The 57671-nt window shown below is 70.2% G+C and carries 51 protein-coding genes (1 of these 51 running past the window's edge); 18 read left to right on the forward strand and 33 right to left on the reverse strand.

Annotation, left to right across the window (positions count from 1 at the left end; genetic code table 11):
- Positions 1–145: 145 nt before the first annotated feature.
- The 17 genes from ABZX37_RS19220 to ABZX37_RS19300 all read right to left on the reverse strand — a co-directional run bounded on the left by ABZX37_RS19220 (position 146) and on the right by ABZX37_RS19300 (position 15290).
- Positions 146–1312, reverse strand: a complete 1167-nt coding sequence (locus tag ABZX37_RS19220; protein WP_354741190.1) for a nucleotide disphospho-sugar-binding domain-containing protein — start codon at positions 1310–1312, stop codon at positions 146–148.
- A 43-nt stretch (positions 1313–1355) separates the two neighbouring features.
- Positions 1356–3281: an AfsR/SARP family transcriptional regulator gene (locus ABZX37_RS19225; protein WP_354741192.1), complete on the reverse strand. Its 1926-nt coding sequence runs from the start codon at positions 3279–3281 to the stop codon at positions 1356–1358.
- 586 nt (positions 3282–3867) lie between these two features.
- Complete coding sequence (locus ABZX37_RS19230) at positions 3868–5139, reverse strand: FAD-dependent monooxygenase (RefSeq protein WP_354741194.1); 1272 nt, start codon at positions 5137–5139, stop codon at positions 3868–3870.
- A gap of 118 nt (positions 5140–5257) precedes the next feature.
- Positions 5258–5584, reverse strand: a complete 327-nt coding sequence (locus ABZX37_RS19235; RefSeq protein ID WP_354741196.1) for an antibiotic biosynthesis monooxygenase — start codon at positions 5582–5584, stop codon at positions 5258–5260.
- Positions 5584–5913 (reverse strand): antibiotic biosynthesis monooxygenase family protein, encoded by a 330-nt coding sequence (locus ABZX37_RS19240; RefSeq protein WP_354741198.1) that lies wholly within the window; start codon positions 5911–5913, stop codon positions 5584–5586. The genes ABZX37_RS19235 and ABZX37_RS19240 overlap by 1 nt, the downstream gene beginning before the upstream one ends.
- Positions 5913–6665, reverse strand: a complete 753-nt coding sequence (locus tag ABZX37_RS19245) for an SDR family oxidoreductase (protein ID WP_354741200.1) — start codon at positions 6663–6665, stop codon at positions 5913–5915. The genes ABZX37_RS19240 and ABZX37_RS19245 overlap by 1 nt, the downstream gene beginning before the upstream one ends.
- 27 nt (positions 6666–6692) lie before the next feature.
- Positions 6693–7163, reverse strand: a complete 471-nt coding sequence (locus tag ABZX37_RS19250) for a DUF1772 domain-containing protein (RefSeq protein WP_354741202.1) — start codon at positions 7161–7163, stop codon at positions 6693–6695.
- A gap of 4 nt (positions 7164–7167) precedes the next feature.
- Positions 7168–7623 carry an SRPBCC family protein gene (locus ABZX37_RS19255; protein WP_354741204.1) on the reverse strand — a complete coding sequence of 152 codons (456 nt, stop codon included), beginning with the start codon at positions 7621–7623 and terminating at the stop codon, positions 7168–7170.
- A 1-nt stretch (position 7624) separates the two neighbouring features.
- Complete coding sequence (locus ABZX37_RS19260) at positions 7625–7885, reverse strand: acyl carrier protein (protein WP_354741206.1); 261 nt, start codon at positions 7883–7885, stop codon at positions 7625–7627.
- On the reverse strand, positions 7882–9144 hold the full coding sequence (locus tag ABZX37_RS19265; protein WP_354741208.1) for a ketosynthase chain-length factor: 1263 nt from the start codon (positions 9142–9144) through the stop codon (positions 7882–7884). The genes ABZX37_RS19260 and ABZX37_RS19265 overlap by 4 nt, the downstream gene beginning before the upstream one ends.
- Positions 9145–9238: 94 nt before the next feature.
- On the reverse strand, positions 9239–9688 hold the full coding sequence (locus tag ABZX37_RS19270; protein WP_354741209.1) for a DUF1772 domain-containing protein: 450 nt from the start codon (positions 9686–9688) through the stop codon (positions 9239–9241).
- A gap of 16 nt (positions 9689–9704) precedes the next feature.
- Positions 9705–10586: an NAD(P)-dependent oxidoreductase gene (locus tag ABZX37_RS19275; RefSeq protein WP_354741211.1), complete on the reverse strand. Its 882-nt coding sequence runs from the start codon at positions 10584–10586 to the stop codon at positions 9705–9707.
- Positions 10583–10972, reverse strand: coding sequence for a SchA/CurD-like domain-containing protein (locus ABZX37_RS19280; RefSeq protein WP_354741213.1), 390 nt, complete (start codon positions 10970–10972; stop codon positions 10583–10585). The genes ABZX37_RS19275 and ABZX37_RS19280 overlap by 4 nt, the downstream gene beginning before the upstream one ends.
- Positions 10972–11709 carry an SDR family oxidoreductase gene (locus ABZX37_RS19285; RefSeq protein WP_354741215.1) on the reverse strand — a complete coding sequence of 246 codons (738 nt, stop codon included), beginning with the start codon at positions 11707–11709 and terminating at the stop codon, positions 10972–10974. Before ABZX37_RS19285 ends, ABZX37_RS19280 begins: the two co-directional genes overlap by 1 nt.
- 16 nt (positions 11710–11725) lie before the next feature.
- Positions 11726–13240 (reverse strand): oligopeptide:H+ symporter, encoded by a 1515-nt coding sequence (locus ABZX37_RS19290; protein ID WP_354741217.1) that lies wholly within the window; start codon positions 13238–13240, stop codon positions 11726–11728.
- Positions 13240–14844 carry an FAD-dependent monooxygenase gene (locus ABZX37_RS19295; RefSeq protein WP_354741219.1) on the reverse strand — a complete coding sequence of 535 codons (1605 nt, stop codon included), beginning with the start codon at positions 14842–14844 and terminating at the stop codon, positions 13240–13242. Before ABZX37_RS19295 ends, ABZX37_RS19290 begins: the two co-directional genes overlap by 1 nt.
- Before the next feature lie 62 nt (positions 14845–14906).
- Positions 14907–15290 (reverse strand): SchA/CurD-like domain-containing protein, encoded by a 384-nt coding sequence (locus tag ABZX37_RS19300; RefSeq protein WP_354741221.1) that lies wholly within the window; start codon positions 15288–15290, stop codon positions 14907–14909.
- Positions 15291–15432: 142 nt separating this feature from the next.
- Between ABZX37_RS19300 and ABZX37_RS19305 the strand changes: the two genes are divergently transcribed.
- The 14 genes from ABZX37_RS19305 to ABZX37_RS19370 all read left to right on the forward strand — a co-directional run bounded on the left by ABZX37_RS19305 (position 15433) and on the right by ABZX37_RS19370 (position 29967).
- The gene (locus tag ABZX37_RS19305) at positions 15433–16050 is read left to right on the forward strand and encodes a PadR family transcriptional regulator (protein WP_354741223.1); all 618 of its coding nucleotides are present in this window, start codon (positions 15433–15435) and stop codon (positions 16048–16050) included.
- Positions 16051–16146: 96 nt separating this feature from the next.
- The gene (locus tag ABZX37_RS19310) at positions 16147–16863 is read left to right on the forward strand and encodes an SDR family NAD(P)-dependent oxidoreductase (RefSeq protein WP_354741225.1); all 717 of its coding nucleotides are present in this window, start codon (positions 16147–16149) and stop codon (positions 16861–16863) included.
- 79 nt (positions 16864–16942) lie between these two features.
- A complete protein-coding gene (locus ABZX37_RS19315) occupies positions 16943–17278 on the forward strand; it encodes a TcmI family type II polyketide cyclase (RefSeq protein WP_354741227.1) in 336 nt (111 codons plus the stop codon).
- A gap of 62 nt (positions 17279–17340) precedes the next feature.
- Positions 17341–17700, forward strand: coding sequence for a cupin domain-containing protein (locus tag ABZX37_RS19320; RefSeq protein ID WP_354741466.1), 360 nt, complete (start codon positions 17341–17343; stop codon positions 17698–17700).
- A complete protein-coding gene (locus ABZX37_RS19325) occupies positions 17697–18959 on the forward strand; it encodes a beta-ketoacyl-[acyl-carrier-protein] synthase family protein (RefSeq protein WP_354741229.1) in 1263 nt (420 codons plus the stop codon). The genes ABZX37_RS19320 and ABZX37_RS19325 overlap by 4 nt, the downstream gene beginning before the upstream one ends.
- Positions 18960–20816: 1857 nt before the next feature.
- Positions 20817–21569: an AfsR/SARP family transcriptional regulator gene (locus ABZX37_RS19330; protein WP_354741231.1), complete on the forward strand. Its 753-nt coding sequence runs from the start codon at positions 20817–20819 to the stop codon at positions 21567–21569.
- Positions 21570–21740: 171 nt separating this feature from the next.
- Entirely contained in the window at positions 21741–21992 is a 252-nt protein-coding gene (locus ABZX37_RS19335; protein WP_037812007.1) for an acyl carrier protein, read from the forward strand.
- Between the two features lie 5 nt (positions 21993–21997).
- The gene (locus ABZX37_RS19340; protein ID WP_354741233.1) at positions 21998–23245 is read left to right on the forward strand and encodes a beta-ketoacyl-[acyl-carrier-protein] synthase family protein; all 1248 of its coding nucleotides are present in this window, start codon (positions 21998–22000) and stop codon (positions 23243–23245) included.
- A complete protein-coding gene (locus ABZX37_RS19345; protein WP_354741235.1) occupies positions 23242–24318 on the forward strand; it encodes a beta-ketoacyl synthase N-terminal-like domain-containing protein in 1077 nt (358 codons plus the stop codon). Before ABZX37_RS19340 ends, ABZX37_RS19345 begins: the two co-directional genes overlap by 4 nt.
- Entirely contained in the window at positions 24315–25049 is a 735-nt protein-coding gene (locus tag ABZX37_RS19350) for an SDR family NAD(P)-dependent oxidoreductase (RefSeq protein WP_354741237.1), read from the forward strand. Before ABZX37_RS19345 ends, ABZX37_RS19350 begins: the two co-directional genes overlap by 4 nt.
- Positions 25050–25118: 69 nt before the next feature.
- A complete protein-coding gene (locus ABZX37_RS19355; RefSeq protein ID WP_354741239.1) occupies positions 25119–26489 on the forward strand; it encodes an ATP-grasp domain-containing protein in 1371 nt (456 codons plus the stop codon).
- A gap of 39 nt (positions 26490–26528) precedes the next feature.
- Entirely contained in the window at positions 26529–27566 is a 1038-nt protein-coding gene (gene sbnB, locus ABZX37_RS19360; RefSeq protein WP_354741241.1) for a 2,3-diaminopropionate biosynthesis protein SbnB, read from the forward strand.
- Positions 27567–27570: 4 nt separating this feature from the next.
- On the forward strand, positions 27571–28548 hold the full coding sequence (sbnA, locus tag ABZX37_RS19365; RefSeq protein ID WP_354741243.1) for a 2,3-diaminopropionate biosynthesis protein SbnA: 978 nt from the start codon (positions 27571–27573) through the stop codon (positions 28546–28548).
- A gap of 120 nt (positions 28549–28668) precedes the next feature.
- On the forward strand, positions 28669–29967 hold the full coding sequence (locus ABZX37_RS19370) for an MMPL family transporter (RefSeq protein ID WP_354741244.1): 1299 nt from the start codon (positions 28669–28671) through the stop codon (positions 29965–29967).
- Between the two features lie 146 nt (positions 29968–30113).
- On the opposite strand, the gene ABZX37_RS19375 is transcribed toward ABZX37_RS19370, so the two are convergent.
- From ABZX37_RS19375 to ABZX37_RS19425, 11 genes are all read right to left on the reverse strand, one after another.
- Positions 30114–31067: an ATP-binding cassette domain-containing protein gene (locus ABZX37_RS19375; protein ID WP_354741246.1), complete on the reverse strand. Its 954-nt coding sequence runs from the start codon at positions 31065–31067 to the stop codon at positions 30114–30116.
- Between the two features lies 1 nt (position 31068).
- Entirely contained in the window at positions 31069–31272 is a 204-nt protein-coding gene (locus ABZX37_RS19380; RefSeq protein ID WP_354741248.1) for an MbtH family protein, read from the reverse strand.
- A 17-nt stretch (positions 31273–31289) separates the two neighbouring features.
- Positions 31290–32093 (reverse strand): ABC transporter permease, encoded by an 804-nt coding sequence (locus ABZX37_RS19385; protein WP_354741468.1) that lies wholly within the window; start codon positions 32091–32093, stop codon positions 31290–31292.
- 5 nt (positions 32094–32098) lie between these two features.
- The gene (locus tag ABZX37_RS19390; protein ID WP_354741250.1) at positions 32099–41779 is read right to left on the reverse strand and encodes an amino acid adenylation domain-containing protein; all 9681 of its coding nucleotides are present in this window, start codon (positions 41777–41779) and stop codon (positions 32099–32101) included.
- The gene (gene sbnA, locus ABZX37_RS19395) at positions 41776–42756 is read right to left on the reverse strand and encodes a 2,3-diaminopropionate biosynthesis protein SbnA (protein WP_354741252.1); all 981 of its coding nucleotides are present in this window, start codon (positions 42754–42756) and stop codon (positions 41776–41778) included. Before sbnA (ABZX37_RS19395) ends, ABZX37_RS19390 begins: the two co-directional genes overlap by 4 nt.
- Positions 42747–43967 carry an acyl-CoA dehydrogenase family protein gene (locus tag ABZX37_RS19400; RefSeq protein WP_354741254.1) on the reverse strand — a complete coding sequence of 407 codons (1221 nt, stop codon included), beginning with the start codon at positions 43965–43967 and terminating at the stop codon, positions 42747–42749. Before ABZX37_RS19400 ends, sbnA (ABZX37_RS19395) begins: the two co-directional genes overlap by 10 nt.
- Entirely contained in the window at positions 43964–44524 is a 561-nt protein-coding gene (locus tag ABZX37_RS19405) for a DUF2786 domain-containing protein (protein ID WP_354741256.1), read from the reverse strand. Before ABZX37_RS19405 ends, ABZX37_RS19400 begins: the two co-directional genes overlap by 4 nt.
- On the reverse strand, positions 44517–44795 hold the full coding sequence (locus ABZX37_RS19410) for a phosphopantetheine-binding protein (protein ID WP_354741258.1): 279 nt from the start codon (positions 44793–44795) through the stop codon (positions 44517–44519). Before ABZX37_RS19410 ends, ABZX37_RS19405 begins: the two co-directional genes overlap by 8 nt.
- Before the next feature lie 23 nt (positions 44796–44818).
- Positions 44819–46495: an NAD(P)/FAD-dependent oxidoreductase gene (locus ABZX37_RS19415; protein WP_354741260.1), complete on the reverse strand. Its 1677-nt coding sequence runs from the start codon at positions 46493–46495 to the stop codon at positions 44819–44821.
- A 91-nt stretch (positions 46496–46586) separates the two neighbouring features.
- Positions 46587–49160, reverse strand: a complete 2574-nt coding sequence (locus ABZX37_RS19420; protein ID WP_354741262.1) for an FtsX-like permease family protein — start codon at positions 49158–49160, stop codon at positions 46587–46589.
- The gene (locus ABZX37_RS19425; RefSeq protein WP_354741264.1) at positions 49160–49957 is read right to left on the reverse strand and encodes an ABC transporter ATP-binding protein; all 798 of its coding nucleotides are present in this window, start codon (positions 49955–49957) and stop codon (positions 49160–49162) included. The genes ABZX37_RS19420 and ABZX37_RS19425 overlap by 1 nt, the downstream gene beginning before the upstream one ends.
- Before the next feature lie 138 nt (positions 49958–50095).
- On the opposite strand from ABZX37_RS19425, the gene ABZX37_RS19430 reads away from it, so the two are divergent.
- The gene (locus ABZX37_RS19430) at positions 50096–51367 is read left to right on the forward strand and encodes a sensor domain-containing protein (RefSeq protein ID WP_354741266.1); all 1272 of its coding nucleotides are present in this window, start codon (positions 50096–50098) and stop codon (positions 51365–51367) included.
- A gap of 235 nt (positions 51368–51602) precedes the next feature.
- Here the strand turns inward: ABZX37_RS19430 and ABZX37_RS19435 are convergent, their stop codons facing one another.
- The 5 genes from ABZX37_RS19435 to ABZX37_RS19455 form a co-directional block, all read right to left on the reverse strand.
- Positions 51603–52247: a response regulator transcription factor gene (locus ABZX37_RS19435; protein ID WP_354741268.1), complete on the reverse strand. Its 645-nt coding sequence runs from the start codon at positions 52245–52247 to the stop codon at positions 51603–51605.
- A 210-nt stretch (positions 52248–52457) separates the two neighbouring features.
- A complete protein-coding gene (locus ABZX37_RS19440) occupies positions 52458–53180 on the reverse strand; it encodes a hypothetical protein (protein WP_354741270.1) in 723 nt (240 codons plus the stop codon).
- Between the two features lie 59 nt (positions 53181–53239).
- Positions 53240–54526, reverse strand: a complete 1287-nt coding sequence (locus ABZX37_RS19445; RefSeq protein WP_354741272.1) for a type III PLP-dependent enzyme — start codon at positions 54524–54526, stop codon at positions 53240–53242.
- Between the two features lie 101 nt (positions 54527–54627).
- Positions 54628–55542 carry a 3-oxoacyl-[acyl-carrier-protein] synthase III C-terminal domain-containing protein gene (locus ABZX37_RS19450; protein ID WP_354741274.1) on the reverse strand — a complete coding sequence of 305 codons (915 nt, stop codon included), beginning with the start codon at positions 55540–55542 and terminating at the stop codon, positions 54628–54630.
- Between the two features lie 73 nt (positions 55543–55615).
- The gene (locus ABZX37_RS19455) at positions 55616–55960 is read right to left on the reverse strand and encodes a hypothetical protein (RefSeq protein WP_354741276.1); all 345 of its coding nucleotides are present in this window, start codon (positions 55958–55960) and stop codon (positions 55616–55618) included.
- 60 nt (positions 55961–56020) lie between these two features.
- Here ABZX37_RS19455 and ABZX37_RS19460 point away from each other — a divergent pair, with 60 nt between their 5' ends.
- The 3 genes from ABZX37_RS19460 to ABZX37_RS19470 form a co-directional block, all read left to right on the forward strand.
- Entirely contained in the window at positions 56021–56497 is a 477-nt protein-coding gene (locus ABZX37_RS19460) for a MarR family transcriptional regulator (protein WP_354741278.1), read from the forward strand.
- A 66-nt stretch (positions 56498–56563) separates the two neighbouring features.
- The gene (locus tag ABZX37_RS19465; RefSeq protein WP_354741280.1) at positions 56564–57460 is read left to right on the forward strand and encodes an NAD(P)H-binding protein; all 897 of its coding nucleotides are present in this window, start codon (positions 56564–56566) and stop codon (positions 57458–57460) included.
- On the forward strand, positions 57457–57671 hold the start of the coding sequence (locus ABZX37_RS19470) for a CPBP family intramembrane glutamic endopeptidase (protein WP_354741282.1). The gene runs 391 nt beyond the window's last position; 215 of the gene's 606 nt are visible here — the first part of the coding sequence; it begins with the start codon at positions 57457–57459; its stop codon lies off the right edge, out of view. The genes ABZX37_RS19465 and ABZX37_RS19470 overlap by 4 nt, the downstream gene beginning before the upstream one ends.

Raw genomic sequence — 57671 nt, forward strand, 5'->3', positions numbered from 1 at the left:
GACGGCGCCGCGGGTGTGGTTTGCGGGCGGGCCAGGCGTCCGTGAGGGGAACCCTGAGGGACTCTGATTCCCTCAGGGTTCCCCTCACGGAGTTCAGGCGTTCCGGCGGCGCTGAAGTCCTTTGTGGATGGTCCATGGCATGGGGTCAGGGGGCGGAGACCAGCGCCGTCCGCTCCAGTTCGGCGACCACGTTCGCCGGAGTCGGCTGAGCGCGCATTTCCTCCCGCAGGGCGAGCGCGGCGGTGCGGAACGCCGGGTCGGACAGCAGCCGGGTCACCTGGGCCGCGACCGCTTCCTCGGTGGCCTCGTCCCTCGCCAGCACCTCGCCGGCCCCGGTCGCGAGCACCCGGCCCGCGTGCGCGGCGTGGTCCGGCAGTTGCGGCAGGAGGAGCATCGGGACTCCTTTCGACAGCGCGGTCAGGATGCTTCCCGCCCCGCCGTGCGAGACGAGCAGGTCGCAGTCGTCGAGCAAGCCCTCCAGCGGCGCGTCGACGTACAGCGAGACGTCGTCCGGGAGCGGCCCGAGCAGTTCGAGCTGCGCCGAGGAGCACGCCAGCACCACCCGCACGTCCAGCTCGCGCAGCACGCCGGCGATCCAGCCGGCGAGGAAAAGCCGCGGGTGGAGCTTGGCCATGGTGTGCCCCCAGCTGACGCACACGGTCGGCCGGCTCCCGCGCGGCGGCGGGGCCGGGCGCGGGCCGGGGCTGTTGAACGGCACGTACCGCACGGGGAACCGCCGGTAGTCCGCCGGAAGCTGGAGAGACGCCGGCACCGGATCGATCGTGTACTCGCCGAACGGATCGAACTCGGCGACCCCGTGGCGGCGGGCCAGCGGGGCCAGCGCCGAGGGCAGGATTCCGCGGGCGCGCAGCATCAGGTCCGTGCCGTAGAGGTGGCGCACCGCGGGCACGCCGGCCGCGGCCGCGCAGATCGGCCCGGCCAGCGCGGTCGGTTCGTACACCACGAGGTCCGGCCGCCACCGGTCGGCGAGCTCGATCAGCCCGCCGGTCATGGATTCCGCGTGGGCCAGGAACATTTCCATCGCCCGCGGCCCGGCCCCGGTCCGTTTCGCGCCGCCCAGCGACCCGTCGGGGTCCGCCGCGGAGGGGAGGACGTACTGGCGGACGAGGTCGGCGGCGGCGACGTCGGTTCCCACGCTCGCGCCGGGCAGCCCGGTCGCGGTCACCCAGTCCGCCGCCGCCGGCTGGCTGGCCAGCAGCACTTCGTGGCCCGCCGCGCGCATCGCCCACGCCATCGGCACCAGCGCGTACAGATGCGAAGGCCAGGCCCACGCAGTCAAAAGCACCCGCATCGAGGACTCGCTCCTTTGCTCGAGGTCAGTCCGGCCGGGAGGGTCAGGTGGACTGCTGGGCGGGCTGGAGGACCAGCCGGCCCTGCTCCGGGATGCCGAACGCGTCGTCCCCGCCGAGCACCTCGGTCAGCCGGTCGTGCTCCTCGGCGAGCTGCCGTCCCACCGCGCTGATGCCGGGCAGGCAGCGGCACACGCTCGAATCGTCCTCGCGGATCGTCACCAGGCACAGCTCGGCCAGCTCGTCGAGTGTCGTTTCCGCGACGTGCTCCGGGACGAACAGGCGGGCCGCGAGCCCGGCGGCGGACACCGAGCCGGTCAGCTCGCCGGTCACCACCCGGAACGCCGCCCGGCCCAGCGGGGTCAGGCATTGGTAGCTCTGCCACACGCCGGCGCGCAGGCCGAGCGGATCGCTGGTGGCCCCGCCGTCCCTGGCGAGCTCCGCCTTGATCCAGCGGACCGCGCGGGCGGTCGTCCAGTGCGAGTGGACTTTCAGCCTGCTCGCCACGGTTTCCAGCGCGCCGGGCAGCCCGTCGCACAGCCGCAGCAAGTCGGCGTCGGCGGCGGACCGCGCGCTGTCGTCGCCCGGTCCGAAAAGCTGGGCGAGCATCGTCGCGCTCTGGTCGAGGTCCAGCGGCGACAGCTCGATGACGGTGGCCGACGGCGACGGGACGATCCGGCGCCTGCTGATCACGATCACCGCGCAGTCGTCCCCGGACGGCATGAGCCCGGCCAGCTGGTCCAGGCTCGTCACGTCCTCGAAGACGGTCAGCAGCCGCCGGTCCGAGGTGCGCGAACGGAAACCGAGCACCCGGTCGTCGAAACCGGCGGGCACGTCCGCGCGCTGGTCGCCGAGCGCGCGCAGGAAGTGGCCGAGCGTCTCGCTCCGGTCGGCCGGGTTGCCGTCGTCGTCGGTGAGCCGGGCGTAGAGCTGGCCGTCCGGGTACTGGCGGCGCACCAGGTGCGCGATCTCCGTGGCGAAGGCGGATTTGCCCGACGCGGGCGGACCGGTCACGACGATCGTCGCCGGGCCGCCCGCCCCGTCGGCGCGCAGCGCCGCCAATGCCGCCGCCCGCGGCTGGTCGCGGCTGACGAGGTTGCTGCGCCGGGGCGGCAGCTGGCACTGCGGCTCCGGCGAGGTCACGCGGTGCGCGTCGGTGTCCGGTTCCAGGTCGAGCGACCGGTCCGCGTCGAGCACCGCGCGATGCAGCCGCTGCAGTTCATCCGACGGGTCCAGCCCCAGTTCGTGGTTCAGCGCGGTGCGCAGCTGCTGGTAGACGCGCAGCGCCTCGGCCCGGCGCCCGGCCCGGTACAACGCGATGATCAGCTTCGCATGGAGGCCTTCGTTGGTCGGCTCCTGGCCGACCAGCCGGGCGAGCTCGCCGATCAGCTCGTGGTGCCTGCCGAGCCGGAGGTCGGCCTCCAGCCGCAGTTCCAGCGCGTTGCGGCGGAACTCGTCCAGCCGCAGGATTTCGGCGCGCAGCACCGGGCCCACGTTGACGTCCGCCAGCGCCGGCCCGCGCCACAGCAGGCCGGCGTGGGCGAGGGTGGCCGAGGCGTCCGTCCACCGGCCCGCCGCGCTTTCCGCCCGGCCCTGGTTCACCAGCTGCTCGAAACGGTAGGAGTCGAGACCCTCCGGCTGGTAGGTGAGGCTGTACCCGCCCGGCGAGGTCTGCAGGCTGGGCAGCGGTCTCGTGTCGACCTCGCCCGCGGGGGCCAGGCCGGGCCGCTGCAGCCGGAGCAGCTTGCGCAGCTGGTAGATGTAGGTCTGCATGGTGGTGGTGACGCTGATCGGCGGGTTGTCCTCCCAGAGCTCCTCCAGGATCTGCTCGTTGCGGACCACCCGGCCGGAATGCAGCGCGAGCAGAGCGAGCACCTGGCGAAGTTTTGCGGCGGTAGGGGTGATAACTGCGTTGAGGTGGACGACCTCCAGCGGACCAAGAAGATTAATCCTCACGGTATGTTCCCCCATAGATCGGCAAAGTCGATTGCTCGCGTTAATAGTTTCAAAATGATCAGTCGCGGTCTACGGCCAGACGGGGGACAAACAAATCTCTTGACAGTAACTGTCAAGCGTTCACAGATCACGTCGAGGGCACGAGACCGTCTCGACGGCGCCGCGCCGGACGGACCGGAACCGCGATAGCCAGGCATTGCACACCACTGACCGAACATTGCCGGAGCTGGTGATTTTTTTCCTGACAAGCCGCCCCGGGGGATTGAAAACCGCACGCGAGATGCGCCTCACCTGCGAATACAACACAATGGCGGCACACTAATTATTTGATGATTAGCCCTATCATCACTATCGCTGTACTGGGCGTTCGCGGTGTGCCGGAAGCCGGGACGCAGGGCTCCGACCTGGACCGGAGCCCCCTCGGCGAGGCCGGCCGCCCGGCCTGCCGAGGGGTCGCCGACCGCCCCCGCGGCACCGCCGGAAGCAGTCCGAACAATTTTCTCGAATTGCTTCCGAGCGATCCGGGTGGGCGGATAAAGCGAGCCCGCCGCATTCTTTTCAAGGTTAACTCGATTTGTTCCGCACCATTTTTCCGCTGACTTTAATGCAGCGGCGCGGGCGCGCTGTTCGCCGAATTTTTCCCGGGCTCGGCGGCGGGCATCGCGATGTCGATCTTGCGAATGGACCACTGGGCGATTTTGAGCGACAGGCCGACCGCGGCGGTCGCGTGCTCGGTGACACCCGTTCGATATCGGTCAAATGCATCAGCAAGGCTGATATCCCCGTCGGCCACCTGGCGGAGCAGCCCGGTCAGCAGGGCCGCGTCCCATGCCGCGCTGTTCGCTCCGACCCCGCCGGAGGGCGGCATCGTGTGCGCAGCGTCGCCGAGCGCCACCACCCGTTCGGTCCCCCACGGCACGACCGGCACGCTCGCGCGCAGTGACACCGCGAACGTGTCCGCGGCGTCGCCGAGCGCGAACAACCCGCGCAGCGCCGGGTGCCAGGCACTCATCCGGGAGGTGGCGAAGCGCGCCAGCGCCCGGCCGTCCATCGCGAAGAACTCGTCGTCCGACAACCCCAGTTCGTCGCGGTGCACGTTGAGCACCGCCATGTAGTAGTCCTCGCCCGGCGGCAGGTCCAGCCCCGGCCACAGGCGGGCCGCCGCGGCGGGCGGCGCCTCGCGGAACACCATCGGCATCAAGCCGAGATGGTGCCCGTCGGAGCCGATCACGTAGCTGAACTCGCCGCGCAGCTGTGCGGGCAGCCCGGCCTGGTGCACCGCGGTCATCGGCAGCCGCGCGAAAACCGTCCGCACGCCGAGGTCGGCCGGCTGCTCGTGCGGGCAGAGCTGGGTGCGCACCGCCGAGTTCGCCCCGTCCGCGGCGACCAGCACGTCGCCGGTCGCGGACGAGCCGTCGGAGAACCGGGCGGTGACGCCGCCGGTGGTCTCGACCACCTCGGTGAGCTTGCGGCCGAAGCGCACCACGTCGTCGAGACCGGCGAGCAGGACCCGGCGCAAGGTCACGCGGTCGACCGCGTCGATCTTGTCCGGGCCGCTGCCCCTCGGGTCGTCGAACGCGGGCGCCCACTGCGGGGCCAGCTGCTCGTCGAAGGCCAGCAGTCCTTCGCCGTGGCGTTGGTTCGAAGTGGCCAGCAGCAGCTCGATCACGCGCGGCGGCAAGCATTCCCGCATCGCCCGCTCGCCGTCCGGGCTCACTCGCAGCCGGTAGCCCTGGGTCCGCGTGCGCGGGGAGGCGTCCCGCTCGTGCACCTCGACCGGCAGCCCCGCCGCGTGCAGGCCCTGTGCCAGGATCAGCCCGCCGACGCCTCCGCCGATGACGATCGTCTTGGGGCCGCGTGCTCCGGTGGCCATGGTGGCTCCTCGCCTTCTTCGCTGTACGTGGTTTCCCCGGGAAGCACGATGCAGCCGGCGCCCGCGCCGAGCGCGATCAGCCCCTCAGCCAACCAGGACGTGCAGCGCCGCAGCGAGGTCAGCACGGGTCGGCCGCCTCGCCGGCGAAGCCGTCCAGTACCTGGTAGACGCCGAACGGGCGGGGCAGGCCGAGGTCCCGGTAGGGCCGCAACGGGGCGGTGCTCGCCCGGTGCGACGCACCGGTTTCCCAGTCGTCGAAGGCTTTCCGGTCGGCCCACTCGCTGATCACGATGAACTCCGCCCCGTCGTGGACGTTGCCGAGCAGTTCGTTGCCGAGCAGGCCGGGGGTCCCGCTCAGCGCCTCGCTGGTGCGGCGGTAGGCGGCGCGCAGGCCCTCGCCGTCCTCCGTCCGGTTGAACAACAGGACCCGCAGCGCGCCGGGCATCAGAGGCCCCGGTCGAGGTAGGCGATCACCCGCATGGTGACCATCGAGCCGCCGGAGCGGTAGGGGTGCAGCTTCTGCCGGTGGGTCAGGTGCCGGTCGCTCGTCTCGAACTCGCGGAACGCCGGTTCGCTCACCCAGTCGCTGACGATGTAGTAGACCGACGCGCCGTCCTCGGTCTCCTCGTCCGAGCGGGACAGCCACTGCCCGAGGTTCGCCGGGTGGGTGACCACCGAGTCGCCGACGTCGAGCCAGACCCGTTCGAAGTCCGCGCCCATGCCCGGTTTGATCACCATCCGCAGCATGACCCGGAACGCGGTGCTCGCCGGCATCAGGAGATCCCCCCGTCCACGCTGACGACCGAACCGGTGACGTACCGGGCGAGGTCGCTGGCCAGCCACAGCGCGGCGCCCGCGACCTCGGCCGGGGTGCCGAGCCGGTGCAGGGCCGTCTTGTCGGAGTACCGCTTGACCATGGTTTCGCGGGTCTCGGCGGGCAGCGCGTCCATCGCCTCGGTCGCGATCACGCCGAGGGAGAGCACGTTGAACCGGATGCCGCGGCTGCCGAATTCCTTCGCGAGCGAACGGTTCAAGCCCTGCAGCGCGGCCTTGGTCGCGGTGTAGTGGGCGCGCAGCGGGATGCCGGCGTCGATGGACTTGGAGCCGATGCTGATCACCGAGCCGCCCGCGTCGAGCAGCTCGATCGCGTTCTGGGTCACCAGGTGCACCGCGGTCAGGTTGGTGGCGAGGACCCGGTTCCATTCCTCCAGCGGGAGTTCGGCGTACGGGATGTGGCTGATCGCGCCCGCGTTGTTGACCACCACGTCCAGCACGCCGTACTCGGAGCGGACGACGTCGAACAGCCGCTCGATCTCGTCCGGATCGGTCAGGTCGGCCCGGACCACGTGGTGCCTGCCGCCGATCTCCTTGAGCTCGCGCTGCAGGGAGGCGGCGGCCTCGGAATCGGTGCGGTGGCAGGTGATGACGTCGATGCCGTGCCGGGCGTACTCCAGCACGATGCCGCGGCCGATGCCCCGGGCCCCTCCGGTCACCAGCGCTGTCTTGCCGTGCAAACCAAGATCCATCGGAACGCTCCTCGTTGTCTCGTCGGGTCAGGCCGCCGCGCCCAGCAGGAAGCCGAGCGCGACGCAGTTCAGCGCGAACGCGAGCACGGAGAGCGTGCTGCGGACGCGATTCCAGGCGCCCCAGTGCTTTCGGGGGTCGAGCCGGGCGAAGTCGGCGGGCAGGCGGTCCGGGTCGAGAGTCCGGAGCCACCTGTTCACCGGGACGTTCTTCGCCAGCGAGACGGCCATCGCGACGCCGGTCAGCAGCGCGGCGGCGGCGAACAGGGCGCGGCGCGGGCCGGTGTCGGAGAAGGCCAGCGCCGCGTCGCCGGCGAACGTGAAAACGAAGCACAGCGGCATGAACGGGTCGTAACGGGTGGCGAAGAAGGCGTGCGCCTGGACGTAGCGGTCCGGCGGGAGGCCGCGCAGCAGCGGCCAGCCGCCGAGCTGGGTGCCGACCAGCACTCCGGCCGCCAGCCCGTTCGCCAGCAGCACCACCGGGAACAGCAGGCCGACCACGGTGCTAGCGGGCCGCGGCCAGCTGCTCGAGCCGGTCCCGGATCAGTTTCTGCTGGATGCCGGTGTTGTGGTCGAGCCGCGCGCGCATCGCCTCGTCGTCGATCGGGGCGGCCGCCTTCATCTCGAAGTCCTGTACCCAGCGCATCCGCGTGCCGTCCGGGGTTTCGGTGTACTCCCAGTAGATCCACATGTACTTGAACGGCCCGGTCTGCACCCGCTGCGACCGCACGGTGCGGGTCTCGGGATCCGGCGTGCGGGCCGAGACCCAGTCCCACACCTTGCCGTTCTCGTCGGGGTGCAGCGCCAGCCGGAAGACGATGGTGCCGTCCCGTTCGGACAGGATCTCCGCGGCCGAGTACTCGCTGAAGAGCTCGGTCCAGGACTCGACGTCGTTGGTGCGCTCCCACACCAGTTCCAGCGGCGCCTTGATGAGGATCTCGTTGTCGACGTGACCGGACATCTCAGTGGGCCGTCCTCTCCAGGTGTCGGTTGATGGTGCGCAGCGCCTCGGCCGGGGTGCGCATGTCGAGCGCGGCGTCGTCGGTGATGGTGACCCCGTACCGGCGCTGGAGCTGGCCCGCCAGTTCCAGGACGGCCAGCGAGTCGTAGCCGAGCTCGGCGAATTCGATGTCGCCGATGTCGGCGTCCAGATCGACTCCTTCGTCGACCCCGACGCTGGTGCGCAGGATGTCGCGCAGGTCGTCGATGGTGAGCTCGGTCATCGGAGATCTCCCTGTCTGGTTCCGTCGGGTTCGGTTTTCCGGAGGACGAGGGCGGAGGTGAAGCCGCCGTGTCCGCGCGCGAGGACCAGCGCGGTGGTCAGTGCCGTTTCCCGGGGCGCGGTGCGCACCAGGTCGAGATCGCAGCCGGGGGCCAGCCGCTCGGTGCCCGCGGTGTGCGGGATGACGCCGTCGCGCAGGGCGAGCAGCGCGGTCGCCACGTCCAGCGCCGCCCCGCCGCCGTAGAGCCGGCCGGCCAGTGTCTTCGGCGCGGTCACCGGGACCGCGCCGGCCCCGAACACCTCGCCGATCGCTTGCGCCTCAAGCAGGTCCAGGTCCGGGGACCCCGCCGCGTCCGCGAAGACGACGTCGATGTCGCCCGGTCCGAGACCGGCGTCGGCGAGCGCGCCGCGGATCACCCTGGCGAGCGCGGGCGGCCGGCCCGAGCCCGGCCGGGGGTCCATCCCCGCCGCGTGTCCGGCGACTTCGCCGTAGGAGTGCGCGGCCCCGCGTTCGCGATGCGCGCGAGCGCTTTCGGCGACCAGGATCGCGCCGCCCTCGCCCGGCAGATATCCCGAGGCCGCCTCGTCGAACGGCAGGTACGCCCGCCGCGGATCGGGTTCGGCGGACAGCCTGCCGTTGGTCAGCTGGGCGACCAGCGAGTAGGGGCACAACGGCGCGTCGGTGCCGCCCGCGACCACCACCCGGGTGTCGCCCGCGGTGAATCTCCTTGCCTGGCCGAAGGTGTCGAGCCCGCCCGCCTGCTCGGCGCAGACCACGCCGCAGGAGCCGCGCATGCCGTGCCGGATCGCGAGCTGGCCGGTCGTCGCCGCGTAGAACCACGCGATGGACTGGTAGGCGCTGATCCGGGGGCCGTGCTGCCACAGGCTCGCCATCTCGCGCTGGCCGAACTCGACTCCGCCGGACGAACTGGACGTCAGCACGGCCATCTCGAACTCGGGGACCGAGGCCGGGTCGAGCGCCGCGTCGGCCAGTGCCTCGTGGCTGGCCACCAGCCCGGTTTGCGTCCAGAGGTCGGTCTCCACCAGCAGCCTGCCCGGCAGGTGCTCGTTCGGGGCGAAGCCGCGAAGCTCGCCCGCGTGCCGGACCGGGTAGCCCGCCGGGTCGAACCGGCTGATGCGCCCGATCCCGGAGCGGCCGGCGAGCGTCGCGCTCCAGTGCTCCCCCGTCCCGATGCCGGTCGGGGCCACGACGCCGATCCCGGTGACCAGCGTCCGCCCGGCACCGCCCGAATCGGTCATGATCCTCACCTTCCCCAGCGGACAGCTTTCCTGCCCGGTTCCGATCTTCAGCGCGCTCGCTGAAGCGCTTCTCGAACGGTGCTCGATCGTTCGCTCAGGAAATCGCGGCCGCGTTGAGCCCGGCCGCGAGCACCGCGATCCCCGTGCGCAGCAGGTGCCACCGGCGCCACAGCGGACGCGGATCGGCCCAGTGCGCCGGGATCGCCTCCGGGTCGAGCCGTTTGACCGCCCGGTTGAGCGGGACGTTGCAGAAATGCGAGACCACCGACACCGCGGCCAGCGCTCCCGCGCCCGCGCCGAAAAGCCAGGCCCGGCCCGGCACCAGGAACGCGAGGACGACGTCGAGCGCCGTCGAGCCCAGTACGAGCACCGGCATCGTCGGGTCCCACCGTTTGCCGATCAGCTGGTGGCTGTAGACGTACTGCGCGGGCGGCATGGCGAACAGCGCGGGCAGGACGGCGAGCGCGACGGCGAACAGCACCCCGGCGATCGCGCCGCTGGAGACCGTCGCGGCGCCCGCCAGCCAACGTTCCACTGTGGACACATCGATCCCTTCCGCGTCACCGCGCGGACGACGGGTCGCGGTGGAAGCCTTCGGCGATCACCGCCGCGTCGTCGTCGCCGTGCCCGGCGTCGACCACCGCGCCGAACCGGTCCGCCGCGGCTCCGGTCACCGGCATCGGCACGCCGCGACCGGCGGCGTCCTCGCAGCCGAGCCGGAGATCCTTGTGCATCAACGCGCTGCGGAAGGCGGCCGGCCGGTAGTCGCGTTCCCGCATGAACCGCGCGCGGAAGCCGAGGATCGGCGAATACCATCCGCTGTTCGCGAAGACGTCCAGCAGCAGGGTGCGGTCGATCCCGGCGGATCCGGCGAATTCCAGCGCTTCGGCCAGTCCCGCGGTCTGCACGCCGAGCAGGAGGTTGAACGCGAGCTTGAGCGTGCTCGCGCGACCGGTCTCGCCGAGCCAGCTCACCTGCTGGCCGATCGCGGCGAACACCGCGGACACGTCCTCGCCGGGCGTGCCCTCCCCCGCGGCGAAGACCCGCAACCGCCCGGCCCGCGCCATTTCCGGGTTGCCCATGACGCAGCTTTCGATCCGGCGGACCCCCTTCCCAGCCAGCTTCTCGGTGGTCTGGATCGAGAACGGCGGCGACACCGTGGAGGTATCCAGCACCGTGTGCCGGGAGGTGAGCACGCCGGCGAGATCGCCGAGCAGCACCTGCGTCACCGCGTCTTCGTCGGCGAGGCTCACCAGGACCAGATCCGCGTCCTGAACGGCTTCGGCGGGGGTGGCGGCGACCCGCGCGCCAGCCGGGCGGAGCGCTTCGGCACGGGAAGCGGTGCGGTTGAAGACCACGACCTCGTACCGCGCGGCGAGCAGCGCGCGGACCATCCCCGAACCCATTTCCCCGAGTCCGATCGCGGCTACCTTGGCGGTCACCGCGGCGTCCCGGCGTTCGGGTGGTCGGCGGCCGAGAGCTGGGAGACGCAGCGCATGGTCGCGGCGGCGAAGTAGCGGGCGAATCCTTTTTCGCTCTTGGTGTCGCGGGGCTCGGCGAGGTACGGCGCCAGCGCCTCCTCGATCAGGTGCACGCCGCGTTGCGCACCGACGTGCCTGCCGACCGCAGAAAAGTCTCCTTCGTAGTGCACGAACCGGACCACGACGTCGTCCTGCACGAACACCGCGGTGCCGAGCAGGCGGGCGCCCTCGTCGCCGTTCCCGGCCGGCGCCTGCGGCGTCGACATCCGCTGGAACCCGGCGAAAATCTCGGCGATCCGGTCCTCGTTGCCCGGCTTGACCCGATAGCAGATGGCCGCGTAGGGCATCAGACTCCTCCGTCCACGTTGAGAGTGATTCCGCTGATGTAGGCCGAGGTGTCGCCGGCGAGGAACAGCACCGCACCGGCGACGTCGGCGGGCTGGCAGATCCGGCCGAGCGCGGTCATGCCCACGATCCGGCTGACCGCCTCCGGCGGCAGCCCGGCGCCCGGTTCGGTTTCGGTGAGCCCGGGGGCGACCGCGTTGACCCGGATGCCTCGCGGCCCGAATTCCTTGCAGAGCGCCCGCGTGAACCCGATCAGCGCGGCTTTCGACGTCGTGTAGTGCACCCCGTTCGCGCGTCCGCGCAGCGCCACCGACGAGCCGACGGTGATCACCGAACCGCCGTCGGCCACCTTGTCCGCGAACGCGTGCGTCACCTGGTACACGCTGGTGACGTTGTGGTCCATCACCCGCTGCCATTCCGCCGGGGTCAGCCGGCCGAACGGCACGACGCCGTCCACACCGACGTTGTTCACCAGAACGTCCACCGCGCCCAGCGTTTCCGCGGCTTCGGCGGCGAGCGCCGCGGCGCCGTCCTCGCTGGTGACGTCGGCCCGTACGACCCGGTGCGTCCCGCCGATCCGGTCCAGTTCTTTTTCCAGCGCGGCAGCGGCTTCCTCGTCTTCGCGGTAGCAAGTGACCACGGAAGCGCCGGCCGCGGCGAACGCGAGCACGATCGCCCGGCCGATGCCTTTCGTGCCGCCGGTCGCTACGACTTTCTTGCCGTCCAGTCCTTGGTGCATGGGAAAAACCTCTTCTCTAGCTTCGATGGGGGGCGGCGGCGCGCGGTGCGTCGTGCCCGGCGGGATCGCGGCGCAGCGCGGCGGTCAGCCGACCGCGGAAGACGGCGAACAACAGTCCGGCGAGGACGCTGGCGGCGCCGAGCCCGAGGTAGTACCAGAGCTCGGGAATCAGTTGCAGCAACCGCAGCAGGATCGCGCCGATCGCACTGCCGAGACCGGCGAAAAGCCAGTAGAGGCCGAGCATCCGGGCGGTGAACGAGCGGGGCAGCACGTCCGCGGTCGCCGCGATGCTGACCGCCGCGATCACCAGTTCGCCCAGCGCCGAGACCAGGTAGGCGGCGACCAGCCAGAGCGGGGAAACCTTGGCCCCGCCGCCGGTCTGGCCCGCGGCGACGGCCATGGTCAGGAATCCGGAACCGATCAGGCAGAGCCCGATCGCGAACTTCACCGGGACGTTGTTCCGCCTGCCCAGCCTCGGCAGCAGCCGCGCGATCACCGGGGCGAACAGGAGCGTGCACAACGGGATCACCGACTGCAGCCAGCTCGCCGGGACGAGGAACCCGGCGAACTCGCGGCGCACGTGGTCACGGGCGAACAAGGTGAGCAGCGATCCGGAGTAGGCGAAGACCATCCAGAACAGCGCCGCGCCGCAGAGGACCGCGAGGAACGCGGACAGCCGTTTCCGGTCCGCCTCGGCGAGTTCCGGATTCCGGCGCAGGGAACGGAATCCGGCGACCGTCGTGACCAGAAGCAGCACTCCGGCCGCGCTGACGAGCGTGCGGACAGTGAGCACCCCGGCGACCGCGGCCGCGGCGGTCGCGACCGCCGCCGCGACGACGACCAGCGCGGTGCGGCGGAGCACCCGCCCCCGTTCTTCCGCGCTCAGCCCGGTTCGCGGGGCAAGGCCCGCCGAGCCGAACTGGCTCGCCGCCGTGGCGACCCGGACGCCCGTCAGCAGCATCGCCGCCGCGCAGCAGAGGAACGCCGCCGACCAGGAGACCCGTTCGCCGAGCCAGCCGCAGGCCAGCGGGGCGAGCAGCGAGGAGACCTGAGTCGCGACGAACATCAGCGAGATGCCGGATTCCCGTCCGCGCCCGTTCCCGAACAGCAGGTTGACCAGCGCCTGGTGGTTCGGTTTGAACACGGCGTTGCCGACCGCCAGCAGGCCGAGGCCGGCCGCCGCGGGCAGTCCCGCGCCCAGCGCGACGAACCCGGCGGCGCTCAGCGCGCACCCGGTGAGCATCGCCCGCCGCGCGCCGAGCACCCGGTCGCCGATCCAGCCGCCTGCCAGCGACAGCAGGTAGGTGAACGCGATCCACGCGCCGAACAGGGCGGCGGCGTCGACGCCGAGGGCCAGCCCGCCGGTGCTCGCCGGGGCCGCCGCGTACAACACCAGCACCGCTTGCAGACCGTAGAAACCGAAGCGTTCCAACAGATCCGCGGTGAACAGACGGGAGTACCAGGCCGGCATCGCGAACAGCGTGACCGGCCGGTCGCCGGGATCGGCTTCGGATCCGGCCGGGGCCGCCATCACGGCCGTCCGGTCGCGGCGGCGAGTGCGGCGCGCAGCGCGTCTTCGGCGGTGTCGGCCCCGGCGTCGCTCCGCCACGCCACGAAAGCGTCCGGGCGGACCAGGACCGCCCCGTGCTCCGGAACCCCGTGTGCGGCGGCGAAAGTACCGGGTTCCGTCCGGAGGTCGCCGTCCTCGGCCAGCACGTGCCCGCGCACCGGCGTGCCGAGCAGCTTGCCGACCCGGTCCGCCGCTTCGAGCCAGCCGCTGTCGCGGGAACCGGTCAGCAGCACGAAATCGTCGTAGTAGAGGTCGATTGTGGACAGTCGCTCGCCGGTGCGCTCTAGCCAGCAGTGCGGCGCCCGGGTGCCGGGCTTGCCGGTCAGCTCGAGCTCGGGTTCGAGCACGCGGGCGTCCTCGGGCACCCCGGTGATGGCCGCGGAGCGGTAGCGGTAGCCGAGGGTGACGATCACGTCGTCGACCATCTGCGCGGCGGTCTCCGCGTCCGCGTGGCCGTGCCGGATCCGGTTGCGCACCAAGGCTTGTGCCGCCATCGCCTCGCCGACCAGCCTGCGCTCGGCGTCGTAGGAGTCGAGCAGCGGCTCGTCCGCGGTGCCCGCCAGCACCGCCGCCAGCTTCCACGCCAGGTTGTGCGCGTCGTGGATCCCGGTGTTGGCGCCGAATCCGCCGGCGGGCGGATGCACGTGCGCGGCGTCGCCGGCGAGGAAGATCCGGCCGCTGCGGAAGGTCTCGGCGACGAGTTGCGCGCCGCGCCACGGCACCTTGGCCATGACCTCGACGTCCATCTCCGGGCGGCCGGCGGCGGTGCGGATGATCTCCAGGCAGCGCTCGTCGGTGAAATCCTCCCGGGTCTCGCCGCGGTCCGGGAAGTAGAGCGGCGCCGCCAGCCAGGGGTCGCAGCCGTGCAGCCGGGACAGGCCCATCAGGGTGCCGGGAGCCGCGGTCGCGTAGCAGAGGATGAATTTCCGGTGCGCCAGCATGGTTTCCAGCTCCGGCGCCCGGAAGTAGATCGACATCGCGTCGAAGACGGTGCCCCGCCCGGTGCGCTCGATGCCGAGCATCCCGCGGGTGGTGCTGCCCGCTCCGTCCGCGGCGATCACGTACTGCGCGCGCACCCGCAGCGGACGGCCGTCCTCGTCGAGTTCGGCGGTCACGCCGGAGTCGTCCTGGCGGAACGAGAGCAGGGTGGTCTTGTGTTTCACCGTGCCGCCCGCCGCGGCGACCAGGTCGACCAGCACCCGCTCGTACCGGTCCTGCCCGCAGCCCATCACCCGTTCCGGGCTGATGTGCTCGCCGTCCAGCGACGGCGCCTCGAGCGTCACCGCGTCGTCGATCTCGGCGAACGTCCTGGTCTGGATGATGCCGCCCTCGAAGTACGGGTGCGAATCGCCCATCTCCAGCGCGCGGATCTCCGAGACGAAGCCCGCCGCGCGGAACAACTCCATCGTGCGGGCCTGGAGGCCGGGGGCCCGGGGCAGCGTCGAGGTGCTGTCGCGCCGTTCGGCGACGAGCGCCTCCACCCCGTGCCGCCCGAGGAACGCCGCGGCGGAGAGGCCGACCGGCCCGGCGCCGACGATCAGCACTGGTACAGAGATTTCCTGCATGGTTGGTTCCTTCGTTCGACCTTGGACGGGAGTGTTCGGGGACGCCGGGGAGCCGGGGCGGGTCACGAAGGCGAGCCGGACCGGGGCAGGGAGAGCTGGGTGACACTGCGCAGGAGGCTGGCCGTGAACGTGCGCACGAAACCCTCTTCGGTGTCGGTGTCCCGCGGCGTCCGCAAGTACGGCTTGAGCTTGCGTTCGACCTCGCGCACGCCCGGCTGGGCGGCCATGAACCTCGCGATCGCGGCGAGGTCGCCCTCGTACTCGATGAACCGCACCAGCAGCCCGTCGCGGATGAACACCGCGGTGCTCAGGATGCGGCTGGGCGTGCCGTCGGCGGCCGCGGGCGGCACGGTCGACGTGTCCGGACGGCGGAAATCCGCGAACACCTCGACGAGTTCGTCCTCGTGGCCGTTCTTGACGTCGTAGCTGATCGCGGCGAAAGGCATCGCGTCTCCTCGCATCTCTCCGGCACGGTGTGCGCACACCGTGTGACATGCGCCTGGAGAGAGGCTCGAGCGACGTCGGACGGGGACTGTCCGGAACTCCGGGCCCCGTTGTGATGTTTCTGTTATGACTATAATTACCGGGGTGACCGCACACGCGAACGACGAGGCAGACTCGGCGGCCGTCCGCCGGTCTCCGCTGGCGATGGCCGTCCTGCTCCTGCTCGCGGTCGAGCCCAAACATCCCTACGGGCTGCGGCAGCGGATTCTCGAATGGGAGAAAGACCGCGTCATCAACGTCAGCCAGCGCAACGCGATCTACCAGACGATGCGCCGGCTGGAGCGGCACGGGCTGATCGTCGTCCACGAGACGGCCAAACACGAGAACCGCCCGGAGCGCACCGTTTTCCGCACCACCGAGAGCGGCGTCAAGCTGTCCCAGGAATGGGTGCGGGACATGCTGCGCACGCCCGCGGTGGAGTACCCCGAATTCCCGGCCGCGCTGGCGTTCATCGCCTCGATCTCCCGGCCGGACGCGATCGCCGCGCTGAGCGAGCGGCTCGAGGCCTGCGAGCGGAACCTGGCCGAGTTCGAGGCCGAGGTCACCGGACGGCTCGCCGATTTCGCCGACCCGGTCGACCCGATCCACCTGGTCGACACCGACTATCAGCGGGCCATGGCCACCGCCGAGATCGACTGGCTGCGCCGGACGCTCGTGCAACTGGACGCCGCGCAGCTGAACGGGGCCGCCGCCGACGCGTGACCCGGCGGGCCGCGCTTCGACCGCGGTCCGATCCGCGGTCCAGCCGCCGGCTCCAGCATCGGACGCGTCCGTTCCGCCGACGCATCCGGAGTGCTCATGAACGCCGCAGGCACTGTCCAGCCCGAACGCGGCCCGAGGGTCCGCACCGCATTGGTCACCGGTGCGAACCGGGGTCTGGGCCGGGCGGTCGCCGCCGAACTGCACAGCCGGGGCTTCGAGGTCGTCGTCAGCGCCCGGGACGGGGCACGGGCCCGCGAAGCCGCGGCCGGGCTCGGCCGATCGGTGCGGCACGTCGCGCTGGACGTCACCGACCCCGCGTCGGTGACCGCCGCCGCGCGCGCACTGCCCGAAGTGGACGTTCTGGTGTCCAACGCCGGCGTGCTGCTCGACACCGGGGCCGATCCGCTGACCGTCGAGCCGGAGCTGGTCGAGCGCACGATGGCGGTCAACCTCCTCGGCTCCTGGCGGGTCGCGCAGGCGTTCCTCCCCGCGATGATCGACCGGGGCTGGGGCCGCCTGGTGTTCGTCTCCAGCGCGACCGGTTCCTTCACCGCCGGCCTGTTCATCGGCTGCCCGGCCTACTCGGTCTCCAAAGCCGCGCTCAACGGCCTGACCCAGATGCTCGCCGCGCACACCGAGGGCACCGGCGTGCTGGTGAACGCGGTCAACCCCGGGCAGACCAAGACCCGGATGATGCCGTCGGCGACCCGGACCGCCGAGGAGTCCGCGATCGCCGTCGCCGACGCGGTCACGCTGCCCGACAGCGGACCGACCGGCACCTTCCGCAGGGGCGACCGGCTGATCGGCTGGTGAGCCGCGTTCGAGCCGGATTCCAGCCCCGGTGTGTCAGATCGGGGCATTCCCCTTTCGAGGTCGTTCCTAGGAGGACGCCGTGCACCGGACCCTGATCGTGGCGCGACTCGAGACACCCGACCCCGGCCGGATCGCGGAGGTGTTCGAGGAATCGGACGCCAGCGGGTTGCCGCACGAGGTCGGCGTCTCCCGCCGGACCCTGTTCAGCTTCCACGACCTGTATTTCCACCTCGTCGAGGCCGACGAGGACATCGCCCCCCGGCTGTACCGGGCCCGGCCGGGAGCCCAGTACCAGGACATCCACACCAAGCTGCTGCCGCTGGTGTCGCCGTACGACCCGAACTGGAAAGAGCCGAAAGACGCCATGGCCCGGCCGTTCTACGTCTGGTCGGCGGAGAACGGGAGGGAACAGTGAACGAGACCGGCCGCAAGGTGCACTACCGCGAGGTCGCCGCGAATCGCCGCCGCGGCGGCGAAATGCGGGTCACGCTGAGTCCGCGCACGGTCGCGAGCACGTCCGGCTTCGGCGGGGTGCTGTGGCTCGAGCCCGGCGAGTACGTGTCCGAGCACTACCACCCGCACTCCGAGGAATTCCTGCACCTCGTGCGCGGTTCCGGGACGCTCTACCTCGACGGCGAGCCGATCCCGCTGGCCGAAGGCGATTCGCTGCTGGTGCCGATCGGCGCCCGGCACCGGCTGGTGAACGACGGGACCGAGCAGGCGCACTACGTCTTCCACCTGTCCCCGCTCGCGCCCCGCCCGGAATTGGGCCACGTGGACACCGAGGAACCGCCCGCGCCGCACGAATCCCAGCCAGCGGTCGGCGGGCCCCGATGAGCCGGAAGGCGGCGGTCACCGGGATCGGCGTGGTGGCGCCGGGCGCGATCGGCGCCGCGGCCTACTGGGACCTGCTCAGCGAGGGCCGGACGGCCACCCGGCGGATCACCCACTTCGACCCGGCCCCGTTCCGGTCCCAGGTCGCCGCCGAGGTCGACTTCGACCCGCTGGCGAACGGGCTGACCCCGCGCGAGGTGCGCCGGATGGACCGGGCCGCCCAGTTCGCGGTCGTCTGCGCCGGGGAAGCCATGCGCGACAGCGGGTTCGAGGAGGGCGCGATCCCGCCGGAACGGGTCGGCGTCGTCGTCGGCAGCGCGGTCGGCTGCACCGTCGGGCTGGAGAACGAGTACCGGGTGCTGTCCGACGACGGCAAGGAATGGCTGCTCGACCACGAGTACGCGGTGCCCCATCTGTACGGCTACATGGTGCCGAGCACGCTCGCGGTCGAAGTCGCCTGGGCGGTGGGGGCCGAGGGGCCTTCGTCGGTGGTCTCCACCGGATGCACCTCCGGACTGGACGCGGTGTGGAACGGCGCGATGATGATCGAACGAGGCGAGGCCGACGTGGTCTTCGCCGGTGCCACCGAGGCGCCGATCTCGCCGATCACCTTGGCCTCGTTCGACGCGATCCGGGCCACCACCCCGAACCTGGACGACCCGGAGCACGCTTCGCGGCCGTTCGACGTCCGCCGGGACGGTTTCGTGCTCGGCGAAGGCGCGGCGATCCTCACCTTGGAGAGCGAAGCCACGGCGCGGGCCCGCGGGGCGAAGATCTACGGGATCATCGACGGTTTCGCCAATCGCACCAACGCGTTCCACATGACCGGGCTCAAGCCGAACGGCCGGGAGCTGTCCGAGGCGATCAACGCCGCGCTCCGGTACGCGAAACGGGACCCGGGCGAGATCGACTACGTGAACGCGCACGGTTCGGCGACCAAACAGAACGACCGGCACGAGACGGCGGCGTTCAAGCGGAGCCTGGGAGCGCACGCGTTCGACGTCCCGATCAGCTCGATCAAATCGATGATCGGGCACTCGCTCGGCTCGATCGGCGCGCTGGAGCTCGCCGCCTGCGCGCTGGCGATCGACAACCAGGTGGTGCCGCCGACCGCCAACCTGAAAGAACCGGACCCGGACCTCGGGCTCGACTACGTGCCGCTGGTGGCCCGCGAACACCGCACCGACGTCGTGCTCAGCGTGGGCAGCGGATTCGGCGGCTTCCAGACCGCGGTCGTGCTGAGCGGGCCGGACAGCCGCTGAGTTCCGGGGCCGCCGGGCCGGGCGGACCTTGGCGGGGCCAGGCGTCAATTGCCAGGGACCTAAGCTGCGCGGCCCGCGTCCGCCGACCGTCCATAAAGGACTTCGGTGCTCGCCGGAATGCCTGATTGATGAGTATGTGACCGCTTGCTGAACTCCGTGAGGGGAACCCTGAGGGACTCTGAGTCCCTCAGGGTTCCCCTCACGGACGTTTGGCCCCGCCCGGGTCCTTCGACCTGGGCAAACCGCACCCGCAGCGCCGCCTTAAGCCCCTGACATTGGGGCCAGGCGTCTGCGAGGGTCCCTTCGCTGCCCCAGACTCCCATGTCGGGAACTTAAGGCTGTGACGTGGACGCGCTGCTGGCGTGTTTTCCCGGCTCGGCGGGTTCGGTCCGGTTGGCCCCGGGGGCCGGGTTGTGGTCCGGTTGGCCCCGGGGGCCGGGTTGTGGTCCGGTTGGCCCCGGGGGCCGGGTTGTGGTCCGGTTGGCCCCGGGGGCCGGGTTGTGGTCCGTGAAGGGCTCCTCGAGGGAATCTGATTCCCTCAAGGAGCCCTTCACGGACTTCAAGGCACGGCTACATGGCGACAAATCGGGCATTCCGGTGCCGTTAGTGTCCTTTGTGGACGGTCAGCGGGCCGAGGTCACCCGGCTTGAGTCCCCGACATTGGACACCTTGCTTCGCCGACAACTGGTCCAGTCCCTCCATCTGCTTCGTTGAGACCTTCTACGGCCGCCCGTCCGAGGCGGAACTGCCAGGAAGTCCGCTCGGTCAAGCACGCGAGTGCGGACCGGGCGGTTTTCGTTCCCGGAGACAACGGCTGCGGGCGAAGGCGCGGCGGTCGGAAATCACGCCACGGAGTGTCAGAAGGAAACTTTCGGGCGGCTCGGCCGGAGTCGCCCAAAACGAAGCGGGTGCCGCCACCCGGCCGGGTTTGTTCCCGGACGCTGCCGGACCAGACCACTGGGCACGGAGGTACGGCCCGGGGCGAGGCGGTCGAGGGTTCCGGCCGAGATGCGGGAGACGGCGTCCGCGGGCGCGAAAACGAGAGTCGGCGGATGTCGCGTCGCGGCGGGGGCGACACACTAATGGTCTAGGCCAATGTGAGGAAGGGGCGAAAACGGAGGTTTGCGTTCACTGCTGCCGTCAGCCGGGAAGAGGAGTTCCGCGCGCCTCGAAAGTGCCGGATCTTGCCGGGCCTCCTCGTCATAGCCCCGGAAGCTTTCCCGAGAACGACGGAAGTCCCCCGCCCGGACGGGTCGCGCGCACGGGAAGCCGTTGGCGCAGCTCCGGCCTCCGGCTCAGCCCGGTAACAAAAGGGCACGAGTATTGCACGGGCCGCACGCAATGGACTTCTGGCACACAAGGCGGATTTGTTCCCAGCAGCCGAGAGGCGGGGCGTTCACGATGCCGAATGCCACCGCAACCCACGGGAACAATGGAAACACCCTCCGTCGCCAGATCGCTAATAAATAACCATTATCCGATTCGGCGGCAACGGGCAGAAACATTGCCCGTTACTGCAATTGCAACTCCGCGCCCGCCGAAATAAGCAGTGGCGCCCGGGTGGCGTTAATTGATTCAACACCGTACCGGCGAGTACGACAAGGTATTCGCCCGAGAAGGGCCCCTTGGGGGAGGTACCACCACTGTCCTGACTGGTGCCAGCACCACCATCGGGAGGTCAGGGGCGGTAAATCGGGAGGGGCCTTCCTATTCGGAGCCCGAAACTGTCGAACATGACGCCAACTCATTACCCCAATCGGAGGTAGACCGTCTTTTCAAGTTCTGACATGCTCGGCTCGGCCGACAGCTCGGTGCGTGGGGTCACTTGAGACGGGCTATTTTTCCTCAGGGGTAGATATGGAAATTGAGCTATTGGGATCGGTGACGCTCCGGCAAGCCGGCCGGAGGCACGGAGTCGCGTCGCGAAAGGTGCGGACCGTGCTCGCGTTGCTGGCCTTGTCGCCGGGGGTGCCGTTGTCCCTGGACACGCTCGCGGACGAGCTGTGGGCCGACAAACCGGTCTCCAACGTGCGCAACGCGTTGCAGGCCAACATCGCCCGGTTGCGGAAGCTCGTGTTCAACGTGACCGGCGAGCGCGAGGTGGTCCGCACGGTCAGCAGCGGTTATCTGATGACCGTGCCCGCCGAGGCGGTCGACGCGCATCGGTTCTCCGCTCTGGCGCAGCGCGGCGCGAGCTTGCTCGGGCAGGATCCGCGCGCCGCCATCACGGTGTTCGAGCAGGCGTTGCGGCTCTGGCGCGGGCCGGCGTTGCTCGACGTGGCCGATTGCACTCGCTGCCGGATGGCCGCCGAGCAGCTCAACGAGCATCGGCTGACCGTGCAGGAGGACCTGATCTCCGCGCGGTTGCAGGTCGGGGAACATCACGGGCTTTCCCATGACCTGAAACAGCTCGTCGCCGAGAACCCAGCGCGTGAGCGGCTCAGCGAGTACTTGATGATCTCGCTCTATCGCGACGGCAGGCAGGGCGAAGCGGTCTCGGTCTTCCACAGCACCCGGCAGTGGCTGAGCGCCGAACTCGGGCTGGAGCCTGGGCCGGGGCTGCGGCGGTTGTACCAGTCCATTCTGATGCAGGACCGGGTCCTCGACTGAGCCGTCGTTCACGATCGTGAGCATGGCAGTCCCCGATGACCGGCTGCTGACAGCGCGCCGACGAACCGGGCGCGTCAGGGTTCTGTCAGAACGAGGTCAGAAGGGTGTCACCGCTCGCCGCTAGTTTCGGGCCGATCCCAGAACCGGTCCCTGACTATCGGGAGTGCCCCCATGACGACAGCCGTCTCCGAACGCATGCAGCAGATCCGCGAGATCGTCTGCACGCACCTCGAGCTCGACGACGCCGAGCTCACCGAAACCAGCGACTTCGCCGACGACCACGAGGCGGATTCGCTGTCGCTGATGGACGTGCTGGCCGCGCTGGAGAAGAAGTTCGGCGTCACGATCGACCAGGCCCAGTTCGCCAGGATGACCAACCTGCGCGCGGTGTACGAGGTCGTGTCGGAATCCGCGAGCTGGTAGAGACCATGTCGACGAGCATCGGACGCCGGGTCGTCATCACCGGATGCGGCGTCGTGTCCAGCATCGGCATCGGGGTACGGGAGTTCACCTCCGCGCTGCGCGCCGGGCGCAGCAACGTCCGGCCGATCTCGGTGTTCGACACCACCGGGTTCGCCCACGACAACGGCTGCGAGGTCACCGACTTCGAGCCCGCCCAGTGGATCCGCACGCTCGACCCCGGCGACCTCGGCCGGGCGAGCCGGTTCTCCACCGCCGCCGCGCGCCTCGCCGTCGAGGATTCGGGGCTGCCGCTGGAAACCCTGCGCGCCGCGCGGACGCTCGTCTCGGTGGGCAGCACCGACGGCGAGGCGCACGAACTCGACGGGCTGGTGGGGCAGGAACTCTCCGCCGGGCTGGCCGGTCTCGACCCGCGACTGGTGCGCCGCACCTCCGCGGGCCGGCTCGCCACGTCGATCGCGCGCGAGCTGGAACTGACCGACGTCGAGACCGGGACCATCGCGACGGCGTGTTCGGCGGGCAACTACGCCATCGGCAACTCGCTCGACGCGATCCGGTGCGGGGACGCCGAGTTCGCCCTCTGCGGCGGCGCGGACGCGCTGTGCCGCAAGACGTTCACCTCGTTCTACCGGTTGCGCAGCATCGCCCCGGACTGCTGCCGTCCCTTCGACCGCAACCGGATGGGCATCCTCACCGGCGAGGGCGCGGGCATCCTGCTGCTGGAGAGCCTGGACTCCGCGCTCGCCCGCGGCGCCCGGATCTACGCGGAAGTGCTGGGGTACGGCATGTCCTGCGACGCGCACCATCCGGTGGCGCCGCATCAGGCCGGGATCGCCCGCTGCATGGAACTGGCGCTGGCCGACGCCGGGGTCAAGCCCGGCGAGATCGACCTGATCTCCGCGCACGGCACCGGCACCAAGGCCAACGACATGACCGAATCCGCCGCGATCCGCGACCTCTTCGGGCCGAAGCCGCCGCGGACCGTGTCGATGAAGTCCATGCTGGGGCACTCGATGGGCGCGGCGAGCGCACTGGCCGCGATCGGCTGTTCGATCGCGCTCACCGAGCAGTTCATCCCGCCCACCATCAACCACCGCGACACCGACCCGGACTGCCCGGTGGACTGCGTGCCCAACGAATCCGTCGACGCCGACCTCGACATCGTGCAAAACAACGGCTGGGCCTTCGGCGGCAACAACGCCGTGGTCCTGCTCGGCCGGTACGAGCGGCAGCCCCGAAAGGAGACCGCGCGGTGACCGCACCAGCCCGGCGCCGTCCGGTCATCTCGGCCTGGACGGCCATTTCCCCCTTCGGCTACGGCCGGGAAGCGTTCGCCGACGGCGTTCGCTCCCGGCGCGAGCCGACCGTTGACCGCGGTGCACAAGGTGATCCGGCGGCCGTCGTGCCCAGTTTCGACGTGCGCGAGATGTTCGGCCGCAAGAAGACCCGGGCGATGAACCGGGTCAGCGGGCTCACCGTGGCGGCGGCGCAGCAGCTGCTCGCCGACATGGACCTGGATCCGGACGGCGACCGCGAACACATTGGTTTCGTGCTCGGCACCACGACCGGCAGCGCGCAGAGCATGATGGACTTCACCCGCGCGTCGATCACCGGCGAGCAGCCCGACCACGTCGAACCCGCCGCCGTTCCCGGCACGGTGATGAACTGCGCGGCCGGGCAGGCCGCGATCTGGCACGGGCTCAAGGGCCCCAACGCGACGATCGCCGCTGGTCGCACCACTGGGTTGCAGGCGTTGAACTACGCCCGGCGGTTGCTGATGACCGAACGTGCGGCGCAGGTACTGTGCGGTGCCGCCGAGGAGCATTCAGATGCGCGGTCTTGGCTTGAACACCACCGGCGCGGCGGAGCGGCGACGCTCGGCGAAGGCTGCGCGATGTTCCTGCTGGAACCGGCGGATTCGGCCGATCCGCGCAACGTGCTGGCGACGTTGACTGGCATCGACTCGCGGATCTGCCTCGACGGGGATCTCGCCGGAACCTTGCACGCCACCGTGTCCTCGCTGCTGAAACGGTCTGGCGTCGCGGCAGAACGGGTGTGGGCGGCGATTGGCAGCGGCTTCCCCGCTGGGTCGGATCGCCCTGAGGACGCGACGCTGCGGCAGTTGTTCGGCGACGAAGTGACGGACCGCGTGCCGCCGGTGGATCTCATCGGCGACACCTCGGCGGCGACGGCGCTCTTCGGCTTGGCTTCGGTGCTCAGCATCGCTGACGGCGCTGACCACGGCGAGCAGGACCACATCGTCGTCACCGCCTGCGACGACGACGGTTCGGTGGCCTGCGCGCTGCTGCAGCTCGGCGGTGCGCGATGAGCAAAACCGCGCTCGTCACCGGCGGCTCTCGAGGGATCGGCCGGGCAGTCGTGCTCCGCCTCGCCCAGGACGGGTTCGACGTCGCCTTTTGCTATCACAGCAACCGAACCGCGGCGGACGTCCTCGTCAAGGAAGTCCTTGACCTGGGCGTCCGGGTCGAGGCCAGCCAGGTCGACGTCGCCGACGGCGAGGCGGTCACGGCGTGGGTGGAGCGCACGGCCGACGGGTTCGGCGCGCCGGACGCGCTGGTCACGTCGGCGGGGATCACCCGGGATGGTTCGCTCGCGCTGATGTCCGAGCCGGACTGGTCGAGCGTCCTGCGCACGAACCTCGACGGCGTCTTCCACGCGTGCCGTCCCGCCGTGTTCCGGATGATCAAACGCCGCGCCGGAAGCGTGGTGACGCTGTCCTCGGTGTCCGGCGTGCACGGCAATCCGACGCAGACCAACTACTCCGCGGCCAAGAGCGGCGTGCTCGGTTTCACGAAGGCGCTGGCCAAGGAGGTCGGCCGGTACGGGGTGCGCGTCAACTCCGTCGCGCCGGGCCTGATCGAGACCGACATGCTCGGCAAGCTGAGCGACGCGACCCGCGAGAAAATGCTGAAGGCTGTTCCGCTGCGCCGCTTCGGCAAGCCGGAAGAGGTCGCGGACCTGGTGTCTTTCCTGGTTTCCGAACGCGCCTCCTACATCACCGGCAGCGTTTTCGAAGTCGACGGCGGCTTCGTCGTCTAACCGGTCCTCCCCCGCGGCAGCGCAGGCAGCGCGTGCCGCGTCCTACCCGTGCGCTGGCGAAAGGACGTCATGAGCGCCGACAACGGTTTCATCCCGCGGCTCAAGACCGCGGTTCTGGGCTCGGCCGAGCGCCCGCTGGTGTTCGTCGGCAACTTCGAGGTCGAGGAGCAGTGGGCGGTCGACGAGCAGGGGCTGCCCAGGGTGTCCGCCCCGGGCGGCATGGCGGTCGTGAACAGCATGGACGAGTTCGCATTGCTGCTGGGCGGAAAGCGGGACCACGTGGTGCTCAAGCACGCGCCCGATCCCGGCTACCGCGGCTATCTGGAAGGGCTCGGCCTCGACCTGCCGCAGATCCACGTCATCACGGACCCGGACCCGGCGCGCACGGTCAGCCAGGACGCCCTGCACGATCCGTGGCTGATCGCCGCGCTTTCCGCGCTGCGCACCGACGAAGCGCATCTGCTCGCGCACGGCGTCTCGGCGGTGGAGGAAGACCTGTCCACCGCGACCGGGTTGCCGCTGGCCGCGCCCGACGCGGCTCGGTGCAAGGCGGTGAACAGCAAGATCTACAGCCGGCGCATCGCGACGCAGCTCGGATTGCGGCAGCCGAATGGGTGGGCGTGCGACACGCTCGACCTGCTCGACGAGGCCGTCGCCGAGGCGGCCTCGGTGCTCGCCACCGGACGGCGGGTTGTCGTCAAGGAGGCGTTCGGGGTGTCCGGCAAGGGGATCTCGGTGGTCTCCGACGAACGCAGGCTCGACCGGTTGCGCCGGATGATCTCCGCGACCGCGCGGCGCAAGGGCCGGGACCGGATCGCGTTCGTCGTCGAGGAGTGGGTCGACAAGCGCGCCGACCTCAACTACCAGTTCACCGTGAGCCGCGACGGTTCGGTGCACTTCGACTTCGTCAAGGAGCTCATCACCGAGCACGGCGTCCACAAAGGACACCGGATCCCGCCTCGGCTGGACGAGAAGCAGATCGAGATCATCCAGTCTGCGGCTCAGGCGCTCGGCGGGCAGCTCGCCGCCGACGGCTACTACGGCGTCGTGGGGGTGGACGCGATCGTCGAACCGGACGGCGGCGTCTTCCCGGTGCTGGAAATCAACGCCCGCAACAACATGTCCACCTATCAGGTGCCGATCCAGGAACGCTTCGTCACCGCGGGCGAGACCGCGATGGCCCGGCACTACTCGCTGCGGCTCGGCGCCAGCGTCGGCTTCGACCGGGTCCGCGACGTGCTCGGCGACCTGCTGTTCGACGGCGCGGGCAGCGGCCTGCTGGTGAACAACTTCGCCACCGTCAACGCCGGTGCGCAGACCGCGGACGGAGCCCCGTTCGCCGGCCGCCTCTACGGCGTGCTCATCGGGGATTCGGTCGCCGAGGTCGACCGGATCGACGCGCGGGTCGAACGCGCGCTGGCCGTCCTGCAGCAGGACTGAGCACCCGTTTTCCGCCCAGCCGAAGACTAAGGAAGTTCTGTGACCGAAACCGCTAGCGTTCCGGAGTTCGCCGTCGTGTCCGGAGCCCAGGTGCACCAGGTGCTCGACGGCGCCGAGAAACAACTCGTCGAACTGATCGAAGCGACCTACCGGCTGCACGGGCAGCAGGCGACCGTGAACCCGCCCTCCTACTTCCTCCGGTTCCCGGACCGGCCGTCCGCGCGCATCATCGCGCTGCCCGCCTCGGTCGGCGGGGAGGTCGCGGTGGACGGCGTCAAGTGGATCTCCAGCTTCCCGGAGAACGTCCGCACCGGGCTGCCGCGCGCGTCGGCCGTGCTGATCCTCAACGACCAGGCGACCGGCTACCCGCTGGCCTGCATGGAAAGCTCGATCATCAGCGCCAGCCGCACCGCGGCGTCGGCGGCGCTGGCGGCCGGCTGGCTCAGCCGGCGCGGCGAACGACCGCGGCGGCTCGGGTTCGTCGGCACCGGGCTCATCGCGCGGTACGTGCACCGGTTCCTGATCGGCACCGGCTGGGACTTCGACGAGACCGCGGTCTTCGACCTCTCCGCCGAACACGCCGCCGGGTTCCAGGGCTACCTGGAGAGCACCGGCGCGAGCGGGATCGCGGTGCGCGGGAGCGCGGAGGAACTGATCCGCGGCAGCGACCTGATCGTGTTCGCCACCGTCGCCGGTGAACCGCACGTGCACGATCCGGCCTGGTTCGGCCACAACCCGCTGGTGCTGAACGTTTCCCTGCGCGACCTGTCCACCGAGGTGATCCTCGCGTCGGCCAACGTGGTCGACGACGTCGAGCATTGCCTGAAGGCCAACACCTCGGTGCACCTGGCCGAACAGGCCACCGGCGGGCGCGACTTCCTCGACGGCACCCTCTTCGACGTGATGTCCGGGGCACTCGCCCTGGACGCCGGCCGGCCGCTGGTGTTCTCGCCGTTCGGCCTCGGCGTGCTCGACCTCGCGGTCGGCAAGCACGTCCTGGACGAACTGCGCCGCCGCGGCGAACTGCACGAGGTCGGCGACTTCTTCTTCGAACTCGACCGCTACGGCAAGCGCTGAGCCGATGCCGATCATCACCAGCCCGCACGAGTTCAACGTCGCCGACCTGTTCGTCGACCTGTTCGGGTGTACAGGGCGATCGCTCTACCTCAAATGCGAGGGCTTCAACTTCGCCGGTTCGATCAAGATCAAGGCCGCGACCGAGATGATCGACGCCGCCGAACTGGACGGCACATTGCGGCCCGGCGCGACCCTCGTGGAGAGCTCGTCGGGCAACCTCGGGGTGGCGCTCAGCCTGGTCGCCACCAGCCGCGGTTACCGGTTCATCTGCGTCACCGACTCACGCTGCACCCTCGGCGCCCGGCAGCTGATGCAGACGCTCGGCGCCGAGGTGCACGTGATCACCGAGCCGCATCCGAAAGACGGGCTGCTCGGCGCACGGATCGCGCACGTGCGGCGGCTGTGCGCCGAGGGCGACGACCGGGTGTGGCTCAACCAGTACGCGAACGCGGGCAACTGGCAGGCGCACTACCGCACCACCGGCCCGCAGATCGCGAACTCGTTCCCCGATGCCGACGTCGCGTTCATCGGGGCGGGCACGACCGGCACGCTGATGGGATGCGCGCGCTACCTGCGCGAACACTGTCCAGGCATGCGCGTGGTGGCCATCGACACCGTCGGTTCGGTGACCTTCGGGACCCCGGCCGCCCCGCGGATGATCCCCGGTCTCGGCACCGGGGTCCGGCCCGCACTGCTCGACGAGTCCTATGTGGACGATGTGGTGCACGTGCCGGAGCTCGCCACCGTGCGCATGTGCCGCCGTCTCGTCCGGGCGGGTTTCCTGTTCGGCGGCTCGACCGGCACTGTCGTCGCCGGGGCGTTGAACTGGCTCGACCGGCACGCGCACGGCGAGAACTTCACCGCGGTGGCGGTCTCCCCCGATCTCGGCGACCGCTACCTCGACACGGTCTACCACGACCAGTGGGTGGCCGACCTCTACGGAGACGCGGCGCTCGCCCCGCCCGCCGCGCTCGGGAGCTAGTACCACTCGAAATCGAGGTGCCACGCCCAGTGTGCGCACGATCACGAGGAGCCATCCTTAGACCGTCCGGCTTGCCGCCTGCGCGGCGGGAGGCCTGAAGCGGCCCAAGGAGTGCGGCAATTGCGAACGCTACCTCTGCTCCGTCTCGCGCGCTGGTGTGCCGGACACCCCGGCCCGGTCCTGTGCGCGTGGCTGCTGTTCCTGGTCGCGGCGGCGAGCGAGGGTTTCGCCGCCGCGACCGGCGGCTCCGCCCAGCCCGGATTCCCGCCCGCCGGCTCCGTCCTCGCCGTCGGCGCCCCGCTCACCGCGTTGCTGCTGGTACTGGTGCTGGGATCGCTGCGGCTGGCCGCGATCGCGTTCGGCTATCTCGCGACGGTCGGCGTCAGCGCGCTCGGGGTGCTGCTGACGGCGGCCGAAGGAACGGGCTCGTTCGGCAGCTGGAACCTCGTTCTCCTGCCGGGCATCACGAGCGCGGCCAACCACCTGCTGTTCGCGGTCCGCAGGCAGCAGGAGATGCCGCCGGGCAAGCACAACGTCTCAGACACCGCACAGATCGTCGCCTCAACGGCCGGACGGACCGCGCTCGTCACCGGGCTCGCGATGCTGACCGCGATGACCGGCCTGTATCTCACCGGCGAGCCGCAGGTCATGCGACTGGCGGCGGCCGTGGTCCTGGTGATCCTCGTGGAAGCCGCCGCCGCGCTGACGCTGCTCCCCGTGTTGCTGACCCGGACCACGCTTCCCGTGCGGCGGTCCTTCCAGTGGCACTGGCTGCCGCGGTTCGTCGCCCGGCTGCCCGCGACCTGGCGTTACCGCAGCGCAGCAGGGCTCATCGGCGCGCTGGTGTGCACCGCCGCGGCACTCGGCTACGTCGTCTACCGCTACCTCGAATCGCCGACGCTGCCGCCGCTGCCGTTGGCGCTGCTGATCGGATTGACTTCGCTGGCGGTGATCACGGCCTTCCGACCGGTGGTGATCACGCTGACGACCGCGGTGCTTTCGGTGCTGTCCGCGCTTTTCGCGCTGACCATGCTCACCTGCATGGACCCACCGACCCCGACGTGGCTGCCCGTGGCGCTGGTGGCCGTGCTCGCCGCGCCCACGACTGACATGCACGTGTGCCTGCTGCACCACTTCCGCGTCGAAGCGCTGACTGGGATGTCGCCACAGCATGTGCTCGCTGAAGGACTGCGTCGCGGCACCGTGGCGATCTCCAGTGCGAGCGTGGTGTCGATCGGGATCTTCAGCGCTCTCGGGATCGCTGGCACCGGCGCGCTGAGCGAGTTCGGCTGGGCGGCCGCCGCGGCGCTGGCGATGGACGTGCTGGTGATCCGGTTGGTGCTGCTGCCCTTGCTGCTCTCGCTAGCCGGCCCGGTCCGCTGGTGGCGGCGGACCGGGCCGGGGGCTGCGCGAAGATGAGGCGGCTGCGTGCGCTGTCCGTGAGGGGAACCCTGAGGGAATCAGAGTCCCTCAGGGTTCCCCTCACGGACGCGAGCAAGCGGTGATGGGTCCGACAGCAGCCGCCTCGCCCCGGGCGGCACCGCCTTAAGACCCGAGCGTCGGGATCACCCGGTGGTCGGGTGCCCGGTGAGGTCGAGGAAGGCTTCGTCGAGGGTCGGCCGGCGCAGCGCGAAATCCGCCAGCGCGACGCCGCGTTCGTGCAACGCGTTCGCCGCCGCCGCGATCCCGCCGCTCTCGTCGAGCAGTTCGAGGGAGATGCTGCACCGGCGTTCGTCGACGACCGGGACGCCCACCGCGACCGGCGTCAGGGCCGCCACTGCGTCCGCGAGGCCTTCGGGGTGCGCGACGGCGACTTCCAGCCGTTCCCGGCCGACCTTGCGCTTGAGCTCGTCCGCGGTTCCTTCCGCGACGCTCCGGCCCTTGTCGATGACCACGATCCGGTCGGCGAGGTAGTCGGCTTCCTCGAGGTACTGCGTGGTGAGCAGGACCGTGACGCCTTCGCTGACCAGCTCGCGGACCATCGTCCACAAGCCCATTCGGCTCGCCGGGTCGAGCCCCGTAGTCGGTTCGTCGAGGAACAGCACCGAGGGCCGCGCCACGAGGCAGGTCGCGAGGTCCAGGCGGCGACGCATCCCGCCGGAGTAGGTGCCGACCGCGCGGTCCGCCGCCTCGACCAGGTTGAACCGCTCCAGCAGTTCTCCCGCGCGGGCGCGGGCGCCTCGACGACCGAGGTGCAGAAGACGGCCGAGCAGCACGAGGTTTTGCCTGCCGGTCAGCAGTTCGTCGACGGCCGCGTACTGCCCCGCGAGCGCGATGTGCCGCTGGACTTGCTTGCGTTCCGCCACGATGTCGTGCCCGGCGACCAGCGCGCGGCCGCCGTCCGGCGGAAGCAGGGTCGCGAGCATCCGGACGGTCGTGGTTTTGCCCGCGCCGTTGGGGCCGAGCAAGCCCAGGACCGTGCCGGGCGGGACGGCGAGGTCGACGCCGGCGAGCGCTTCGTGGTCGCCGTAGCGCTTGCGGAGCCCTTCGGCTTCGATCGCGAGTTCTCCGTGTGCCATGTCAGCCTGCTTCCCGGATGTTCTCGGGCGACAGATCGGTCCAGCGGCCCGAAATGTGCGCGAGGGCTTCTTCGCGGCTGCTCTCGCCGAGCGAGACCCGCCAGCCTCGCGGGACTTCCGCGAACGAAGGCCAGAGGCTGTACTGCTGTGCGTCGTTGACCAGGACCAGGAAAGCGCCGTTCTGGTCGTCAAACGGGTTTGTCATCGCGTACTCCGGATCGGTTAGGCGAGGCGGTAACGGCGGAAGCTCAGCCGGGTCGCCGCGGCGAACAGCACGACCAGCGTCACCGCGACGACGATGCCGGGATGCTGGGCGGGGAACGAATCGTCCGCGGGCACCGGCACGCCCCACAGCTGGCGGCACAGCGTGGTGACGGAGCTGACCGGGTTCCATTCGGCGATCGGCCGGACCCACGACGGGAGCTGGCTGACCGCCATGAAAGCGTTGGACAGGAAGGAAAGCCCGAGCGTCAGCACCGCGCCGACGCCGTCGATCGATTCGGGATTGCCCATCGTGAGCCCGAGCAGCACGCCGACCCAGATCATCACGTAGAGGAAGAGCGCGAGCACGGCCAACCCGGCGAGCAGCGCGGGGAACCCGGCGTGCACGCGGCCGCCGACCGCCAGCCCGATCCCGGCGACGATCGCCAGCGCGATGAAGCCGACCAGCGCGTCGCCGATGGTGTGGCCGAACAGCACGGCGGGACGGGAGATCGGCAGGGAGCGGAATCGGTCGGTCAGGCCGCCTTTGAGGTCCATCGCCACCGCGATCGCGGTCGGCGCGACCCCGGCGAGGCCGACCTGCATGAGTGCGGCCGGGAAGAGGAACTCCGGGTAGCTGCCGCCGCCTTCGACGCTCACCGCGCCCTTGAAGACGTACCCGATGGCCAGCATGGTGATCAGGGAGTTCAGGGTGATCGCGAGCAGTCGGCCGGGCACTTGGCGCAGGTGGATCAGCCGCCGGCCGGCCAGGGCGAACGTTTCGACGAACGCCGCTGCCCGCGGCGGATTCGCCGGGGTAGTCATCGTGGTCACTGCGACTCCTCGCTTCCGGTGCTCAGCGTTTCCGCCACCGCGGCTCCGACCTCCGCCTGCGGTCGCGGGTCCATCAGGTATTCGTGGCCGCAGTCGATCCGGTGCGGCCGCACCGGTCCTGCCACGTGCGGCACCCAGCGGCCCGCTCGTTCGGCCACCTCGGCGTCGGTCAATCCCTCAGCGGCGACGAACAACTCGACCGCGCCGGTGAACCTCGTCGGGCGGTACTGGTGGGCCAAGGCAGCGTTGTTGTCCATCACGGCCAGGACGCGGGTCATGCGTTCCTCGCCGATGTCGGCCAGTCTGCTGTCTCCGTTTCGCAGCACGGCGATGACGTCGGCCGGGGTCAGCTCGGTACCGGCGTCGGTGTCGTGGAAGCCCACGTGCTCCAGGAAATCGACGAGCAGCTCGTGCCGGGTCGGTGCGGTTTCGGAGCCGTCCTGCGGGTAGCTGTCCAAGATGGACAGTGAGCCGACCGTTTCGCCTTCGGACTCAAGGCGTACGGCCAGTTCGAAGGCCAGCAGACCGCCGTAAGACCAGCCGAGCAGGTGGTACGGGCCGTGGGGCTGGATGCGGCGGAGGTGTTTCAGATAGTCCTCGGCGACCTGTTCGACGGACTCCGGGAACTGTTCTGTGCCACTGATTCCGGGTGATTGGAGGCCGTAGATCGGACGGTCCGGCAGGTGGGCCGCCAAGCCGAGGTACGGCAGGCTCAGGCCGAGTCCGGCGTGCAAGCAGAACAGCGGCGGTTTCGACCCGGTCGGACGGATCGGCAGGAGCGGCGCGAACGGGTCCGGCAGGTCCGCGAGGTCGGGTTCGGCTCGTTCGGCTAGTGCGGCCAGGCGTTCGACGCTGCCGTGGGTCAGAACGTCGGCCACCGTCAGTCGGAGTCCGGCTCGTCGGGCCAGCGCGACCAGGCGGACGGACTGCAGGCTGTTGCCGCCCTGTTCGAAGAACCCGGCCTGGACGTCAACGTCGGCGAGGCCGAGGGTTTCAGCGAAAGCTGCGCGCAGCAGTTCGACGGTTTCCCCTGTGTCCTGGCCGGTCTGCGCCGTAGGAGCGGGCAACGCGGCGCGGTCCAGGGATCCGTCCGGGGCGACGGGGATGGTGTCGAGTTCGGCGAACGCGGTCGGGATCAGGTAATCGGGGAGTTCGGCGGCGAGCGCCTCCCGCAGGGCGAGCGGGTCGACACCGCGTTCCCATTGCGGGACAACGTAGGCGATCAAGTCGTCCTCGGCGACGACGGCGGCCGCGGCGACCGAGGGCTGGCGGTGCAGGGCCGCTTCGATCTGCCCGAGCGGGATCGCGAAGCCGCGTACCTGGGCCTCGCGAATCACTTCCACAGTTCCGTCCAGGCGGACGCGGGCGGGGACGCCGGTGGGTGCGCCAGCCAAGTACAGCTCTCCTCGGCCACCGCGAGGCACTGATTGCCGACTCACGTCGAGGACGTCGGCCCGGCTGTGCGCGAACGAGCGTCCGTTGACCAGCGAGAGCCAGCCAGACGCCGCGGTGCCCTCGCAGTTGAGTGCGCCGTCGAGAAATGCTTCGCCGAAGTTCAGCACCCGGGTGCCCGGTCGCAGCGCCAGCATTTTCGCGATGCTCGGAGTCAGGACCACGACGCTCGGGTCCACCGACGACGCGAGTTCCGCGATCTCGGCGGCGGGAGCGACAGTCACCACCGCGCCGACGTGCAATGCGGCCAGCACGACCGGCAGCGCGAACTCGGTGTCCGGTGCCAGGACGCGGTCGCTGGCCGTGAGCGGCAATTCGGCCAGCAGGGCGGCGATTGTCGCGGCCAGGGCGTCTCGACTGAACACCGCTTCTCCGCGATAGGCCAGCTCCGCCCCGGCCAGCGGCACCTCGAGGTCGGTGTCGGCGAATCCGGACACATCCGCCGGGACTGTATAGCGAGACAACCCGCTCGGCGTCCAGGCCGCGCCAATGGCGAGAACGGCGAAGATCGCTGCCCAGCGGTCGCGGCCCGGCGGCAGGTCGACGGTCACCGTCTCCCCCGGACCCGCGCCCTGCGCCTGCAAAGCCCGGGCCAGTCGGTTGGCTTGCTCGCGCAGGCCGATGTCCCCCGGCACCAGCAAGCCATCGGGAACCTCGGGAGCCGACCCGGCTGAGGTGGCCCGCTCGGCGACCGTGCGCAGGTCGATCCGGCTCAACGGCTGGCCGGGATCTTCGGCGGCGGCCGTCAGCAGGAGCGTCAGCCGGTCGACGAGCCGTTGCGCGGTGTCCGCGGTGAACGCGTCGGCGTTGTACTCGAGCGTGCCTTCCAGACCGCGTTCTCCCTTGTGCTGGCCCAGCTGGAAGGTCAGGTCGAACTTGAACTTCTTGTGCGTCGGGGCGAGCAGTTCGGGCCGCGCGGTAAGGCTGCCGAGACTGACTTCGGACGGCGGCACGTCGTAGAAGGACAGCAGCACCCCGAACAACGGCTGTCGCGACATCGAACGGGCCGGTTGCGTCGCCTCCAGCAGTCGTTCGAAGGGCAGGTCCTGGTGGGCGTAGGCGGCGAGGTCGGCATCGCGGACCCGCGCGACCAGGTCGGCGAAGTGCGGGTCGCCGCTGGTGTCGGTGCGCAGGACGAGCGTGTTGACGAAGAACCCGACGAGGTCGTGCACGGCTTCGTCCGGACGTCCGGCGACCAGGCTCCCGAGCGGGATGTCGGTTCCCGCGCCGAGCCGGGTGAGCAGCGTCGCCAGCGCGGCCTGGACGACCATGAACAGGCTCGCCCCTTGCTCGTGCGCGAGCCGCGCGAGGCCCCGGTGCACGGTGGACGGCACCTCGAATTCGATGGTTCCGCCGTGGTAGCCCGCTGAGGCGCGACGCGGCAGGTCGACCGGCAGCGCCAGTTCGCCCGGCATCCCGGCGAGCGCTTCCCGCCAGTGCTTCAGCAGGCGGGCGGATTCGCCGTCCTTGGTGTCGTCCAGGAGGGAGTGTTGCCAGACCGAGTAGTCCGCGTACTGGGCGGGCAGCTCTGTCCACTCCGGACTCTTTCCGGACCGCCGCGCCTCGTAGGCGGCAGCGAGGTCGCGGGCGAGCACATCGACGGACCAGGCGTCTCCGGCGATGTGGTGGAGCACCAGCAGGAGGACGTGGTCGCCGTTCTCGGATGGGCCGAAGAGCTTGCTGCGCAACGGAAGATCGGTCGCCAGATCGAATCCGCGGGCGACTTCCTCTTCCAGGGTCGCGGTGAGGTCCGCGGGCATCGGCGCGGTGCGCAGGGACTCCCCTGCGTCGAGAACGCGCTGGTACGGCACGCCGTCGGTGTCGGGGAAGACAGTGCGCAGGATTTCGTGGCGTGCGGTCAGATCGTCGACGGCCGCGGCGAGTGCCGAGCGGTCCAGCTCTCCGGACAGCCGCACGGCGAGCGGGATGGTGTAGCCGCCGTGTTCGCCTTCGAGCCGGTTGAGGAACCACATCCGCTGCTGGGCGTACGACAGCGGCAGCGGATCGGGACGGTCCAGTTTCCGGAACGCCGCGCGAGCCTGTCCCGCGGACGCGAGCCGCCCGGCCAGCGCGGCGACGGTGCGGGCCTCGAACAGGTCCCGCAGCGGCAGTTCGACGTCCAGTTCCGACCGGATCCGGCTGACCAGCGCGGTGGCCAGGAGGGAATGGCCGCCGAGTTCGAAGAAGTCGTCGTCGATTCCGGCCTCGGGCAGGCCCAGCACCTCCGCGTAGAGCCGGGTCAGTTGTTCCTCGACCGGGGTGCGGGGGCCGCGTTTCTCCTGTCCGGTCAGGTTTTCCGGCGCGGGCAGGGCTTTGCGGTCGACCTTGCCGTGTGCGGTCAGCGGGAGCCGGTCGAGTACGACGATCGCGCTGGGCACCATGTACGCGGGCAGCAGCTCGGCCAGCTGAGCCTGCAGATCCTCTGGGCGGGCGGTTCCCGCGACGTAGCCGACCAGGTGCCGGTTGGCCGCGTCGGAGCCTTGCACGACGACGACCGCGTCGGTGACGGAGTCCTGCGCGAGGAGACCGGCTTCGATTTCGCCGAGTTCGATGCGGTGGCCGCGGATCTTGACCTGGAAGTCGCGGCGTTCCACGAACTCCAGCGCGCCATCGGCCCGGCACACCACGCGGTCGCCCGTCCGGTACATGCGAGTGCCCGGCTCGCCGAACGGGTCGGCCACGAACACGGAGCCCGTCTTGACCGGGTCACCGACATAGCCGCGGCCGACGACCAAGCCGCCGACGTACAGTTCGCCGGCCGCGCCTGACGGAACCGGCCGCAGTTCGTCGCCGAGCACGTACAGCCGGGTGTTCCGCACCGGGAGGCCAATCGGCACCCGCAGGCCCTGTACATCGTCCACACTGGACAGAACTGCGTGCGTCACGTCGTCGGAACACTCGGTCGGACCGTAGGCGTTCACCATCGGGATGTTCGGGAAGTACTCGAACCACCGCACGCACAGGTCCGGCGGCAAGGCCTCGCCGGTGACCACCAGCCAGCGCAACCCGTCCAGCTCAGGCGGGCTGCCCGCGTCCCAGAAGTCCAATGCCGCGCGCAGCAACGAGGGCACGACTTCCAGCACGGACATGCCCAAGCCGAAGAGCGCGTCTGGATCGGCCGCCGTCTCCCGGCTCACTGCGCGGACTTGAGCGCCGACCATCAGCGGGGCCAGCATCTGCCACACCGACACGTCGAAGGTCAGCGGGGCGTTCTGCACCAGCACATCCGACGGTCTCAACGACAGGTCCTCCACCTTGGCGAGCAGGTGGTTGACCATCCCGAGGCGAGTCACCATCGCGCCCTTGGGACGGCCGGTGGAGCCGGAAGTGAAGATCAGGTACGCGACATCGTCGTCAGCACCGACCACCGGAGCCAGCTCGGTGTCGACGACGCCGTCCAGTTCGATGACGTCCACCGGCAGGCTGGCCGCGAGCTCCCGGAATTCCGGAGCCACGATCACGCACGCCGCGCCGCTGTCCTCGACCAAGCCTTGCAGCCGAGCGAGCGGCACCGTCGGATCCAACGGCACATAGGCACCGCCTGCGCCCAGGACACCGAGAACCGCTGAAATAAAGCCAATACCGGGACCGGCGAGCACACCCGCCACGCGCCCCGGCGGCAACCGCCGAGACAGCGCCGACGCCAACCCCACCAGTTCCGCATAACTCACGGCACCGGAGTCATCGACCACCGCCAGAGCGTCCGCGGCCTGTGCACGCACCCGCTCGACGACGCCCGTGCCGACCGGTCCGGGCGCGCCCAGCAGGAAAGTCTCCGAGGGTTCGGCCACCACGTCGATCCGGCCGAGCAGGCGGTCCGGGTCGCCGAGCACCGTGTCGAGCAGCGCCTGGAACTGCTGCGCCAGTCCGCGGACACGGTCGTCGCCGAATGCCTCGCGGAGGTAGTCGAAGCGGAAGACGAGGGAGCCGCGCGGTTCCACGACGAGGCTGAGCGGGTAGTGCCGCGAATCGAGCGTCACCGCGTCGACCACCCGGACGTCTTCGCCGAGTTTCACCAGCGGGCCGCCGTCGCCGGCGGGGACGTTCTCGAACACCACCGCGGTGTCGAAGAGTTCTCCGCTGTCCGGGATGGCTCCGCTCAGCTGGGCCTGTCCGATGTGCTGGTAGGACACCATTGAGGCTTGCTGATGCCCCAGTTCGGCGAGCAGTTCGCGGACCGGGCGAGCCGGGTCCAGGCGAGCCCGCACCGGGACGGTGTTCACGAACATGCCGACCATCGTTTCGACGCCGGGCAGTTCCGCGGGACGTCCGGAGGCCACTGCGCCGAAGACCACGTCCTGCTGTCCGGCCAGCCTGCCGACCAGAATCGCCCAGCACGCTTGCACAATCGTGCTGACCGTCAGCTCGTGTTCCCGCGCCCACGCATAGAGATTCGCAGTGTCGCTTTCGGACAGTACTAACTCGACAGTCGCGGGCAGATTCGCGGCGGCGGGCAGGTCCGGCGCCACGCGGGTCGGTCCGGGCAGGCCGTCGAGCAGGTCCTGCCAGGCTTTCCGTCCGGCTTCCTGATCTTGGCGGGACAGCCAGGCGAGGTAGTCGCGCATCTGCGGCACCGCGGGCAGTTGGGCCTTCGCGCCGCGCGCGTAGAGCTGCGCCAGCTCGTCGATGAGGATGGGCACCGACCAGCCGTCCGTGGCGATGTGGTGCGCGCTCCACAGGAACCGGTAGCGCTCAGCGGCGATCCGGATCAGGGTGAAGCGGACCAGCGGCGGGCGGGCGAGGTCGAAACGGCGCAACCGGTCCTCCTCGACCAGTCGCTGCAGCTCCGCCACGCGACGGTCCTCCGGCAGCACGGTCAGGTCGATCTCGGTCCACGGCAGCTCGACCGATTCGGCGACCAGCTGCACCGGCTCCCCGTTGCGGCGTCGCCGGAAGTATCCGCGCAGGGCGGTGTGCCGGGTCAGCAGCGTGGCGCAGGCGTCCCGGACCGCGGCGGTGTCGAGCGGTCCTTCGAGGTCCGCGATTGCTTGCACGGCATAGAAATCCACGCCTTCGGCGTCCAGTTCGGCGTGGAAGAGCATGCCCTGTTGCAACGGGGCGAGCGGAAGCACTTCCTCGACCGGACCGACCCGCAGCTCGTCCAGTTCTCCCGGCTCGAGTTCGACCAAGACGACGGATTCAAGCGCAACCTCGTCCCCCGCCGGGACCGCGTTCTCCGCGATCGCCGCCGGAGTGCGGGCTTCCAGCAGGTCGCGCGGGGTGATGATCAGCCCGGCCTTGCGCGCGCGGCTGACCACCTGGATCGAGCTGACGCTGTCGCCGCCGAGAGCGAAGAAGTTGTCGTCGATGTAGACCTTCGGCACGGTCAGCACTTCGGCCAGGACGTCGCACAGGATGGCCTCGACGGCATTGCGCGGAGCCCGGCCGACCGCCTCGGCGGCGAAATCGGGCTCTGGCAACGCGTCCCGGTCGACCTTGCCGTGCACGGTCAACGGCATCGCGTCGAGCACGACCATCGCGGGCGGCACCAGGTAGTCCGGCAGCCGCTGCTGCAGTTCGCTTCGCACCGAAGGGATGTCAACCGGCTCGGTCCCGACCAGGTACGCGGCCAGCCGTTTGGTCCCGGCGTCGTCGGTGCGCACCACCACGACCGCGTCCGCGATCTCGGGCAGTTCGCGCAGGGTGGCTTCGATCTCGCCGAGTTCGATGCGGTGGCCGCGGATCTTGACCTGGAAGTCGCGGCGCTCGATGAACTCCAGCGCACCGTCGTCCCGGCGCACTACGCGATCGCCAGTCCGGTACATCCGGGTGCCCGGCTCGCCGAACGGATCCGCGACGAACACCGAACCTGTCTTGGCCGGATCGCCCACGTAACCGCGTCCGACCACCAGACCGCCGATGTACAGTTCGCCAGCCGCACCCGCCGGGACCGGCCGCAGCTCGTCGCTCAGCACGTACAGCCGGGTGTTCCGCACGGGGAGACCGATCGGCGTCCGCACCCCGCGCACATCGTCCACACTGGACAGAACCGCGTGCGTCACGTCGTCCGAGCACTCGGTCGGCCCGTAGGCGTTCACGAGCGGGATCTCCGGGAAGTACCCGAACCACCGCACGCACAGGTCCGGCGGCAACGCCTCGCCGGTCACCACCAGCCAGCGCAGTCCGGCCAGCTCCGGCGGGCCACCGGCGTCCCAGAAGTCCAGCGCGGCCCGCAGCAACGACGGCACCACTTCCAGCACCGACATCCCCAAGCCGAACAGCGTCTCCGGGTCCGCCGCGATCCGTCGGTCCACCACGCGGACCTGACCGCCGACCACCAGCGGCGCGAGCATCTGCCACACCGACACGTCGAACGTCAGCGGCGCGTTCTGCACCACCACGTCGGACGCGCCCAGCCCGAGGTCCGCCACCTTCGCCAGCAGGTGGTTCACCATCCCGAGCCGCGACACCATCGCGCCCTTCGGACGCCCGGTCGACCCCGACGTGAAGATCACGTACGCCACGTCATCGTCCGCACCCACCACCGGTGCCAGCTCGGCATCAACTGTGCCATCCAGCTCCACGACGTCCACCGGCAGCTCCGCGGCGACGTCCCGAAACTCCGGTGCGGCGACCACGCAAGCCGCACCGCTGTCCGCCACCAAGTCGCGCAACCGCGCCAACGGCAGCGTCGGATCCAGCGGCACGTAGGCACCGCCCGCGCCCAACACACCGAGAACCGCTGAGATGAAGCCGCTCCCCGGGCCAGCGAGCACGCCAACCACGCGCCCCACCGGCAACCGCCGCGACAACGCCGAGGCCCTCCCGACCAGGTCCGCATAGCTCACCGACCCGGCCGCGTCGACCACCGCGACCGCATCCGGAGCCTGCGCGCGCACTCGCTCCATCACGCCCGCGCCGACCGGGCCACTAGCGCCCAGCCCGGCGGCGAGCAGTTCCTCGCGCTCCTGCGCATCGGCGACGTCGATGTGCGCGAGCGGCGCGTCCGGATCGGCGCGCGCGAAGCGGTCCAGGAACCCGGCGAACCGGTGCAGGTGAGTGTCCACTCCGGACTCGTCGTAGAGGTCGGGATTCCCGTTGAGGTGCAGTTCGATCCCGCCGCCGGGCTCGTCGAGGACCGTGATGGACAGGTCGTTCGTGATCCCGGTGGACAGGTTCCGCACCCGGGTCACGCAGTCGCCGAGCCGCAGCCCGGGATCCGCGGGCAGCACGTTGACGAACGGACCGCCGAACGGCCGCCGTTCGTCGCTTCGCACGCCGATGTCGCGCCGGATCTGGTTGACGTGGTACCGCTGGTGCTTGAGCGTGCGAGCGAGTTCCCGCGAGGCCTGCTTCAGCAGCAGCTGCGGGGTCATCGCGGGCCTGACCTGCATTTTCAACGGCAGGTAGTTCGCCATCATCCCCGGAATCGTCCGCGTCCGGACACCGGCGCGGGCGGCCACCGGGACGGTCAGCATCAGGTCTTGGATGCCGGAAAGGCGTTCGGTGTAGGCGGCCATCGCGGCGAGCAGGAAGGTCGGCAGGGTCACCCCGGCCTGCGCCACTGCCTTCCGCGCGGCTGCGGCGGCATCGGCGGGCAGGGCGAGCGTGCGGCGAAGGAAGCCTCGAGCGGGTGCGGGTTCCTTGCCGGACAAGCTGATCAAGTCCGGGACTGTGCGGAAGTGGCTGCTCCAGAACTCGCGGTCCCGCCCGAGATGCGTCGAGGTCTGGTACGCGAGTTCGGATTCCAGCAGGTCCCGGAACGGCGGCAGCGGACGGCCCTCGGGCTCCGCGCCGGTCAGCACCGCCGTGTACAGCTCGCCCATCCGCCGGTGGCAGATCGCGGCGCTGAACCCGTCGCCGACCAGGTGGTGGGTGGTGAGATACCAGAATCGCCGACGCGGGCCGAGCGTGAGCAGCGCGGCGCGGAACAGCGGGAAATCAGTGACGGAGAACGGCCGCGCCAAGTCCTCGTGCATCCACGCGAGCGCGGCCGCCTCGGGGTCCGCTTCGCCGGACAGGTCCAGGAAGCGCACCGGCAATTCGGTCAACGGCTCGACGATCTGGCGCGGCTCGCCGTCGACCTCGAAGAAGCGCGCGCGGAAGCATTCGGCCTCGTCGGTGAGCAGGCGGAACGCTTCGACGAACGCCGTCACGTCGAGGTCGCCGGAGATGTCCAGGTAGTCGGCCATCGCGTAGGCAAGGCCGCCTCCGGACAGCTGCTCGTCGAACCAGACGTCGGTCTGGGCCGTGGAGAGGGGCAGGCTGGTCTCGACAGCAGTCATCGCGGCACCTCGGAAAGTCGGTCGGTGGTCTGCTCGGGCACCCGGCCGAGCGCGTCGGCGGCCCAGTGGTCCCGGTAGACCGTGTCCAGGTAGTGGTCGCCCAGATCCGGGGAGATGGCCACGGCGGTCAGGTCGCGGTCCTCGCGGGCGAGCCAGGACAGCGCGCCGGCGACGACGGTGCCGGTCGAGCCGCCGAACAGGAAGCCGTGCCGCACCAGCGTCCGGCACATCTCGACGGTTTCGGTCTCCTCGACGTGCACCACGTCGTCCACTAAGGACTCGTCGAGCAGCGCCGGGCGGATCGCGGAGCCCAGCCCGGGGATCTGCCGCGGCCCGGGTGGGCCGCCGAAGCTCACCGAGCCGACGCTGTCCACCGCGACCACGCGGATCGACCGGCGCGCCTCGCGCAGGTAGCGGGCGCAGCCCATCAGCGTCCCGGCCGTGCCGGTGCCGACGAACAGCACGTCGAGGCCGGGGAACATGCGCAGGATCTCCGGGCCGGTGGTCCGGTAGTGCGCGGTCCAGTTGCCCGGGTTGGTGTGCTGGTCGAGCCAGACGTAGTCCTCGTGCTCCGTGCAGAGGCTCTCCACCATTCGCTGCCGCGCGCCGACCAGGCCTTCCACCGGATGCGGCTCGGTGAGGACGTGAACCTCGGCGCCGTAGTTCTGCATCAGCTGCCGCGCGGACAGCGTGCAGTGGTCGTCGGTGACGCAGATGAACCGGTATCCCCGGCTGGCGGCGACCATCGCGAGCGCGACGCCGATGTTCCCGGACGAGCTTTCGACGATCGTGGCGCCGGGGCGCAGCTGGCCGTCCCGCTCGGCGCGTTCGACGATCTCGAGCGCCGCCTTGAGCTTGATCGACCCGGCGAAGTTGAAGCCCTCGCATTTGACGAACAGGTCGCGGCCGACGAACCGGCGCAGGTCGACATAGAGATCCGGGACGGTGAACTCCTGAGGGGCGGATATCACCCGCACGGCAAACCTCCGGTGCCCAAGGGGCGGTTCAGCGCCGGGAACGACTCGCCGCGGCCGACTTTGCCGGCGAGCAGCCCGGTGAAGACGATGAGTTTCTGGATGTTCGCGGCGCCTTCCATGAACTCGACGCCGCGCGCGTCGCGAATCAGCTTGTCCAGCACGGGATGCGTCCAGCGCGCGCTCGGCCCGAAGAACCGGCAGGCGGCTCTGGTCGCGTCCTCGGCGAGCCGGCTCGCCTCGGCCTTCGCGGACGAGGCGAGGTGCCCGCCGCGGCTGCCCCCGGCGTCGACCTCCATCGCCGCGAGGTGCACCAGGTTCCGGACGCTCTCGATCCGGTAGCCCAGCTGGTCCCATTCGGCCGCCGCGCCGCCGGTGAGCAGGCCGCCCTCGGCGCGGACGTACTCGTGCGCGGCCCGCGCGATGCCGACCGCGATGGCGGCGACGCCGGGGCGGAGCCGGTTGAACGTCAGCGTGGCGGCCCACATCCCGCGCCGGGTCGGGGAAAGGTGCTGGCCCAGCACCCGGTTCGCGGGGACGTGTACTCCGTCGAACTCCAGGGCGCAGAACCGGGCACCGCGCAAGCCGAGCATGCCCAGCGGTTCGGCGTGGAAGCCGGGGGAAGCGGTGTCCAGGAGGACCGCGCGCACGCCGAGCGGGCCGGGCGCGGTGCGGGCGAAGACCACGCCCATGCCTGCGCGGGAAGCGTTGCCGACGTAGCGTTTCCGGCCGTTGAGGACGAAGCCGCCGTCCGGGCCGGGCGTCAGGCTGGTGGTCAGCGCGTTCGCGTCGGAGCCCACGTCCGGTTCGGTGAGCGCGAAGAAGGTCCACGTTGGACGGTCGACGAGCCTGCCGTAGAACCAGGCTTTCTGTTCGGCGTCCCCGAGTACGTCGATCAGGACTCCGGACATCGACGCGCCTGGCGCGGCGAGCGTCGCGCCCGCGTCGCCCCGGGCGAACTCCTCCAGCAGCACCGTCCGTTCCAGCGCGGTCATCCCGTTGAACCGGTGCCCGGCGACTCTGATGCCTTCCGCGCCGTACTCCGCCGGGACCAGCAGTTGCGCCATACAGCGCGCCGCGGGCAGATCAGCGAGCTCGGCAGTGGCCTCGGGATCGCGGTCGAGCACAGCTCCGGCGGCGCGGAGATCGGTCGCCCATTCCGCGGCGAGATCCCGTAGCGCCAGCAAGGGTTCGGTCAGTACCGTGCCCGTCACGTCGTCCCCATTTCGTGCAAGCTCGCGAGCAGCTCCGAGACGTCGGCGACCTCGCCCGGTCCGCCAGCCAGGAATCCCTTCGCTCCCAGCAGGCCGAGCAGCTTCCTGTCCACATCGGACAGACACTGATGCAGATACCGCACTCGCGCGGGAGCCGCGCTCCCGTCCGCCAGCAGATCCGCTTCTACCGCCAGCTGCCCGTTGAGCGCGGTCGCGAGGCAGTCCTGGATCATCTGCTTGCGCAGCAACGACTCCTCACCGGAACGCCGCTCGCCCAGGTACTGAAGGCACTCGTCGAGCAGCCACTGCGAAAGCCCCAGCCGCACCCACAACAGCTCCGGCCCCGCGGGCGCGTCCGGCAGGCCCCGGGCGAACGCGACAGCGCCGCCGGGAAGGTCGGCTTGCCGCAAGATCTCCGTCCCGGCGGGCAGTTCTCCCGCCGGGGCGGCCGCGATCGCGCCGGTCCGCCGCGTCGTCCGCAGCAGTTTGAGTGCGGGCGCGACGCCCTGTTCCCGGGCGACGCGCCGGTACTCCTGCCACGGCACCGGGTCAGGCACGGATTTCCGCGATGACGAACGCGGCGAGCGAACGCACCGATTCGAAGTGCTGCATCTCCAGGTTCTCGGTGTCGAACTCGATGCCGAACGTGTCCTCGAGCTGCATCAGCAGTTCCAGCACGCCGGTCGAGTCGAGGCCGGCGTCGGACAGCCGGGTGTCCGCGGACAGGTCGGCGACGTCCCGTTCGAGCACCGCGCCCAGCGCGCCGGTGATGCCCTCGACGATCCGGTCCTCGGTCAGGGTCTGCGCGATCTGCGTGGTCTCAGTCATGGCTTCTCCTTCTTTTACGGGGTTCAGCGCGCCGTCGGAGCGAATCCGCGGGCGTCGCGGCGGGCTTGGCCGCGGGAAATCCGAAGCGGATCCCAGTCGTGGCCGCGTTCGGGCAGCAGGGCGCGGTCGGCGAAGACCGCGCCGTCGTACGCTTCGGCCAGCACCGGCCGGTCGAGGATCGCCTCGGCGCACTGCGCACCGCCGACCGCGGCGCCGACGACTCCCCCGCCATGGATGTCCTGTCCGGCGACGAACAGTCCTTCGACGTCGGTGCGCACGTCCGGCCGCCGTCCGTGCGGGCCCCAGGACTGCAGTCCGTACGCGGCTCCGCCGGTGGCGAGGGTGTAGCGCTCTTGCGTGAGCGGGGTGGCCGACTCGAGGTAGACGATGCGGTCCCGGAACGGGCCGAGCACCTCTTCGGCGCGGTCGAGCAGGCAGCCCGCGAGTTTCTCTTTGGCCGCGCGGTATTCGGCGACGCGCCGGTAGCGGAGCCCGGACGCCGGTCCGTCGGCTACACCCCACTGCTCGTAGCCGGGCGGGCACGCGGTCATGATCTGTAGGTTCGTGTAGCCGGGCGGGCAGACGGCAGTGTTGCCGGGGTCCTTGTGCGAGGCGGACGAGATGAACACAAAAGGCAGCTCGTCGAACTGGCCCGATTCCGTTCGGGCATAAGCACTTTCGACGTCACCGCTCGGCCAGTACCAGATGTTGGCTTCGGACGCTTCGACCAACTCGGTGTCCACCACCGCGTAACTGGTCACCAACGGCAGCCGCATGACCGCGTCTTCAGTGCGCCGGACGATGCCTTCGGGGAGGTTTTCCCGGCCACCGCACAACTCCAGCACTGTGCGCCGATAGTCCGCGTTCGACACCACCAGTGGCGCGCGCAGCACGTCTCCGTCGGCCAGCTCGACACCGGCCGCGCGCCCGTGCTCGATGAGAATCCGGGCGGCGCGCGCTTTGGTGCGCAGCTGGCCGCCGTGCGTTTCGAGCTGCTCCACCAGCGCGGCGGCCAGCATCTGACCGCCGCCCTCGGGGTAGTACGCGCCCCCGGTCAGGTAGTCGTCGAGCATGCGGATGTGCGCCGCGACAACGGTATTCGCTGGCGACGACGCATAGTTTCCGGACTGCGCTGCCAGCACCGTACGCACGGCCGCCGACAGTCCACAATGGTCAAAAAGGCGGCTCAGGCTGCGTCGGCTCCAGCGCACCACCGCGGCCGAATTGCCGAGCACCGGCCGAGCGCTCGCGGAATACCGGGCCGCCGCGGCGATCTCGCCGCAGATCGCGAGGTACTCCTGAAGCCCAGCTGCCTCCGCTGGAAAGGTCTCCAGCAGCCGGTCCCCGTACTTGGACCAGCCTTCCGGGACGTCGAAGCGCAGGCCCGGCAGCACGATCCGGTCGAAGCCGTCCGGGTCGAGCCGGCGGAACCGCACCCGGTCGTCGACGCCGAGCCCGGCCAGCAGCGACGGGAGCAGCCCGCCGGGCCCGCAGTCGCCGAGGTAGTGCACGCCGATGTCGAACTCGTAGGAGCGCCGCCGCCGGAACATGTGGCAGTTGCCGCCCGCCACGTCGTGCTGTTCGAGCACCAGCACCCGGCGGCCGAAGGCGGCGAGGTACCCGGCGCAGACGAGGCCGCCGATCCCGGACCCGATCACGATCGCGTCCCAGGAGGAGCTTCCCGCCTCGTTCGGACTCATGCCGCTGACGCTACGGCGGGGCGGTGACCCCGGGCTGACCGCGCGCTGACAGCTGGGGGCAGTCAGCGGCAGGCGGTCGCCCAGGGGTCACCTATTCAGGAGAGAGCATGGCGATCGAGGTCTTGCCGCGCACCGCGAGCCAGGTCGGGAAGAGCGTGGCGACCATGCTTACCACGACCGCGAGCAGGACCACCACCGCATAAATCCACAATGGACCGTAAGGCAGCCAGCTGTCGGACACCGCCTGGCTGAACGGAACCAGCATCGCGAGCGAGACGGCGGTGCCGAGGACCACGCCGATGATCGCGACGACCATCCCCTCCACGGCCATCACGCCGAGCACCTGGCCCCGGCTCGACCCGGCGAGGCGCTGCAGGCCGAACTCGCGCCGCCGGTGCGCGGTCGAGAGCACGAGCGTGTTCACCACCGAGATCGCCGCGTAGAGCAGGATCATGCCGACCACGAGGTAGTTCACCCACGCGTTCGCTTCCTGTTCCTGCACGAACTTGGCGGTCAGCGTGTCCCGGTTCGCGACCTGTACCCCCGGCGAGGCCTGCGCCAGCCCGTCGAGCGTGCTCATCAGCTGCGAGACGCTCGTTCCCGCCGCCGCGGTGACAAGCACCTGCGACGCGATCCCGTCCGTGGTGTGCGGCGCCAGCGTGCCCGCGGGCATCAACGCCGTCGCGAAAGACGGCGCGGACCGCAGTGTCGCCACTACCCGCAACCGCACCTGCGCACCGTCGCCGAGCCGCAACCCGATCTCGTCGCCGACCTTGACGTGCAGCCGATTCGCGTTGTCGACCGGAAGCGCGATGGTGTTGCCCCGCAGGTCGTTGAGCGAACCGGAAGCGAGTTCCGCGGCCCGCGTCTTCGCGACCGCGTCGCCGGTGACCCCGGTCAGCGCGAGCCCGTCCTCGTCCTGGCCAGAGTCCGACGGCTTCTCGTTGTAGCCCTTGCTGGTCACGTACGCCGAAGCGGTGCCGACGCCGGGCAGCGACCGGACCTTGTCGAGCAGCCCGGTGCCGACGTCGCCGGTCGACGAGGTGACCACTGCGTCCGCCGAGAGGTTCGACGCGTACTTCTGCTTCGCCGATTCCACCTGCGTGGTCTGGAAATAGAGCATGAACACGGCCAGCGTCGTGGCGAGCATGACTGGCACGACGGCACCGGACATCGGCAGCCAGCGCACCCGGGCGTTGGCCATCGCGAGGTAGCCGGACAGCCCGCTCACCGCGCGCACCGGAACCCGCAGCACCGCGACCATCAACCGGGTGATCCCCGGTGCGAAGAGCGCGACCGCCGCCGCCACCAGCGTGACCGCAGGCCCGGCTGTGCTGGCCGCGAGCGGTCCGTCCATCACCGTGATCGTCAGATACGCCAGTGCCACACCGCCGATCAGGCTGCCGATGCCCCACCAGAGCCGGAAGGACGTCAGCCAGCGCTTCGGCGAGACGAGTTCCTGCATCGCCTCCACCGGACGCGTCCGCCCGGCGTACCGCGCCGCAACGAACCCCGCGCCCCACGCTGACAGCAGGCCGACCAGAACGCCCGCGGCGGTCGGAATCCAGTCCTGGTGATACGCCAGCACCGGTTCGAAGACGCCGAACCCGGACAGCCGGTCGAACAGCCAGTTCCCCAGCAGCTCACCGGGGAACGCGGCAAGCACGGTCGCGAGCACGCCGATCACCATCGACTCCGCGGTGATCATGCGGCTGACCTGCTTAGGCGTCGCGCCGACCGCACGCAGCAGCGCGACCTCGCGACGGCGTTGCTGCACCGACAACCCGAGCGTGCTGGCGACCACGAACAACGCGACCTGCACGGCCAGGCCACCGAACACCGCGGCCAGGATCACGAGGATTTCCCCGCCGTCGCTCGCCTGCGCGAACTCGGCCGTCCCGCGCGCGACACCGGTGAGCGCGACCGCGTGCTGATCCCGGACCGCGTTCGCGATCTGGGTGCTCAGCGCGGCCGGATCCGTGCCAGCGGCGGGAAGCACGCCGAACGCGTCGACCTGCCCGGTCGCGGGCGTCAGCGCGAGAGCGTCTTCGTGGGAGAAGAACACCGCGTCGGACGCCATTTTCCCGCTCGCGACGGCGATTCCGGCGACTTGGAAGGACCGGACGCCGCCACGCACGGCGATCTGCACCGAACCGCCCGGCGCCACCCCGGTGGCAGCGGCCGTCGCCTGGTCGAGCACCACTTCGCCGCTGCGCTGCGGAGCGCGGCCGTCAGTCAGCGAGTACGGGGCCAGCTCGGCGGTCGCCCAGTCGTGGCCCAACGCGGTGCCGCGCACCAGCTTCACGTCGGGATCGGCCGGAAGGGTCGCCGGGATCGACACGTCGGGAATGACCTTCGCGACGCCCGGAACGGCCGCGATCTTGGCCCCGAGCGACGCGTCCAGGCGCACGCGTTCGGGCAGCGTCGCGGATTCGTGGTCCTCGTCCTCGGTGCCGGGATTCGTCGGCGGCAGGTCGTAGTGCTGGTCGCCCGCGACGACCACCGGCGCCTCGGCGAGCCGCTGCGGCGGTACGCGGGGCGAGATCCCGGTCTGCATGAGCCCGCCGCACGCCATCACGATCGCGGTGCCGACGAGCAGCGCGACGAACGTCGCGGTGAATCCGGCCTTGCGGAACCGGAGGGTGCTCAGGGCAAGGCGCAGCATCAGCGCACCGTCCCGACGGTGTTCCGGCCGTCGCGGCCGAGCCGCGACGTACGCGAGCTCAACGCGGTCAGCCCGCGCGCGACCTCGTCCACGGTCGGTTCGTGCAACTCGCCGGCGAACTGGCCGTCGGCCAGGAACAGCACCCGGTCGGCGTAGGAGGCGGCGACCGGATCGTGCGTCACCATCACGATGGTCTGCCGCTCGGCCCGCACCGCGGTGCGCAGCAGGTCCAGGATCTCGCTCGCCGACGTCGTGTCCAGCGCGCCGGTCGGCTCGTCGGCGAAGGTCACGTGCGGACGGCTGACCAGCGCGCGGGCGATCGCCACGCGCTGCTGTTGGCCACCGGACAATTCACCGGGGCGGTGCCCGCGCCGCCCGCCGAGCCCGACCTGCTCGATGATCCGGTTCACCAGCGCCGGGTCGGCCCGTTTGCCCGCCAGCCGCAGCGGCAGCGTCACGTTGTCGACCACGTCCAGCGACGGCAGCAGGTTGAACTGCTGGAAGATGAATCCGATGTGGTCGCGGCGCATCCGGGTCAGCGCGGCCTCGTCGAGCCGGCCGAGGTCCTGGTCGGCGAGCACGACGGTGCCCGAATCCGGCTGGTCGAGTCCCGCCGCGCAGTGCAGCAGCGTGCTCTTGCCCGAACCGGACGGTCCCATCACCGCGGTGAAACTGCCGCGGGCGAACGAAACCGAAATCCCGTCGAGTGCGACGACGCGGGCCCGGTTCCCTCCGTAGAATTTGGTGACGGACCGGAGCGTCACCGCATCCGTGCTTGGCTGTCCGGACTGGTACATCGGTCACTCTCCCAGGCGCGTCGGGCTATAGAAGAAAGCTACGAGCGCGGGGGCCGGATTCCGATGGTGCTAGCTCTTCGATCCGGACTGGTCCTAGCACCCCTGCCGGGAAAGCCCGGAACAGCACATAATCGGGATATGCCCTCCACCGATGCCGGCGAGCCGAAGCCCTGGTTCGCGAGAGGCGGCCTCGCCGTGCTGCACAGCACCGCGCTGGGCCTGCTCGCACCGGTCGAGGCGGTGCTTTTCGGACTGCTGGCCTGCGCCGCTTCGCTGCTGGGCGTCGGCGTCGGCGTGTTCCTGATTCCGCCGGTGGTCTACGCCGTCCGCGCGGTCGCCAATCTGCAACGGAAACTGCACGGCACCTGGACCGGACGGCAGGTGGCGCGGCCGTATCTCCCGCTGCCCGAGGGCACGCGGTTCTTTCAGGTGTTCGCGCGGTTGCTGGCCGACCGTGCCACTTGGCGGGACACGGCTTGGCTGCTGGTGGACTGCACCATCGGCTGCCTGCTCACGCTCGCCCCGGTAGCCCTCGTGATCGACGGCGTGCGCGGGCTGCTGATGCCGTTGCTCTATCCGGTTCTGGACGATCTGTGGCTCGGCGACTGGTACGTCGCGTGGCCGGTGGACAACCCGACGGTCGCCTGGGCCGCCGTCGTGCTCGGTCTGCTGCATTTCCCGCTCGTGCTCTGGGCCGCTCCGCATCTGCTGAAGCTGCACGCGGCGCTGGCGGCCAAGTTCCTTTCCCCGTCCGAAAGCACCGTCCTCGCGCAGCGCGTCCAGCACCTCACCACGACGCGCGACGACGCCGTCGGCTATCAGGCGCTGGAGCTGCGCCGGATCGAACGCAACCTGCACGACGGCGCGCAAGCCCGGCTGGTCGCGATGGGCATGACGCTCGACGCGGCGGCGAAACTCGCCGAACGGCAGCCGGAAGCCGCGAAGAGCCTGCTGGAAGAGGCCAAGGCGAGTTCGGTGAAAGCGCTGCAGGAACTGCGCGATCTGGTGCGCGGGATCCAGCCGCCGGTGCTGGTCGACCGCGGGCTCGCCGACGCGGTCCGCGAACTCGGGATGGAAGCGACGCTGGAGATGGAAACCACCGTCGACCTTCCCGGCCGGTTCGCGCCCGCCGTCGAGACGGCCGCGTATTTCACCGTTTCCGAGGTGCTCAACAACGCGATGAAGCATTCCGGCGCGGATTCCGGGAAAATCGACGTGCACCATTCCGGCGGCCGGCTGTCCATCACGGTCACCGACTACGGCAAGGGCGGCGCGGACCCGGCCAAGGGCACCGGGCTGCGGGAACTGGAACGGCGGCTCGCGCCGCTGGACGGATTCCTCACCGTGCTCAGCCCGCTCGGCGGCCCGACCTCGGTGGTCATCGAAATCCCCTGCGAGCCGGTCGGCTGACGCACGCTGGCTGGGCGGGTTCGCGGTCCGTGCGGGACTCTGAGTCTCCATGCCAGGAACTCAAGATTGTGCTGTGGACGCGCTTCCGCCTGTTTCCCCAGCTCAGCTGGTTCGGTCCGGTTGAGCGCAGGTCGCCGTGGGCTGCCGACCCGGGAACGGAAGCCGAGCAGTGGTCCGTGAAGGGCTCCTTGAGGGACTCAGATTCCCTCAAGAAGCCCTTCACGGACCACAAGACTCAGTGGCGCAGGTAAGCCAGCACCGCCTGCACGCGGCGGTTGCTGTCGTCGGACACCGGCAGCTGCAGTTTCGCCAGGATGTTGTTGATGTGCTTGGACACCGCCTTCTCGGTGACGAACAGCTCGGCGGCGATGTTGCTGTTCGACCGGCCCTCGGCGATCAACCGGAGCACGTCGTTCTCGCGCGGAGTGAGGCTTTCCAGCGCGCGGTCGCGCGTGTTGTGCGTGAACAGCCGCGACACCACTTCGGGATCCATCATGGTGTTGCCCGCGGCGACCCCGCGCAGCACGTCGACGAAGTGGTCGCCGTCGAGCACCCGGTCCTTGAGCTGGTAGCCGACCGCGCCCGCGCCGTCGGCCAGCAATTCGTTGACGTACAAGCGTTCGACGTACTGCGACAGCACCAGCACCGGCAGCCCCGGCACCTGACGACGCGCCTCGATCGCCGCGCGCAGGCCCTCGTCGGTGAACGACGGCGGGAGCCGGATGTCGACCACGCCGACGTCCGGCTTCTCCGTGACCAGCGCGTTCAGCAGGTCCGGCCCGTTGTCGAGCGCCGCGACGATCGTCATCCCGTGCGCTTCGAGCAGCCGGACCAGCCCGTCGCGGAGCAGGAACTGGTCTTCGCCGATGACCACGCGCACAGAGCTTCACCTTTTCTTCGCCGCGGCTGTTCCGCTCCTGATTATAGGGGCGCGGACGGCTCGATTTCCCGGGTGCCGCGGGTGGTTCGGCCCGTGTCTCCAGGTCCGTGAGGGGAACCCTGACGGACTCTGATTCCCTCAGGGTTCCCCTCACGGACCTCGAACACCGTGGGTACCTCCCCGGATGGGCCGGCCCCGCCTCGGTCAGGTTTACCGGGGCGCGGACGGCTCGATTTCCCGGGCGAAGGCGCAGATTCCGAGAGTCCCGCGAACCGGGTCGTAATCGGCGAGCACCGCGGGCGGTTCGGCCCACAGCGCGGTGGCGGAGCGTCCTTCGGTGCTCGGTCCGCCGGTGAGACCTGCTCCGTAACGGTCTGCTGGCGCGAGCCCATCGGCCTCGGCCCGCGCGTCGGCCGGGGCGATTCCGGGCAGCACCGCGACTCGGGTGCTGCCCATTCCGGCCTCGAACAGCAGTGCAGTCGCCGCGTCCACCGGCGGACGTACTCCGGCGTACGGCATTCCTCGCTGCTCCATGATGAGGATCAGCACGCGGTGCATCGGCCTGCGCCGCACGTATCCGGCCGCCACTCGCAGGGCGAGGAAACCGGCAAGCGGTCCTTGGCCGGACACCGAGTACGTCATCGGACCACCCGGCAGCACCGCGGTCAGGTTGACCGGAGCGGACAGGCGCGGGTCGAAATCGGGGCCGTCGTGCGCGACGACGACCAGGTCGATCGGCTCGCTCACCTGGCCGTCGAGCAGTTCCCGGGCCAGGGAGATGAACGTGTTGCCCTGCGCTTGAGCGACCAGGTCCGGCGAGTAGCCGACGTCGTGTCCAGCGGCCAAGTCGGTGAAGTACCGCGTCATGATCGGCCCGTCGAGCCGGTCGTCGCCGGACTCGAATCGCCGGTGCAGTGCGGTTTTCAACCCCATCGGCAGCACCGCGAACGGTGAAGTGCGCGTCGCTGCTACGGGAGCACCAGCACTGAACATCAGCCCTCCACCGCGGGAACCGGCAGCCGGTGCAGGTGCTGACGGCGCAACAGGTCCTCCGGCTGATCCCGTTCGCTGATCACATAGGACTGTCCATCATGGACCAAAACCTCGGCGGGGTAGCCGTGGCTCAGGAACAACACCGGCGACGCGCTCGGACCGTAAGCACCGGAGCGTTCCACTCCGATCAGGTCGCCGGGACGGACCGGCGGCAGCGGGATCTTCTTGCCCAGCACGTCGTTCGGCGTGCACAGCGGACCGGTGATCTGCCAGGTTTCGGTGGCCGGTTCGTCGATCCGGTTGAGCAGCCGCATCGGGAAGTCGCGTTTGACGTAGGAGCCGATCCCGACCGCGGCCATGTGGTGGTTCGTGCCGCCGTCGGCGACCGCGAAGTTCTGTCCCAGCGAGGTTTTGACGTAACGGACCCGCACGACGTAGGTGCCGCTCATCGCGGTGAGGTAACGGCCCAGTTCCATCACCAGCCGGGTGCCGGGATGCCGCGTCGCGAACTCGTCGATCACCGGGTTGAGCCGGGAGGTCAGCAGATCGAGGTCGAGGTCGCGTTCCCCGTCGAAGTACGCCACGCCCAGTCCGCCGCCGACGTCGACCAGGTCCAGCCCGAAGCCCAGCCGCGCGGACAGCTGCTCGGCCAGCGCGAAGATGCGGGTGGTGTTCTCCACCACCGATTCCTCGCTGAGAATGCGCGTGCCCATGTACACCTGGACGCCCATGATCTTCACGTTCGCGTGCCGGGAAACCAGGGCTTCGGCGGCGAACAGCTGCTCCTCGTCGATGCCGAACTGACGCGGTTTTCCGCCCATCGTCAGCCCGGAACCCTTGACCGCGAAGCTCGGGTTGACCCGCAACGCCACCCGCGCTTTCACCCCGCGCGCTCCAGCGAGCCGGTCGATCAACGCCAGCTCACCGAAGGATTCGCAGACGATCGCCGCGATGTCCTCGTCCAGGCAGGCTTCCAGCTCGCCTTGGCTCTTGCCGGGGCCAAGGAAAATGATGTCGCGCGGTTCGACCCCAGCACGGCGCGCGGTACGCAGCTCGGCGAGGCTCGACACCTCGGCGCGGGCCCCGTTGTCGTGCAGCACAGCGAGAATCGACACGTTCGGGTTCGACTTCAGCGAGAAGAAGACCTCCATGCTGTCGTGCAGTTCCCGCCGCAGCCGGGACATCCGCCCGGCCAGCTCGCCGCCGTCGTAGACGAACAGCGGGGTGCCGCAGCGGTCCGCGAGCTCGGTGATCCCGACGCCCTCGATCTCGAGTTCCGTACTCATCAGGTTCTGCTCCTCCTGTTGTGGCGGCCTGCCGTGGGGGGAACCCTGAGGGACTCTGAGTCCCTCAGGGTTCCCCTCACGGCGCACAGCAGCGCCTGCTCCTAGTGTTCGAAGACCATCGCGGAAAACGTCGAGCCGAGGCCGACCGAAACCATCAGGTAGCGCTCGCCCGGGTTCAGCAGCCCGAGCCGGGTCGCGGTGTGGTAGTTGAGAAACGGGTCCGCGCAGAAGCAATGCCCGGTGCGCGGGACGTTGCCGAGGAAGATCTTTTTCCGCGGCACGGCCATCGCCTCCGCCGCGCGGATCCACGAAACTTTGTTGACGTTGTGCGGAAGCACGAGCGCGAGATCGCTTGCCGCACACCCGGCGGCTTCGAGCGCGGCGCGGGTGACGTCGCCCAGCGCATCCGGATAGATCTGCCGGAAGACCTTGTTCTGCTCTTCGTTCGTGATGACCTCGCCGCCCGGGCCGCCGAGCGTCGTCGTCGCGTAGCCGAGCAGCCGATCCCGTTGCCCGCCAGGGGCGACCAGCACCGCGGCCGTCCCCTCGCCCATCACCGCGACGTCCGGGATGATCTGCGCGGCCGGGGTGAAAGCCTTCTCCCCGGCGAGAATCAACGCCAGCGCGTCAGGGTCGCCGTCCTGTTCGAGCAGCGCACCGGCCAGGTCGAGGGCGAGCAAGCCGGACGCGCACGCGTGATCGGTGACGGTGAAAGCCAGCGCGTTCCGGAGCCCCAGCCGCTGCTGCACCTCGGCCAGCGGATCGAGCGGAAACGGCGACGCCGCGGGCACTGTCTTGGGCCGCAGCACATACCGGACGCGCTCCTCCACCCCGGCGAACCCGTCGAGTTTCGCGACCGCGCCGAGCAACATCTCGGCCTCGGACTCCGGCGACCGGCAGACCTCGGACAGCCCGTAGATGCGATGCAGCCTGCGCAACTGGGCGTCGGTGAGGTCGAGTTCGCCCTGCAACGCCGCGATCGGCACCGCGGCGGGCAGGTAACTGGACACAGACATCAGGCACGTCACCCCGACAGAGTCGCAATCGGCACTGACGCGACGCTGACGCGCGGCTTTCAGGAGGGTTTGCTCACCACACCACGACGGCGGTGAGCACATGCACCGCACCCGCCACGGAGCTTCCCGCGATCATGCCCCGTTCCCCGCGGAACACCCCGATGCCGACGTCGCCCGCCTGCGCGACCGCGGCCGCGATCAGGACCACCGCGCAGACTGGTCCAGACCAGATCAGCGGCACCGCCGCAGCCGCACCGCCCAGCGGCACGGCTCTCACCGCATACATCCAGCCGTAGAACTTCTCGCCGCCCGTCGGCGCCGCACTGTGGCTCAACGCCGCCGGTCGCACTGCCGCGACCACCGCGAAAGCCACGCTGACCACCGCGAGCACGGCATTGGCCACCACCAAGACGATCATCACTACTCCATCTGTCAACTGTTCACAGTTTGAACTGTTCACGGATGATAGGGTACCGGCGTGGCGGCCAACAGCTCTTTTCCCGAGACCTCGGCGTTCCGGCTCATGGTGCTCGGCACCGACCTGGCCAACGACTTCGCCGAGCACCTGCGCGAAACCGGTCTGACCCCCAAACACCTCGGGACTCTCGCCATGGTCGAGCAGGGTTTCGCGCGGACCCAGGACGACATCGCGAGGCTCATGCGGGTGAGTCCCAGCCTGGTCGTCCGGCTGGCGGACCAGCTGGAGCAGCGGAACCTCATCGAACGGCGGCGAGACCCGGAGAACCGGCGCAAGCACATCCTCACCGTCACCGAGGAAGGGAAATCCCTGCTGGCCGAGATGGGTTCGCTCGCGGCGGCGGTCGACGCCGAGCTGGCCGAGCGGCTCGGCCAGCGCCTCAGCGGGCGGCTGGACGAGGCGCTCGCGCAGCTGATGGGCAAGCTCGTGGAGGACCGGCAGCGCCCCGGAACCGCCCGGCGGACCGGCGCCGGCTGAAGCCGGTCACCCGAGCAGGTGCCGGCGAGTCTGCGAATCGGCGTCCGCGCGGCTACCGTCGCAAGCATGCGTGCACTGGTCGCCGGAGCCTCGGGGTTCGTCGGCAGCCGCTTGTGCCCGGCGCTGGAAGAAGCCGGGCACGACGTGCTCGCCATGACCCGCCGTCCGGAGAGCTATCGCGGGGCGGGCGAGCCGGTCCACGGCGACGTCGCCGACATCGGGTCCTTGCGGAACGCGCTCAAGAACGTCGAAGTCGCCTACTACCTGGTGCATTCCCTGGACAGCACCGACTTCCAGCAGCGCGACGCCAACGCGGCCCGCGCGTTCGCCCGGGCCGCCGCGGAAGCGGGAGTGCGCCGGATCGTCTACCTCGGCGGTCTCGGCGACGACGGCGACTCGCTGTCCGAACACCTGGCCAGCAGGCGCGAGGTCGAACGGCTGCTGGCGGAGACCGGCGTGCCGGTGACCGTGCTGCGCGCGGGGATCGTCATCGGGCACGGCGGCACGTCGTGGGAGCTGACCCGCCAGCTCGTCGAACACCTGCCCGCCATGATCACCCCGCGCTGGGTCAGCACCCGCACCCAGCCGATCGCGCTCGCCGACGTCGTCCGCTACCTCACCGGCGTGCTGGAGCATCCGGAGACCGAGGGCCGGACGTTCGACATCGGCGGCCCCGAAGTGCTGACCTATCGGGAAATGCTCCAGCGCGTCGCGACGATCGAGGGCAGGCCGCTGGTGATCGTGCCGGTCCCGCTGCTCTCGCCACGGCTGTCGTCCTACTGGCTCGCGCTGGTCACCGACATCGACGCGACGACCGGGCGCGCGCTGATCGACTCGATGGGCAACGAGGTCGTCGTCCGCGACGACGCGATCCGCCGGATCGTCGAGTTCGAGCCGCTGAGCTACAACGACGCCGTGCTGCAAGCGCTCGGCGAACGCGCGCGACAACGGCGGGCCAGGTGAAGGCGTTCCTGAAGGCGGTGACCGCGGCCGGGTCCGGACTGCTGGGCGCGTCGCTGGCCAGCAAACCGGGATCGCGACGGTTCCACGTGCTGACCGCCTCAGTCGCGGCGACCTGGTTCGCCGGTGCGCGAGCGGCCGGGCCGGTGTCACGGGGACGTCCGGACGTCGTACAGCCGGTGCTGGCGGGCGCGGGCGCGTTCGGAGCGTTCTA

This window comes from Amycolatopsis sp. NPDC004079 (genome assembly GCF_040610415.1).
GTDB lineage: Bacteria > Actinomycetota > Actinomycetes > Mycobacteriales > Pseudonocardiaceae > Amycolatopsis > Amycolatopsis halotolerans.

Bases quoted from the DNA above. Each gene is read 5' to 3' on its own strand.
- sbnA (WP_354741243.1), top strand. From the start codon at position 27,571: ATGCCGATCATCACCAGCCCGCACGAGTTCAACGTCGCCGACCTGTTC.
- ABZX37_RS19240 (WP_354741198.1), bottom strand. From the start codon at position 5,913: ATGCCGGCGAGCACCGCGTTCCGGGTCATGCTGCGGATGGTGATCAAA.
- ABZX37_RS19230 (WP_354741194.1), bottom strand. From the start codon at position 5,139: ATGGCCACCGGAGCACGCGGCCCCAAGACGATCGTCATCGGCGGAGGC.
- ABZX37_RS19220 (WP_354741190.1), bottom strand. From the start codon at position 1,312: ATGCGGGTGCTTTTGACTGCGTGGGCCTGGCCTTCGCATCTGTACGCG.
- ABZX37_RS19465 (WP_354741280.1), top strand. From the start codon at position 56,564: ATGCGTGCACTGGTCGCCGGAGCCTCGGGGTTCGTCGGCAGCCGCTTG.
- ABZX37_RS19280 (WP_354741213.1), bottom strand. From the start codon at position 10,972: ATGCCCTACGCGGCCATCTGCTATCGGGTCAAGCCGGGCAACGAGGAC.
- ABZX37_RS19340 (WP_354741233.1), top strand. From the start codon at position 21,998: ATGTCGACGAGCATCGGACGCCGGGTCGTCATCACCGGATGCGGCGTC.
- ABZX37_RS19380 (WP_354741248.1), bottom strand. From the start codon at position 31,272: ATGACAAACCCGTTTGACGACCAGAACGGCGCTTTCCTGGTCCTGGTC.
- ABZX37_RS19330 (WP_354741231.1), top strand. From the start codon at position 20,817: ATGGAAATTGAGCTATTGGGATCGGTGACGCTCCGGCAAGCCGGCCGG.
- ABZX37_RS19385 (WP_354741468.1), bottom strand. From the start codon at position 32,093: ATGACTACCCCGGCGAATCCGCCGCGGGCAGCGGCGTTCGTCGAAACG.
- ABZX37_RS19290 (WP_354741217.1), bottom strand. From the start codon at position 13,240: ATGGCGGCCCCGGCCGGATCCGAAGCCGATCCCGGCGACCGGCCGGTC.
- ABZX37_RS19390 (WP_354741250.1), bottom strand. From the start codon at position 41,779: ATGACTGCTGTCGAGACCAGCCTGCCCCTCTCCACGGCCCAGACCGAC.
- ABZX37_RS19410 (WP_354741258.1), bottom strand. From the start codon at position 44,795: ATGACTGAGACCACGCAGATCGCGCAGACCCTGACCGAGGACCGGATC.
- ABZX37_RS19295 (WP_354741219.1), bottom strand. From the start codon at position 14,844: ATGCAGGAAATCTCTGTACCAGTGCTGATCGTCGGCGCCGGGCCGGTC.
- ABZX37_RS19310 (WP_354741225.1), top strand. From the start codon at position 16,147: ATGAACGCCGCAGGCACTGTCCAGCCCGAACGCGGCCCGAGGGTCCGC.
- ABZX37_RS19260 (WP_354741206.1), bottom strand. From the start codon at position 7,885: ATGACCGAGCTCACCATCGACGACCTGCGCGACATCCTGCGCACCAGC.
- ABZX37_RS19335 (WP_037812007.1), top strand. From the start codon at position 21,741: ATGACGACAGCCGTCTCCGAACGCATGCAGCAGATCCGCGAGATCGTC.
- ABZX37_RS19425 (WP_354741264.1), bottom strand. From the start codon at position 49,957: ATGTACCAGTCCGGACAGCCAAGCACGGATGCGGTGACGCTCCGGTCC.
- ABZX37_RS19430 (WP_354741266.1), top strand. From the start codon at position 50,096: ATGCCCTCCACCGATGCCGGCGAGCCGAAGCCCTGGTTCGCGAGAGGC.
- ABZX37_RS19255 (WP_354741204.1), bottom strand. From the start codon at position 7,623: ATGTCCGGTCACGTCGACAACGAGATCCTCATCAAGGCGCCGCTGGAA.
- ABZX37_RS19245 (WP_354741200.1), bottom strand. From the start codon at position 6,665: ATGGATCTTGGTTTGCACGGCAAGACAGCGCTGGTGACCGGAGGGGCC.
- ABZX37_RS19355 (WP_354741239.1), top strand. From the start codon at position 25,119: ATGAGCGCCGACAACGGTTTCATCCCGCGGCTCAAGACCGCGGTTCTG.
- ABZX37_RS19375 (WP_354741246.1), bottom strand. From the start codon at position 31,067: ATGGCACACGGAGAACTCGCGATCGAAGCCGAAGGGCTCCGCAAGCGC.
- ABZX37_RS19285 (WP_354741215.1), bottom strand. From the start codon at position 11,709: ATGCACCAAGGACTGGACGGCAAGAAAGTCGTAGCGACCGGCGGCACG.
- ABZX37_RS19415 (WP_354741260.1), bottom strand. From the start codon at position 46,495: ATGAGTCCGAACGAGGCGGGAAGCTCCTCCTGGGACGCGATCGTGATC.
- ABZX37_RS19325 (WP_354741229.1), top strand. From the start codon at position 17,697: ATGAGCCGGAAGGCGGCGGTCACCGGGATCGGCGTGGTGGCGCCGGGC.
- ABZX37_RS19420 (WP_354741262.1), bottom strand. From the start codon at position 49,160: ATGCTGCGCCTTGCCCTGAGCACCCTCCGGTTCCGCAAGGCCGGATTC.
- ABZX37_RS19350 (WP_354741237.1), top strand. From the start codon at position 24,315: ATGAGCAAAACCGCGCTCGTCACCGGCGGCTCTCGAGGGATCGGCCGG.
- ABZX37_RS19265 (WP_354741208.1), bottom strand. From the start codon at position 9,144: ATGACCGATTCGGGCGGTGCCGGGCGGACGCTGGTCACCGGGATCGGC.
- ABZX37_RS19440 (WP_354741270.1), bottom strand. From the start codon at position 53,180: ATGGGGTTGAAAACCGCACTGCACCGGCGATTCGAGTCCGGCGACGAC.
- ABZX37_RS19235 (WP_354741196.1), bottom strand. From the start codon at position 5,584: ATGCCCGGCGCGCTGCGGGTCCTGTTGTTCAACCGGACGGAGGACGGC.
- ABZX37_RS19320 (WP_354741466.1), top strand. From the start codon at position 17,341: ATGCGGGTCACGCTGAGTCCGCGCACGGTCGCGAGCACGTCCGGCTTC.
- ABZX37_RS19455 (WP_354741276.1), bottom strand. From the start codon at position 55,960: ATGATCGTCTTGGTGGTGGCCAATGCCGTGCTCGCGGTGGTCAGCGTG.
- ABZX37_RS19225 (WP_354741192.1), bottom strand. From the start codon at position 3,281: ATGGGGGAACATACCGTGAGGATTAATCTTCTTGGTCCGCTGGAGGTC.
- ABZX37_RS19300 (WP_354741221.1), bottom strand. From the start codon at position 15,290: ATGCCTTTCGCCGCGATCAGCTACGACGTCAAGAACGGCCACGAGGAC.
- ABZX37_RS19445 (WP_354741272.1), bottom strand. From the start codon at position 54,526: ATGAGTACGGAACTCGAGATCGAGGGCGTCGGGATCACCGAGCTCGCG.
- ABZX37_RS19450 (WP_354741274.1), bottom strand. From the start codon at position 55,542: ATGTCTGTGTCCAGTTACCTGCCCGCCGCGGTGCCGATCGCGGCGTTG.